At 71.7% G+C, this 56,695-nt stretch carries 50 protein-coding genes, 2 tRNA genes and 4 pseudogenes (1 of these 56 cut by a window edge); 9 read left to right on the top strand and 47 right to left on the bottom strand.

The window, feature by feature from the left end; genetic code table 11:
- The 8 genes from H8R17_RS18540 to H8R17_RS18505 form a co-directional block, all read right to left on the bottom strand.
- Window positions 1-231: the start of a hypothetical protein gene (locus H8R17_RS18540; RefSeq protein ID WP_187824319.1), read on the bottom strand. It extends 246 nt beyond the left edge of the window; 231 of the gene's 477 nt are visible here — the first part of the coding sequence; it begins with the start codon at window positions 229-231; its stop codon lies beyond the left edge, outside the window.
- Between the two features lie 160 nt (window positions 232-391).
- Window positions 392-745 (bottom strand): cytidine deaminase, encoded by a 354-nt coding sequence (locus H8R17_RS18535; RefSeq protein WP_187824318.1) that lies wholly within the window; start codon window positions 743-745, stop codon window positions 392-394.
- A gap of 20 nt (window positions 746-765) precedes the next feature.
- Window positions 766-1,125, bottom strand: a complete 360-nt coding sequence (locus H8R17_RS18530) for an MmcQ/YjbR family DNA-binding protein (protein ID WP_187824317.1) — start codon at window positions 1,123-1,125, stop codon at window positions 766-768.
- The gene (locus H8R17_RS18525) at window positions 1,122-2,426 is read right to left on the bottom strand and encodes a hemolysin family protein (protein WP_187824316.1); all 1,305 of its coding nucleotides are present in this window, start codon (window positions 2,424-2,426) and stop codon (window positions 1,122-1,124) included. The genes H8R17_RS18530 and H8R17_RS18525 overlap by 4 nt, the downstream gene beginning before the upstream one ends.
- Window positions 2,423-2,920, bottom strand: coding sequence for an rRNA maturation RNase YbeY (ybeY, locus tag H8R17_RS18520; RefSeq protein WP_187824315.1), 498 nt, complete (start codon window positions 2,918-2,920; stop codon window positions 2,423-2,425). Before ybeY ends, H8R17_RS18525 begins: the two co-directional genes overlap by 4 nt.
- A gap of 12 nt (window positions 2,921-2,932) precedes the next feature.
- Entirely contained in the window at window positions 2,933-4,006 is a 1,074-nt protein-coding gene (locus tag H8R17_RS18515; RefSeq protein ID WP_187824314.1) for a PhoH family protein, read from the bottom strand.
- Between the two features lie 190 nt (window positions 4,007-4,196).
- Window positions 4,197-5,381, bottom strand: coding sequence for a carbohydrate kinase family protein (locus H8R17_RS18510; RefSeq protein WP_223125198.1), 1,185 nt, complete (start codon window positions 5,379-5,381; stop codon window positions 4,197-4,199).
- A gap of 315 nt (window positions 5,382-5,696) precedes the next feature.
- Window positions 5,697-7,004, bottom strand: coding sequence for a glucarate dehydratase family protein (locus tag H8R17_RS18505; RefSeq protein WP_316959442.1), 1,308 nt, complete (start codon window positions 7,002-7,004; stop codon window positions 5,697-5,699).
- A 49-nt stretch (window positions 7,005-7,053) separates the two neighbouring features.
- On the opposite strand from H8R17_RS18505, the pseudogene H8R17_RS18500 reads away from it, so the two are divergent.
- A pseudogene (locus H8R17_RS18500) lies at window positions 7,054-7,578 on the top strand (IclR family transcriptional regulator); the annotation flags it as partial.
- 16 nt (window positions 7,579-7,594) lie between these two features.
- Here H8R17_RS18500 and H8R17_RS18495 read toward each other — a convergent pair.
- The 11 genes and pseudogenes from H8R17_RS18495 to hrcA all read right to left on the bottom strand — a co-directional run.
- Window positions 7,595-7,897 (bottom strand): annotated as a pseudogene (locus H8R17_RS18495) (hypothetical protein); the annotation flags it as partial.
- Window positions 7,789-8,154: pseudogene (locus tag H8R17_RS18490) on the bottom strand (adenosine deaminase); the annotation flags it as partial. The pseudogenes H8R17_RS18495 and H8R17_RS18490, both read right to left, overlap by 109 nt.
- Window positions 8,155-8,199: 45 nt before the next feature.
- Window positions 8,200-9,105 (bottom strand): ribonuclease Z, encoded by a 906-nt coding sequence (locus H8R17_RS18485; protein ID WP_187824312.1) that lies wholly within the window; start codon window positions 9,103-9,105, stop codon window positions 8,200-8,202.
- Between the two features lie 6 nt (window positions 9,106-9,111).
- The gene (locus H8R17_RS18480) at window positions 9,112-9,465 is read right to left on the bottom strand and encodes a histidine triad nucleotide-binding protein (protein WP_187824311.1); all 354 of its coding nucleotides are present in this window, start codon (window positions 9,463-9,465) and stop codon (window positions 9,112-9,114) included.
- Between the two features lie 310 nt (window positions 9,466-9,775).
- Window positions 9,776-12,988 (bottom strand): S41 family peptidase, encoded by a 3,213-nt coding sequence (locus H8R17_RS18475; RefSeq protein ID WP_187824310.1) that lies wholly within the window; start codon window positions 12,986-12,988, stop codon window positions 9,776-9,778.
- 143 nt (window positions 12,989-13,131) lie between these two features.
- The gene (locus H8R17_RS18470; protein WP_262505336.1) at window positions 13,132-13,434 is read right to left on the bottom strand and encodes a hypothetical protein; all 303 of its coding nucleotides are present in this window, start codon (window positions 13,432-13,434) and stop codon (window positions 13,132-13,134) included.
- A gap of 90 nt (window positions 13,435-13,524) precedes the next feature.
- A complete protein-coding gene (locus tag H8R17_RS18465) occupies window positions 13,525-13,917 on the bottom strand; it encodes a VOC family protein (protein ID WP_187824309.1) in 393 nt (130 codons plus the stop codon).
- A gap of 23 nt (window positions 13,918-13,940) precedes the next feature.
- Window positions 13,941-14,681, bottom strand: coding sequence for a 16S rRNA (uracil(1498)-N(3))-methyltransferase (locus tag H8R17_RS18460; RefSeq protein ID WP_187824308.1), 741 nt, complete (start codon window positions 14,679-14,681; stop codon window positions 13,941-13,943).
- Window positions 14,678-15,772 carry a nitronate monooxygenase gene (locus H8R17_RS18455; protein ID WP_187824307.1) on the bottom strand — a complete coding sequence of 365 codons (1,095 nt, stop codon included), beginning with the start codon at window positions 15,770-15,772 and terminating at the stop codon, window positions 14,678-14,680. Before H8R17_RS18455 ends, H8R17_RS18460 begins: the two co-directional genes overlap by 4 nt.
- A 115-nt stretch (window positions 15,773-15,887) precedes the next feature.
- Entirely contained in the window at window positions 15,888-17,027 is a 1,140-nt protein-coding gene (dnaJ, locus tag H8R17_RS18450) for a molecular chaperone DnaJ (RefSeq protein WP_187824306.1), read from the bottom strand.
- Window positions 17,027-18,043: a heat-inducible transcriptional repressor HrcA gene (gene hrcA / locus H8R17_RS18445; protein ID WP_187824305.1), complete on the bottom strand. Its 1,017-nt coding sequence runs from the start codon at window positions 18,041-18,043 to the stop codon at window positions 17,027-17,029. Before hrcA ends, dnaJ begins: the two co-directional genes overlap by 1 nt.
- A 170-nt stretch (window positions 18,044-18,213) precedes the next feature.
- Here hrcA and H8R17_RS18440 point away from each other — a divergent pair, with 170 nt between their 5' ends.
- Window positions 18,214-18,945 (top strand): MBL fold metallo-hydrolase, encoded by a 732-nt coding sequence (locus H8R17_RS18440; RefSeq protein ID WP_187824304.1) that lies wholly within the window; start codon window positions 18,214-18,216, stop codon window positions 18,943-18,945.
- A gap of 31 nt (window positions 18,946-18,976) precedes the next feature.
- Window positions 18,977-19,789, top strand: a complete 813-nt coding sequence (locus H8R17_RS18435) for a DUF3097 domain-containing protein (RefSeq protein ID WP_187824303.1) — start codon at window positions 18,977-18,979, stop codon at window positions 19,787-19,789.
- Here H8R17_RS18435 and H8R17_RS18430 read toward each other — a convergent pair.
- From H8R17_RS18430 to H8R17_RS46910, 3 genes are all read right to left on the bottom strand, one after another.
- On the bottom strand, window positions 19,767-20,345 hold the full coding sequence (locus tag H8R17_RS18430) for a Uma2 family endonuclease (RefSeq protein ID WP_187824302.1): 579 nt from the start codon (window positions 20,343-20,345) through the stop codon (window positions 19,767-19,769). The two genes, H8R17_RS18435 and H8R17_RS18430, sit on opposite strands and share 23 nt — an antisense overlap.
- Window positions 20,346-20,444: 99 nt before the next feature.
- Window positions 20,445-21,677 carry a radical SAM family heme chaperone HemW gene (hemW, locus tag H8R17_RS18425; protein WP_187824301.1) on the bottom strand — a complete coding sequence of 411 codons (1,233 nt, stop codon included), beginning with the start codon at window positions 21,675-21,677 and terminating at the stop codon, window positions 20,445-20,447.
- Window positions 21,678-21,735: 58 nt separating this feature from the next.
- On the bottom strand, window positions 21,736-24,516 hold the full coding sequence (locus H8R17_RS46910) for a SpoIIE family protein phosphatase (RefSeq protein ID WP_262505335.1): 2,781 nt from the start codon (window positions 24,514-24,516) through the stop codon (window positions 21,736-21,738).
- Between the two features lie 354 nt (window positions 24,517-24,870).
- Here H8R17_RS46910 and H8R17_RS49280 point away from each other — a divergent pair.
- Window positions 24,871-24,945 (top strand): annotated as a pseudogene (locus H8R17_RS49280) (response regulator); the annotation flags it as partial.
- Between the two features lie 80 nt (window positions 24,946-25,025).
- Here the strand turns inward: H8R17_RS49280 and H8R17_RS18405 are convergent.
- Both H8R17_RS18405 and lepA read right to left on the bottom strand, forming a co-directional pair.
- Window positions 25,026-26,900, bottom strand: coding sequence for a long-chain fatty acid--CoA ligase (locus tag H8R17_RS18405; RefSeq protein WP_187824300.1), 1,875 nt, complete (start codon window positions 26,898-26,900; stop codon window positions 25,026-25,028).
- 249 nt (window positions 26,901-27,149) lie between these two features.
- Window positions 27,150-29,018 (bottom strand): translation elongation factor 4, encoded by a 1,869-nt coding sequence (gene lepA, locus H8R17_RS18400; RefSeq protein ID WP_187824299.1) that lies wholly within the window; start codon window positions 29,016-29,018, stop codon window positions 27,150-27,152.
- A 233-nt stretch (window positions 29,019-29,251) separates the two neighbouring features.
- On the opposite strand from lepA, the gene rpsT reads away from it, so the two are divergent.
- A complete protein-coding gene (rpsT, locus tag H8R17_RS18395; protein ID WP_187824298.1) occupies window positions 29,252-29,518 on the top strand; it encodes a 30S ribosomal protein S20 in 267 nt (88 codons plus the stop codon).
- 184 nt (window positions 29,519-29,702) lie between these two features.
- Here the strand turns inward: rpsT and H8R17_RS18390 are convergent, their stop codons facing one another.
- The 10 genes from H8R17_RS18390 to leuS all read right to left on the bottom strand — a co-directional run bounded on the left by H8R17_RS18390 (window position 29,703) and on the right by leuS (window position 42,619).
- Window positions 29,703-30,098 carry a nuclear transport factor 2 family protein gene (locus H8R17_RS18390; protein ID WP_187824297.1) on the bottom strand — a complete coding sequence of 132 codons (396 nt, stop codon included), beginning with the start codon at window positions 30,096-30,098 and terminating at the stop codon, window positions 29,703-29,705.
- Window positions 30,099-30,449: 351 nt separating this feature from the next.
- Window positions 30,450-31,439 carry a DNA polymerase III subunit delta gene (gene holA, locus H8R17_RS18385; RefSeq protein ID WP_187824296.1) on the bottom strand — a complete coding sequence of 330 codons (990 nt, stop codon included), beginning with the start codon at window positions 31,437-31,439 and terminating at the stop codon, window positions 30,450-30,452.
- Window positions 31,440-31,570: 131 nt separating this feature from the next.
- Window positions 31,571-31,816, bottom strand: coding sequence for a hypothetical protein (locus H8R17_RS18380; protein ID WP_187824295.1), 246 nt, complete (start codon window positions 31,814-31,816; stop codon window positions 31,571-31,573).
- Window positions 31,817-31,833: 17 nt separating this feature from the next.
- Window positions 31,834-32,670 carry a YceI family protein gene (locus tag H8R17_RS18375; protein ID WP_399476905.1) on the bottom strand — a complete coding sequence of 279 codons (837 nt, stop codon included), beginning with the start codon at window positions 32,668-32,670 and terminating at the stop codon, window positions 31,834-31,836.
- A 189-nt stretch (window positions 32,671-32,859) separates the two neighbouring features.
- Entirely contained in the window at window positions 32,860-33,699 is an 840-nt protein-coding gene (locus H8R17_RS18370) for an arylamine N-acetyltransferase (protein WP_187824293.1), read from the bottom strand.
- A 28-nt stretch (window positions 33,700-33,727) separates the two neighbouring features.
- On the bottom strand, window positions 33,728-36,247 hold the full coding sequence (locus H8R17_RS18365) for a ComEC/Rec2 family competence protein (RefSeq protein ID WP_316959447.1): 2,520 nt from the start codon (window positions 36,245-36,247) through the stop codon (window positions 33,728-33,730).
- Window positions 36,248-36,387: 140 nt separating this feature from the next.
- Complete coding sequence (locus H8R17_RS18360; RefSeq protein ID WP_399476902.1) at window positions 36,388-37,473, bottom strand: helix-hairpin-helix domain-containing protein; 1,086 nt, start codon at window positions 37,471-37,473, stop codon at window positions 36,388-36,390.
- Window positions 37,474-37,823: 350 nt separating this feature from the next.
- Window positions 37,824-38,669 carry a DegV family protein gene (locus H8R17_RS18355; RefSeq protein WP_187824290.1) on the bottom strand — a complete coding sequence of 282 codons (846 nt, stop codon included), beginning with the start codon at window positions 38,667-38,669 and terminating at the stop codon, window positions 37,824-37,826.
- 72 nt (window positions 38,670-38,741) lie between these two features.
- Window positions 38,742-39,530, bottom strand: a complete 789-nt coding sequence (locus H8R17_RS18350; RefSeq protein ID WP_187824289.1) for a hypothetical protein — start codon at window positions 39,528-39,530, stop codon at window positions 38,742-38,744.
- Between the two features lie 212 nt (window positions 39,531-39,742).
- Window positions 39,743-42,619 carry a leucine--tRNA ligase gene (gene leuS / locus H8R17_RS18345; protein WP_187824288.1) on the bottom strand — a complete coding sequence of 959 codons (2,877 nt, stop codon included), beginning with the start codon at window positions 42,617-42,619 and terminating at the stop codon, window positions 39,743-39,745.
- Window positions 42,620-43,215: 596 nt separating this feature from the next.
- Here leuS and H8R17_RS18340 point away from each other — a divergent pair.
- Genes H8R17_RS18340 through H8R17_RS18330 form a run of 3 tightly spaced genes read left to right on the top strand, consistent with a single transcriptional unit; the run spans window position 43,216 to window position 46,395 of the window.
- A complete protein-coding gene (locus H8R17_RS18340; RefSeq protein WP_187824357.1) occupies window positions 43,216-44,454 on the top strand; it encodes a cytochrome b/b6 domain-containing protein in 1,239 nt (412 codons plus the stop codon).
- On the top strand, window positions 44,451-46,064 hold the full coding sequence (locus H8R17_RS18335) for an NADH-ubiquinone oxidoreductase-F iron-sulfur binding region domain-containing protein (RefSeq protein ID WP_187824287.1): 1,614 nt from the start codon (window positions 44,451-44,453) through the stop codon (window positions 46,062-46,064). The genes H8R17_RS18340 and H8R17_RS18335 overlap by 4 nt, the downstream gene beginning before the upstream one ends.
- Window positions 46,065-46,119: 55 nt before the next feature.
- On the top strand, window positions 46,120-46,395 hold the full coding sequence (locus tag H8R17_RS18330; protein WP_187824286.1) for an alpha/beta fold hydrolase: 276 nt from the start codon (window positions 46,120-46,122) through the stop codon (window positions 46,393-46,395).
- A 118-nt stretch (window positions 46,396-46,513) separates the two neighbouring features.
- Here the strand turns inward: H8R17_RS18330 and H8R17_RS18325 are convergent.
- The 10 genes from H8R17_RS18325 to H8R17_RS18280 all read right to left on the bottom strand — a co-directional run bounded on the left by H8R17_RS18325 (window position 46,514) and on the right by H8R17_RS18280 (window position 51,887).
- Window positions 46,514-46,586, bottom strand: a tRNA-Ala gene (locus H8R17_RS18325).
- Window positions 46,587-46,709: 123 nt separating this feature from the next.
- On the bottom strand, window positions 46,710-46,943 hold the full coding sequence (locus H8R17_RS18320) for a hypothetical protein (protein WP_003976229.1): 234 nt from the start codon (window positions 46,941-46,943) through the stop codon (window positions 46,710-46,712).
- A 3-nt stretch (window positions 46,944-46,946) separates the two neighbouring features.
- Window positions 46,947-47,120, bottom strand: a complete 174-nt coding sequence (locus H8R17_RS18315) for a hypothetical protein (RefSeq protein ID WP_187824285.1) — start codon at window positions 47,118-47,120, stop codon at window positions 46,947-46,949.
- Window positions 47,121-47,407: 287 nt separating this feature from the next.
- A tRNA-Ala gene (locus tag H8R17_RS18310) sits at window positions 47,408-47,480 on the bottom strand.
- 140 nt (window positions 47,481-47,620) lie between these two features.
- Entirely contained in the window at window positions 47,621-48,286 is a 666-nt protein-coding gene (locus tag H8R17_RS18305; RefSeq protein ID WP_187824284.1) for a histidine phosphatase family protein, read from the bottom strand.
- Window positions 48,283-48,729: a ribosome silencing factor gene (gene rsfS / locus H8R17_RS18300; RefSeq protein ID WP_187824283.1), complete on the bottom strand. Its 447-nt coding sequence runs from the start codon at window positions 48,727-48,729 to the stop codon at window positions 48,283-48,285. Before rsfS ends, H8R17_RS18305 begins: the two co-directional genes overlap by 4 nt.
- A gap of 127 nt (window positions 48,730-48,856) precedes the next feature.
- Complete coding sequence (locus tag H8R17_RS18295) at window positions 48,857-50,590, bottom strand: LytR C-terminal domain-containing protein (protein ID WP_187824282.1); 1,734 nt, start codon at window positions 50,588-50,590, stop codon at window positions 48,857-48,859.
- A gap of 25 nt (window positions 50,591-50,615) precedes the next feature.
- A complete protein-coding gene (nadD, locus tag H8R17_RS18290; RefSeq protein WP_187824281.1) occupies window positions 50,616-51,356 on the bottom strand; it encodes a nicotinate-nucleotide adenylyltransferase in 741 nt (246 codons plus the stop codon).
- An 83-nt stretch (window positions 51,357-51,439) separates the two neighbouring features.
- Window positions 51,440-51,604 carry a hypothetical protein gene (locus H8R17_RS18285; protein ID WP_187824280.1) on the bottom strand — a complete coding sequence of 55 codons (165 nt, stop codon included), beginning with the start codon at window positions 51,602-51,604 and terminating at the stop codon, window positions 51,440-51,442.
- A 130-nt stretch (window positions 51,605-51,734) separates the two neighbouring features.
- A complete protein-coding gene (locus tag H8R17_RS18280; RefSeq protein WP_187824279.1) occupies window positions 51,735-51,887 on the bottom strand; it encodes a hypothetical protein in 153 nt (50 codons plus the stop codon).
- A gap of 113 nt (window positions 51,888-52,000) precedes the next feature.
- On the opposite strand from H8R17_RS18280, the gene H8R17_RS18275 reads away from it, so the two are divergent.
- Window positions 52,001-53,104, top strand: coding sequence for a M48 family metallopeptidase (locus tag H8R17_RS18275; RefSeq protein WP_262505334.1), 1,104 nt, complete (start codon window positions 52,001-52,003; stop codon window positions 53,102-53,104).
- A 183-nt stretch (window positions 53,105-53,287) separates the two neighbouring features.
- Here H8R17_RS18275 and H8R17_RS18270 read toward each other — a convergent pair whose 3' ends face one another.
- The 3 genes from H8R17_RS18270 to H8R17_RS18260 all read right to left on the bottom strand — a co-directional run bounded on the left by H8R17_RS18270 (window position 53,288) and on the right by H8R17_RS18260 (window position 56,498).
- The gene (locus H8R17_RS18270; protein ID WP_187824278.1) at window positions 53,288-54,391 is read right to left on the bottom strand and encodes a hypothetical protein; all 1,104 of its coding nucleotides are present in this window, start codon (window positions 54,389-54,391) and stop codon (window positions 53,288-53,290) included.
- A gap of 110 nt (window positions 54,392-54,501) precedes the next feature.
- On the bottom strand, window positions 54,502-55,158 hold the full coding sequence (locus tag H8R17_RS18265) for a hypothetical protein (protein WP_262505333.1): 657 nt from the start codon (window positions 55,156-55,158) through the stop codon (window positions 54,502-54,504).
- Between the two features lie 53 nt (window positions 55,159-55,211).
- Window positions 55,212-56,498, bottom strand: a complete 1,287-nt coding sequence (locus H8R17_RS18260; protein WP_187824276.1) for a glutamate-5-semialdehyde dehydrogenase — start codon at window positions 56,496-56,498, stop codon at window positions 55,212-55,214.
- Between the last annotated feature and the right edge of the window lie 197 nt (window positions 56,499-56,695).

Here is a 56,695-nt window from a genome sequence, read left to right as displayed (position 1 = left end):
ACCGAGTGCGACCGGCGCGGTGACCGCGGAGGACTTGAGGGTGATGGTGGCGGAGGTGCCGCTCTGCGTGGCCGTCAGCGATGCCTCGCCGCCGCCGAAGCTGCCGCAGTCGGCGTCGATGGTCGCCGTACCGGGTGCGACGGCAGCGGCGCTGGGCGCGAAGGCCAGCCCGGTGGCCGCGAGGCCTGCGGCCACCAGGGCCGCTCCGGTTCCGATTCTCTTGTGTCTCATGGGGATCCGCTCCCTTTCCATGTGGGGGGAACTGCTCGGCAGGTGAGTGCGGACAAGCCGGACCTGACGGTCCGTCGGAACTGCCGGTTCCATTGAGACGCGGGCGACGGAATGCGACAAGGTTGAAAACCGGCCTATGTTACCGCCGGTACGGCCGATATCAGCCTGCGGTCACCGTCACTCGAACCGTCCCGTCCGGCCCCGCCACGAGCACCGGCGTCCCGGGCCCGCCCAGGTCCCGTACGGCTGCCCGGTCCTCCGTGGACGCGGCCTCCTCCTCCGTCACCACAGCCGCCGCCTCCAGCGACTTCGCCCCGGACGCCACCGCCATCGCGACCGCCGTCTGCAGAGCGCTGAGCTTCAGGGAGTCCAGGGCAACGGTCCCGGCGACGTACGTCCGGCCGGTCTCGTCACGTACGGCCGCACCCTCGGGCACGCCGTTGCGGGCCCGCGCGGAACGGGCCAGGGTGACGATCTTGCGGTCCTCGGGGTCGAGCGCGTTGGTGTCGGTCATGGCCTGAGCATACGTAAGCGTCAGGGCCGGTCGAGGCGCAGCCGCTCCGCTCGCGGCAGACCGGCGACGACCAGGTCGTACGAGTCCTCGACGAGTTCCCGGACCAGGCGGTCGGGGAGGCCGCCGTCCACGGTCACCGTGTTCCAGTGCCGTTTGTTCATGTGCCAGCCGGGGACGATCAGCCCCTCGTGCTCCCGGCGGAGCCGCAGCGCGTCGTCCGGGTCGCACTTGAGGTTGACCGTCAGAGGGCGCGCGTCGAGGTGCGTCAGGGCGAACATCTTGCCCAGGACCTTGAAGACCGAGGTCTCCGGGTTGAAGGGGAAGTCCTCCACGGCCGCGTTGAAGGACAGGCAGAACGTGCGCAACTCCTGCGGCGTCACTCCGGCTTCTCCTCCTCCTTGGGCTCCGCCGGGCCCACCGGCTCCACCAGCACCGTCACGATCTTGTTCCGGCGTCCGGCGGCGGCCTCCGCGGTCAGCCGCAGCTCGCGCCCGTCGGGCAGCTCCACCACGGACGACGCCCCGGCGATCGGCACCCGGCCCAGCGCCTTGGCGAGCAGTCCACCGACGGTCTCCACGTCCTCGTCGTCGTACGCCTCCAGCCCGTACAGCTCGCCGAGGTCGCCGATGTCGAGGCGGGCGGTGACCCGGTGGCGGTCGCCGTCGAGGGCCTCCACCGGCGGGAGTTCCCGGTCGTACTCGTCGGTGATCTCGCCGACGATCTCCTCCAGGATGTCCTCGATGGTGACGATGCCGGCCGTGCCGCCGTACTCGTCGATGACGACCGCGACGTGGTTGCGCTCCTGCTGCATCTCGCGCAGCAGGTCGCCGGCGTTCTTGGTGTCGGGGACGAACGCGGCGGGCCGCATGGCCGTGGAGACCAGTTCACTCTCCGCGTCCCGGCTGATGTGCGTCTTGCGGGCCAGGTCCTTCAGGTACACGATCCCGACGATGTCGTCCTCGCTCTCGCCGGTGACCGGGATGCGCGAGAAGCCCGAGCGCAGGGCGAGGGTGAGCGCCTGACGGATCGTCTTGTAGCGCTCGATCACGATCAGGTCGGTGCGCGGGACCATGACCTCCCGCACGAGCGTGTCGCCCAGTTCGAAGACCGAGTGCACCATGCGGCGCTCCTCGTCCTCGATCAGGGACTCCTTCTCGGCGAGGTCGACCAGCGCACGCAGCTCCGCCTCGGAGGCGAACGGGCCGCGCCGGAAGCCCTTGCCGGGGGTGAGGGCGTTGCCGATGAGGATCAGCAGCGACGGGATCGGGCCCATGATCCTCGCCAGCGGCAGCAGCACGTACGCCGCCGCCGTGGCCGTGTTGAGCGGGTGCTGGCGGCCGATGGTGCGCGGGGAGACCCCGACGGCGACGTACGACACCAGGACCATGACCGCGATGGCGATCAGCAGGGCCGCGCTGGTGCGGGGGAACTCACGCAGGCAGGCGTAGGTGACCAGCGCGGCGGCGGCCATCTCGCAGGCGACGCGGACCAGCAGCGCCACGTTGAGATAGCGGGTCGGGTCGGCGGCGACCTGGGCGAGTTTCGCGCTGCCGCGCCGCCCGGAGCGTACGGCCTCCTCGGCGCGGAAGCTGGAGACGCGCGCGAGGCCCGCCTCCGCGCAGGCGGCGAGCCAGGCGACGACCACCAGGGTGATCGCGCCGGAGACGAGCGGGAGGCTCATGACACGGTCGGCGCAGGGGACGGGCCGGTCAGGCCCTTCTCCGCGCGCCAGCCGTCCACGATGGCGGCCTGCAGGCCGAACATCTCGGCCTTCTCGTCCGGTACCTCGTGGTCGTAGCCCAGCAGGTGCAGCACGCCATGGACGGTGAGCAGCTGGAGCTCCTCGTCCATGGAGTGCTGTGTCGGCGCCTCGGCGCCCTGCCTGGCGGCGACCTCGGGGCACAGCACGATGTCGCCCAGGAGGCCCTGCGGCGGCTCGTCCTCGTCCTTCGACGGCGGACGGAGCTCGTCCATCGGGAAGGACATGACGTCCGTGGGCCCCGCCAGGTCCATCCACTGGATGTGGAGCTGCTCCATGGCGCCGACGTCCACGACGATCACCGAGAGCTCGGAGAGCGGGTGGATGCGCATCCGCGCGAGCGCGTAGCGGGCGATGTCGAGGATCGCCTGCTCGTCGACCTCGGTTCCGGACTCGTTGTTGACGTCGATCGACATGGTCGTGCTGGTCTACTTCCCCTTGTGCCCGTGTCCGGCCTTGCCGCGGCCGCCCTTGGGGGTGCCGTTCTGCGTGCCGTTGCGGCTGTCGTACTTCTCGTACGCGTCGACGATACGGCCCACCAGCTTGTGCCGGACGACGTCGTGCGAGGACAGCCGGGAGAAGTGGACGTCCTCCACGCCCTCCAGGATGTCCTGCACCTGGCGCAGGCCGGACTTGGTGCCGTCCGGGAGGTCGACCTGCGTCACGTCACCCGTGATCACGATCTTCGAGTCGAAGCCGAGCCGGGTGAGGAACATCTTCATCTGCTCGGGGCTGGTGTTCTGTGCCTCGTCCAGGATGATGAAGGCGTCATTGAGCGTCCGGCCACGCATGTAGGCGAGCGGCGCGACCTCTATCGTCCCGGCCGCCATGAGCCGCGGGATCGAGTCCGGGTCGAGCATGTCGTGCAGCGCGTCGTAGAGGGGCCGCAGATACGGGTCGATCTTCTCGTACAGCGTGCCCGGCAGGAATCCCAGCCGCTCGCCCGCCTCGACCGCGGGCCGGGTCAGGATGATGCGATTGACCTGCTTGGACTGCAGGGCCTGCACTGCCTTCGCCATGGCGAGGTACGTCTTGCCGGTGCCGGCGGGGCCGATGCCGAAGACGATCGTGTGCTTGTCGATCGCGTCGACGTACCGCTTCTGGTTGAGGGTCTTGGGGCGGATCGTGCGGCCTCGCGAGGACAGGATGTTCTGCGTGAGCACCTGGGCCGGGGTCTCCTCCGGGCCCTCCCCGTCCTCGCTCGCCCTCAGCATGGCGATCGAGCGTTCCACTGCGTCCTCCGTCATCGGCTGCCCGGTGCGGAGCACCAGCATCATCTCGTCGAACAGGCGCTGGACCAAGGCAACTTCCGCCGGGTCGCCGACCGCGCTGATCTCGTTGCCCCGGACGTGGATGTCGGCCGCCGGGAAGGCCTTCTCGATCACGCGCAGGAGGGAGTCGCCGGAACCCAGCACGGTCACCATGGGGTGCTGGGCGGGGACGGTGAACTGTGCTCGAGCCTGCCCCTGCGCGGGGGTGTGAGCTGTGGGTGTCTGTGTCATGGGCCGGCGCTTAAGGCCTGCATGTCCTCCTCTGCGGCTGCGCGCCGCGTGACAGGCATCTGCTGATGGGTCCAGCGTACGACGCCCCACCGACAACGCCGAGGCCTTTTCACCGCCGCGTACACGGCCCGTCGCCCGCGGTGACCGGCGCGTCACCCGTCGTCGGCGAGGCGGTGTGCGGCCGGGCGGGTCATCCCGGGGCGCGGAAGCCGATGGTGGGGACCGCCCGGCGCAGGGGCCAGCTCCTGCCCAGCTCGTCGGGGACCAGGTCGGTGAGGAAGGCGTAGCGGGTCAGGGCGGTCGGGTCCTGGGAGCGCACCGACTGGATCGTGCGCCACCACGTGGCGATCTCGGACCAGCTCGGGGCCGACAGGGAGCCGCCGAACTCCTGGACGGACAGGGCGGCGGTCAGGCCCGCGAAGGCGAGGCGGTCGGCGAGGGGCCAGCCGGCCAGGGTGCCGGTGACGAAGCCGGCCACGAAGACGTCCCCGGCGCCGGTGGGGTCGAGGGCCTCCACGGCGATGGCGGGGACCTCGGCGGTCTCGCCCGTGCGCCGGTCGACCGCGCAGGCGCCCTCCGCGCCGAGGGTGACCACCGCGAGCGGCACGTGCGCGGTGAGGGCGTGCGCGGCGGCCCGGGGGCAGGAGGCGCCGGTGTAGCGCATCGCCTCCTCGGCGTTCGGCAGGAACGCCTCGCAGTGGGCGAGGTCGGCGAGGCCCGCCAGGTCCCAGGCGCCGCTCTCGTCCCAGCCGACGTCGGCGAAGACACGGGTGCCCCTCGCCGCGGCCTGGGCGATCCAGGGCGCCTGTTTGCCCGGCACCAGCGAGGCCACGGCGGCACGCGCGCGGGGCGGGCACTCGGGGGCTGGCTCGTCCGGGGGCGGTTCGTGGCCGTGGGAGACCATCGTGCGCTCCCCCTCGTACGCCATCGAGACCGTGACCGGCGAGTGCCAGCCGGGGACCGTGCGGGACGGGGTGAGGTCGATGCCCTCGCCCTGTTCCAGGGCGTCCCAGCAGTAGTCGCCGTAGTGGTCGTCGCCGAAGGCCGCCGCGAGCGACGTACGCAGGCCGAGGCGGGCCAGGGCCGTGGCCATGTTGGCGACGCCGCCGGGGCTCGACCCCATCCCGCGCGCCCAGGACTCGGTCCCGCGCACGGGGGCGGAGTCGAGCCCGGTGAAGATGATGTCGAGGAAGACGGTGCCCGTGAGATACACGTCCACCGGCGGGTCGGAGGGGGTCCGCAGGGCGGCCAGCGGGTCGACCTGGGGCCGGTCCGGCGCGGGCCGGCCCACGGCGAAGGGGCCGCCGGCGAAGGAGGCCGGTGCCTTTGCGGCGGGTGACGGTCCCGCTCGGGTGACGACGGGAGGCGGTCCCATTATGGGGGACGACCGTCCCATTCCCGGAGACGAGGGTCCCACCGCGGGGGACGACGGCCCCCTCCCGACAGATGACGGTCCCATTCCGGGAGACGACGGTCCCCTCCCGACGGGTGACGGCCCGTTCGCGAGGGGTGACGGTCCATTCGCGAGGGGTGACGGTCCGGCTCCGGACGACGGTCCCTTTCCGACGGACGGGGCGGAGGCGGTGGACGGGCTCACGGTGCGCTCCCCTGACATGGTGCGGACCAGGCCAGTGTGCACCACGCCACTGACAACGGCCCGGACACCGTGTATCCGCCGACCGCCTCGCGCCTACCAGCGCGGCACCGCCGGCGTGACCCAGTCCGGGTCGGCGATGCGCATGGCCGCGGCGTCGTCGCGGTCGTGCAGGGAGCCGTCGTTGTCGCGCCGGCGCTGGTGGAGGAGCGCCAGCTTGTCGTGGTCGAGTTCGACGCCGAGGCCCGGGGCGTCGGACACGGTGACCTTGCCGGCGTCGAAGGTGAGGCGGTGGGTGAGGACGTCCTCCGACTGCCAGGGGTAGTGGGAGTCGCAGGCGTGGTGGAGGCCGGGGACGGTCGCCGCCACGTGGGTCATGGCGGCGAGCGAGATGCCCAGATGGGTGTTGGAGTGCATGGACACCCCTACCCCGAAAGTGCGACAGATCGCGGCGAGTTGCTGCGTGTTGCGCAGCCCGCCCCAGTAGTGGTGGTCGGACAGCACGACCTGGACGGCGTCGCGCGTGAACGCCTCCTTGATCTCGGCGAACGTCGTCACGCACATGTTGGTGGCCAGCGGCACGTCGGTGGCGGCGGCGACCTCGGCCATGGCGTCGGTGCCGAGCGCCGGGTCCTCCAGGTACTCCAGGACGTCCCCGAGTTCCTTCGCCACCTTCAGCGAGGTCTCCACCGACCAGGCGCCGTTGGGGTCGAGGCGCAGCGGGTGCCCGGGGAACGCCTCGGCCAGGGCGCGTACCGCCGCGATCTCCTCGTCGGGCGGGAAGACGCCGCCCTTGAGCTTGAAGGACGTGAAGCCGTACCGCTCCTTGAACTTCCGCGCCTGCTCCACGACCCCGGCCGGGTCGACGGCGGCGCCCCAGTCGTCCTTCTCGGCCGGCACGCCCTCCGGGTGGTCGGCCCACTTGTAGAACAGGTACGCGCTGTACTCCACGGCGTCGCGCACCTTGCCGCCCAGCAGCGCGTGCACGGGCAGCCCGAGCGCCTTGCCGAGGGCGTCGATACAGGCGACCTCGAACGCCGAGACGACGGACAGCCGCAGCTTGTCGGCGGTCTGCACGCCGCGCAGCCCGCCCACGTCGACCTGCCCGGCGACCCGGGAGGCGTCCACGGCGACCTGGTCGGCAACCGTGAACAGGCCGTTGAGATCGCCTACCTGGCGTCCCGTCAGCCGCGCGGCGAAGGGCCGGGCCAGTTCCAGGTACTTGGTGTCGCCGTACGTCTCCCCCACACCCGTGATCCCGCCGGCCGTCACCACCTCCACGATCAGCCGGGGGGTGTACGGCTGGTGCACGCCCTGCGTGTTCAGCAGCGGCGGGTCGGCGACCAGGATCGGCGTGAGCCGTACCTCGGCGATGGTCAGGTCCCGGGTGTCGGCGGCGGTCACAGGGCGGCTCCTACGAGGTCGGGTCCGGCGCGGACAGAGCGTGCCATCTCCTCGCGTGCGGGTGGTGCGGCCGTATCTCGACGAGGCGTCCGAGGCGCTGGGCGAGACGATCCACATGGGGCGGCTGGACGGGCGGGACGTGGCGTATCTGGCGACGCGGGAGTCGCACGAGTACCTGCGGACGATCAGCAGGGTGGGCCGGCGGCTGCCGGCGCACGCGGGGGCACTGGGCAAGGCACTGCTGGCCGAACGGCCCGACGGCGAACTGCCCCGGGGCCCGTACGAGGGGCTCACGCCCAACTCCCACACCACCCAGGAGACCATCCTGGCCGACCTCGCCGAGGTCCGGGCGCGCGGCTACTCGATCGACCGCGAGGAGGGCGTCCTCGGCATCGCCGGCTTCGGCTTCGCCCTGCGGTACGACTCCCCCGCCCAGGACGCCATCAGCTGCTCGGTGCCGGTGGTCCGGCTGACGCCGGAGCACGTGGAGCGGATCGTCGCGGTGATGCGGGAGATCCGGGCGAAGGTGGAGGCGACGGTTCCCTCCGGGGGTGGGGCCGTGCACTGGCGATGAACGCGGCCCGCGCTGCTCACCCCGCCAGCTTCGCCCGCCACGGATGACCGGGGTGCACGCGCTCCAGCCACTCGGCAAGAAGTTCCCGCCGCGCCCGGCCGAGCAGCGGCAGCACCCCGTCGAAGTCGGCCTGGTCCTTGGGCCGTAGCGCCTTCGCTTTGAACAGCAGCACCAACTCCGGCACCAGACAGGGAATCCCGTCCGCCGTCCGCTCGATGATCGCGTCGTACGGCAGCCGCAGACTCTCGTGCCGCCGGCAGATCCACGTCCCGCCCTCGTGCGGCTCGCGGAAGACGTCGAACAGAATATCTCCGCGTGCCGCACGCCCTGCGCAGCGGCCCGGGCGAGGTAGGCGTTCGCGAGGTCGGCGAAGTCCTGCTCGGTGCGCAGGACGGCCATGAGCGCGTAGTAGAGGTCGAGAAAGGACTGAAGGTCCTGGAAGCGGTACGCCTCGCGCAGCTCGTCGGTGTCGGCGTACGGCAGCTCGACGCCGTTGCGGGCGGCCAGCTCGAAGGCCAGCTCGGGTTCCAGGGTGCCTTCGACATGAAGGTGCAGTTCGGCTTTCGGGAGGGGCATCGCAGCATCGTACGGCGGCGGGCCCGGTGAACCGGAACCAGCCCTTCAGCGCCGCTTCGGCAGCGGCACCCGCAGCAGATCGTGCGCCACGGTCAGCTCTCCCTCGAACCCGGCCTGCCGTGCCTGCCGCTCGAACTCCTCCGGCTCGGTGTAGCGCTGGCTGAAGTGGGTCAGGACGAGGTGCCGTACGCCCGCGTCGCGGGCGGCGCGGGCCGCCTGCCCCGCCGTCAGGTGGCCGTGCTCGACGGCCAGGTGCACGTCCTCGTCGAGGAAGGTCGACTCGATGACGAGCAGGTCGCAGCCGTCGGCGAGCGCGTGCACCCCGTCGCACAGCCGGGTGTCCATGACGAACGCGAACCGCTGCCCGCGCCGCACCTCGCTGACGTCCTCCAGGCGGACGCCGCCGAGCGTGCCCTCGCGCTGGATCCGGCCCACGTCCGGGCCCTTGATGCCGTGCGCGGCGAGCCGGTCGGGCAGCATGCGGCGGCCGTCGGGTTCGACGAGGCGGTAGCCGTAGGACTCGACGGGGTGGGAGAGCTTGCGGGCCTGAAGCGTGTACGCGGGCGTCGCCACGAGGACGCCGTCGGTGTCCACCGGGGCCTCGATGAGCTGGACCGTCTCGCGGTAGGCGGTGGCGTAGCGCAGCCGGTTGAAGAAGCGGCGGCCGGAGCGGGGGTAGTGGGCGGTGATGTCGTGCGGGACCTGGTCGAGGTTGATGCGCTGGATCACGCCGGCGAGGCCCAGGGAGTGGTCGCCGTGGAAGTGGGTGACGCAGATCCGGTTCAGGTCGTGCGCGGTGGCCCCGGCGCGCAGCATCTGCCGCTGCGTGCCCTCGCCGGGGTCGAACAGGAGGCCCTCCCCGTCCCACCGCAGCAGGTACCCGTTGTGGTTGCGGTGCCGGGTCGGGACCTGGCTGGCGGTGCCGAGGACCACCAGTTCACGTACGGACAACGCGGCTTACCCCGGGGGCCACTGCATGCCACGGCCGCCGAGGACGTGGGCGTGGACGTGGAAGACGGTCTGGCCGACGCCGGCGCCCGTGTTGAACACCACGCGGTAGCTCTCCAGCTTGTCCTCGTCCGCGACGACCTTGGTCTCGCACAGGACGTCCGCGATGACGGACGGGTCGGCGGCGGCCAGCGTGGCGGCGTTCGGGTAGTGCGCCTTGGGGACGACCAGGACGTGGGTGGGCGCCTGGGGGTTGATGTCCCGGAACGCGATGGTCGTGTCCGTCTCGCGCACGATCGTCGCCGGGACATGCCCCTGCACGATCTTGCAGAACAGACAGTCGTCCTGCGCTTCCCCTGCCATACGTGTGCCTCCTCACGCCGACGCGGATCTCTCACGGGCATCGTATCGACCCGCGCGAGGCGCCGTGCCCGGTGCCGTGGCTGGCCGGGGGTGGGTCCGCTCGCCCTCGCTGACGGGGTGCCTCCCCCCACGCTCGAACGAATCAAGGCACTGGAGGAGGCACGCATTGCCCGCAGCTACGCAGGCGACGGCGCGCAACCGTGCTCGCGAGCCGCGGGCATGCGTGCCGCCTGGGGCGGCACGGGTGGGCGCGGGCGGCACCCCGTAGCGCCGGTCTGCGCACCCAACCCCCGGCCAGCACCAACGCCGGTTACGGCAAAACCGGCGGTGTCTTGGCCGGGGATTCCTCCAGCGCCGCCAGCGCCAGCCTTATCGCCTCGTCCAGTTGGGCGTCGCGGCCCGCCGCGAAGTCCTGGGGGCGCTGGAGCACTTCCACGTCCGGATCGACGCCGTGGTTCTCCACGCCCCACTCGTACCCCTCGAGCCAGAACGCGTACTTCGGTTGCGTGATCAACGTGCCGTCGACCAACCGGTACCGGCTGTCGATCCCGATGACGCCACCCCACGTACGCGTACCGACGACCGGCCCGAGCCCCAGCGCCTTGATCGCGGCGTTCACGATGTCACCGTCCGAGCCGGAGAACTCGTTGGCGACGGCGACGACCGGCCCCCGAGGCGCATCCCGCGGGTAGCTCTCCGGCTGCATGTCACGCGGCAGGTCCCAGCCGACGATCCGCCGCGCCAGCTTCTCGATGACCAGCTGGGAGGTGTGACCGCCGCGGTTCTCGCGGACGTCGACGACCAGGCCCTCGCGCGCCACCTCGACCCGCAGGTCGCGGTGGATCTGTGCCCAGCCCGGCGCCTGCATGTCGGGCACGTGCAGATACCCGAGCCGGCCGCCGGACTTCCCGTGGACGTAGGCCCGCCGGTCCGCGACCCACGCGTGGTACCGCAGCGGCTCCTCGTCGGCCAGCGGCACGACGACCGCGTACCGCACCTCACCCCCGCCGGCCGGCGAGACGGTCAGCTCCACCGGCTTCCCGGCCGTGCCGACCAGCAGCGGCGCGGGCCCGGTCACGGGATCCACGGCCTGCCCGGCGACGGCCACGATCGCGTCGCCGGGCCGCACCGCGACCCCGGGCGCCGCCAGTGGACTGCGCGCGTCCGGGTCGGAGGTCTCCGCGGGCAGGATCCGGTCGACCCGCCAACTGCCGTCCTCATGCCGGGAGATGTCGGCGCCCAGCAGCCCCTGCCGGGCGCCGCCGCCGTGCCCGCCACGCGGAATGACGTACGCGTGCGACGTGCCCAGCTCCCCGTGCACCTCCCACAGCAGGTCGACCAGGTCGTCGTGGGTGGCGACCCGGTCCAGGACGGGCCGGTACCGGTCGAGGACGCCGTCCCAGTCGACGCCGTTCATGTCCGCGCGCCAGAAGTGGTCCTGCATGATCCGGCCGGTCTCGTCGTACATCTGCCGCCACTCGGCCGCCGGGTCGCAGAACTGCCGTACGCGGGACAGGTCGACGGTGATGTTGGTGTCGCTGTCGTCGTCGTTCGAGGCGCGCCGGTCGCTCGGTACGACCTTCAGGCGGTCGCCCGCCCACAGCAGGATCCGCTTGCCGTCGCCGCTGACCTCGAAGTGGTCGGCGTCGGCGGCGAGGTGCTCGATGCGCTGCTGGGCGAGGTCGTACCGCTCCAGCTCGGTGTCCGGGTCGGGGTCGTCCGGCGTGGCCCGGGACGCGCCGAGCACGCCGGTCACCGGGTGCCGCAGCCACAGCACACCGTCCTTGGCGGCCCGCAGGTTGGAGTAGCGGGCGGCCTCGACCGGGAACGGCACGATCCGGTCGGCGAGGCCTTCGAGGTCGATGCGGGTGGTGGGGGTGCCCTCGCTGTCGGGGGTCTCGTCCTTGTCGGGCGTCTCGAAGGGACGGCCGTGCCGCTGCGGCCCGAACGGCGACGGCGTCGTCGCGGCGAGCGTGATCAGGTGCGGGCGGGCGCCCTCGACGAAGGCCAGGTCGAAGACGTGCTCGTCGTAGACCGGATCGAAGGAGCGGGTGGACAGGAACGCGAGGTGCTTTCCGTCGAGGGTGAACGCGGGTGCGTAGTCGTGGAACCGCAGCGGGGTCGCCTCGGTGACCGACAGGTCGGTGGTGTTGGCGAGCTTCAGCTGGGCCAGCGGACGCGGGCCGGGGTGGGACCAGGCCAGCCAGGCCGAGTCGGGCGAGAAGGCCAGCCCGGACACGTCGCCGTGCTCGCTGCGGTCGATCTCGCGCACCTCGCCGGTCTCGCGCTCGACCAGCAGCAGGCGCCCGTCGTGCGAGGCGACGGCGGCCCGGCTGCCGTCGGGTGCCATGGCCAGTTCCAGGACGCGGCCGAGCTGCCCGGCGGCGAGCCGGCGCGGGGTCGCGCCGGGCGTGAGTCCGGTGGCGGGCGCGAACTCCAGGGCGTCGTCGCCCTCGGCGTCCGTCACCCACACCACCCACTCCTCGCCCTCGGCCCGGAAGGTACGCGGCAGCCGGGTCCGTACGCCGGGCTGCGCGGCCAGCGCGCGGGCGGGGCCGGAGCGGTGGGTGACCCAGTGCACCGCGCCGCGTACGGCGACGGCGCTGCCGCGCGCGGTGTGGTCCGGGGCGGCCGAGCCGAAGCAGCGGGCGGCGTTCAGCGGGTACGGCTGGAGGTCGACGCGCGGCCCGCCGAGCCGCACGTCCAGCCGCCGGGGTTCGGCGCCGTCCAGGTCGTCCAGCAGCCACAGTTCGCCGGCGCTGGCGTACACGACGCGGCTGCCGTCGGTCGCCGCGTGCCGGGCGTAGAAGCCGTCGACGGGTGTGTGCCGGCGCAGGTCGGAGCCGTCGGGCAGGGAGGAGTACAGCGCGCCGACGCCCTCGTGGTCGGAGAGGAAGGCGACCCGCTCCCCCACCCACAGCGGGAACTCGATGTTGCCGTCCAGCTCCTCGTGCAGCCGTACGAACTCGCCGGCTCCCTCTTCCCCGAGGGGGGCACGGTCGATCCACAACTTGCCGACCCCACCGCCCCGGTACCGCTTCCACCAGGCGGCCTCGCGGCCCATCGGCGCGGACAGCAGCACCGTGCTCGGCCCGAACGCGACGTCGCCGACCCAGCCGTAGGGCAGGGTGGTGGCCGGTCCGCCGTCGAGGGGGATCGCGTGGGCCCAGGAGCGGCGCAGGTTGGCCTGGCCGCGGGTGCTGACGGCGAGGACCTGTCCGTCAGGGGTCCAGCCGCGCACCTGGGTCCGTGAACTTCCCCAGTACGTCAGGCGCTTGGCTGGGCCGCCGTCGGCGGGGGCGATGTGCACCTCTGGAGCGCCGTCGCGGGTGGAGGTCCAGGCGACGGTGGTGCCGTCGGGCGAGATGCGCGGCAGGGTCACCGGCACGTTGTCGGCGCTGAGCCGCCAGGCCCGTCCGCCGTCCAGCGGGGCGAGCCACACGTCGTCCTCGGCGGTGAAGGCGACCAACTCGCCGTGCAGGTGCGGAAACCGGAGATAGGCAGGCGATGCGGACTGTGTCACCCGATCACCCTATGCAGCAACGGCTCCCCCGGACAGCGGTTTGGATCAGTTCCCGCGCACGTCACACTGCCCGGTCCCGGTTCACTTGCCCTCGGCGGGCCGGCACCTGAGGTCCTCCGGGCACCAGATGGTCGTCGTGACGGTCACGGTGACGGTGGCGCCGGGCTCCCCGCCGGGCTCCCCGGGATCACCGGCGGGACGGTGGCGACGGTGTCCTCGCTCGCGGACGGCGGCGCCGTGCCGCGATCCCCGTAGGAGGCGGAGCAGCTGAGCCACTGCACGCCCGCCTTCTGCCGGTCGAGTTCCTTCGTCACGGTCTCGTCGGTGGTGTACGCCACGGTCGCCGAGCTGAGCCCGCCGGGTTCGCAGGCCACGGCCCCGCCCACGGCGACCGCCACGATCCCCGCGGCCAGAACCCCCCGCCGACTCCTCCTCAGTGCCCCCATGGACGGCAGCCTGCCACCGCCGTGCGGACCGCGGTAGGGCGCATACGGCCACACCGCGCTCCCCGCCGCCGGCCCGGTGCCGGCGCGCTGTCAGCCCCTCAGGAGCAGCCACTCCTGGAGCTCCACCAGGTTGCCCTCCGGGTCCTTGAGGTGGGCGACGCGCATCCGGTCGGTCATGGGCGCCGGGCCGTGCACAAGGGTGGCTCCGCAGCCGGTGATCTGGGCGCAGTAGGTGTCCAGGTCGTCGACGCGCAGCACGACCAGCGAGCGGTGGCCGGTGGCGGTCTCGCCCAGTTCGCCCAGGACCTCGGCCATCATCGCCCGGTCCTGCAGGGCGATGCCCGCGGAGCCGGTGGCGGGGCTGAACTTCTCGTACGGCCCGTCCGCCGCGCCCCACTGCGGCTTGAGGCCGAGGACGTCGGCGTAGAAGCGGTAGCAGGCGGCGAAGTCGGTGACCAGGAGGCGTACTTGGGCGAGTTCCACGGCTGTCTTCTCCAGCGTGTCGGTCAGGACCAGCGGCCGGTGCGGCCCAGCAGCAGGGCCGCGGCGGCCGTTCCGGCGGTCGAGGTGCGCAGAACGGTGGGGCCGAGGCGGTATGGTCGCGCGCCGGCCGCCTCGAAGAGTGACAGCTCCTCGGGGGCGATGCCGCCCTCAGGGCCGACGACCAGGACGATCTCGCCGCGCTCCGGGAGTTCGGCCGCGGCCAGCGGCGCGTCACCGGTCTCGTGGAGTACGGCGGCGAAGTCGGCCTCGGCCAGAAGTGAGGCAACCCGCTTGGTCGTCGCGATGTCCGTGACCTCCGGGAAGCGGACCCGGCGGGACTGCTTGCCGGCCTCGCGGGCCGTCGCCCGCCATTTGCCGAGCGCCTTCAGGCCGCGCTCGCCCTTCCACTGCGTGATGCAGCGGGCGGCGGCCCACGGCACGATCGCGTCGACGCCGACCTCGGTCATGGTCTCGACGGCCAGTTCACCCCGGTCGCCCTTGGGCAGGGCCTGTACAACGGTGATGCGGGGCTGGGCCGTAGGTTCCTCGTGGACAGTCTCCAGGTCCATGACGACGAGACGGTCCTTGCCCTCGGCCGCCTTCACCACACCCTGCGCCCAGCGTCCGCGGCCGTCCGTCAGCACCACGCCCTCGCCGGGCCGCAGCCGCTTCACGGACACGGCGTGCCGCCCCTCGGGGCCGTCCAGGACGTACTGCCCGCCGGGAAACTCCAGCGCGTCGACCACGAACACCGGTGCCGTCATCGCAGGTTGCTACCCGTCGGCCCCGTCGGCCCCGCAGGCAACGCTGCCCGGGCCGCCGCGAGTTCGCCCGCCAGCAGCTCCACCAGCTGCCCGGCGGGCAGTTCGCGGGCCATGCGGTGGCCCTGCCCGGCCCACAGCGCCATGCCCTGCGCGTCCCCGGCCTTGGCGGCGGCCTTGCGCAGCGGCGAGGTGAGGTGGTGGATCTCCGGGTAGGCGGCGGGGGCGTACGGGCCGTGCTCGCGCATGAAGCGGTTGACCAGGCCCCGGGCCGGACGGCCGGAGAACGCGCGGGTCAACTCGGTACGGACGAACAGGGGATTGGTGAGGCTCTGCTTGTGCACGGCGTTCGCGCCCGACTCGTGGGTGGCGAGGAACGCCGTACCGAGCTGGGCCGCGCTCGCGCCCGCGGCGAGCAGCGCGGCGATCTGGCTGCCGCGCATGACACCGCCGGCGGCCACGATCGGGATACCGACGGCCTCCCTGACCTGCGCGACCAGCGACAGTACGCCGATGCCGGAGCCGTCGGTCTCCGGGATGTCCCGGTGGGTGCCCTGATGGCCGCCGGCCTCGACGCCCTGCACGATCACCGCGTCGGCGCCGGCCCGCTCGACGGCGCGGGCCTCGTCGGCGGTGGTCGCGGTGACGAGGGTGAAGGTGCCGACACGGCGGAGGGAGTCGATGACCTCGCGGCTCGGCACGCCGAAGTGGAACGACACCACCGGCACCGGGTTGTCGAGCAGCACGGCGAGCTTGGCGTCCCAGCCGTCGTCGCGTCCGCTGTCGGGATCGCCGAGCTCGGTCTCGTACCAGGCGGCCTCGCCGGCCAGCTGGTGGGCGTAGACGTCGACGCCGGCGGGGTCGGCATACTCCGGCTGCGGCATGAAGAGGTTCACGCCGAAGGGGCGGCCGGTGAGGCTCCGCAGCTGCTTGATCTCCTGGTACATCCCGTCGGCGGTTTTGTACCCGGCGGCGAGGAAGCCGAGCCCGCCCGCCTCGCACACGGCGGCGGCGAGCTGCGGCACGGAGACGCCGCCCGCCATCGGGGCCTGCACGATCGGGTGTGGGAAGAGATCGGTCAGTGCGGAGGACATGACGGCATGTTGTCACGTCCTCCGCACAAGTCCGAATCCGGCCTTCCTCATAAGCCAAAGGCATACGGACCTCAGCGGCCCCTGCGACCGGCCTCAGCGCCCGCTGTCACCGGTCTCAGCGCCCGTTGAAGGCGTCCTTCAGCCGCGAGAACAGCCCCTGCTGCCCCGGCTGGAACTGCCCCTGTGGCCGTTCCTCACCCCTCAGCTTGGCCAGCTCGCGCAGCAGCCGCTCCTGCTCGGGGTCGAGCTTGGTCGGGGTCTGGACCTCGACGTGGACCATGAGGTCGCCCCGGCCGCCGCCGCGCAGGTGTGTGACGCCGCGACCGTGCAGCGGGATTGACTGGCCGGACTGGGTACCCGGGCGGATGTCGACCTCCTCCAGGCCGTCCAGCGTCTCCAGCGGCACCTTCGTGCCGAGGCACGCCGCGGTCATCGGGATCGTCACCGTGCAGTGCAGGTCGTCGCCGCGCCGCTGGAAGGTCGGGTGCGGCAGCTCGTGGATCTCGACGTACAGGTCACCGGCGGGACCGCCGCCGGGCCCGACCTCGCCCTCACCGGCGAGCTGGATGCGCGTGCCGTTGTCGACACCGGCCGGGATCTTCACGGTGAGCGTACGGCGGGACCGCACGCGCCCGTCGCCCGCGCACTCGGGGCACGGGTTCGGGACGACCGTGCCGAAGCCCTGGCACTGCGGGCAGGGGCGCGAGGTCATGACCTGGCCCAGGAAGGACCGGGTGACCTGCGACACCTCACCGCGGCCGCGGCACATGTCACACGTCTGCGCGGACGTGCCGGGCGCCGCGCCCTCGCCGTTGCAGGTGTTGCAGACGACGGCCGTGTCGACCTGGAGGTCCTTCGTCGTGCCGAACGCGGCCTCGTCGAGTTCGACCTCGATCCGGATCATCGCGTCCTGGCCCCGGCGGGTGCGCGAGCGCGGCCCGCGCTGCGACGCCGTGCCGAAGAACGCGTCCATGATGTCGGAGAAGTTCCCGAAGCCGCCGGCTCCGAAGCCGCCCGGACCGCCACCGGCGCCCTGCTGCGAGAGCGGGTCGCCGCCGAGGTCGTAGACCTGCTTCTTCTGCGGGTCCGACAGCACCTCGTAGGCGGCGTTGATCTCCTTGAACCGCTCCTGGGTCTTCGGATCGGGGTTGACGTCCGGATGCAGCTCGCGCGCGAGCCGCCGGAAGGCCTTCTTGATCTCTTCCTGCGACGCGTCGCGGCGCACGCCGAGTACGGCGTAGTAGTCCGTGGCCACTACGACTCCGCCAGGATCTGTCCGACGTACCGTGCCACTGCGCGTACCGCTCCCATCGTTCCCGGGTAGTCCATGCGGGTCGGTCCGACCACGCCGAGCTTGGCAACCGCCTCGCCGCCCGAACCGTAGCCGACCGACACGACGGACGTGGAGTTGAGTCCTTCGTGGGCGTTCTCGTGACCGATACGTACGGTCACGCCCGGATCCTGCGCCTCGCCGAGCAGCTTGAGGAGCACGACCTGCTCCTCCAGCGCCTCCAGCACCGGCCGGATCGTGAGGGGGAAGTCGTGCCCGAAGCGGGTCAGATTGGCGGTGCCGCCGATCATCAACCGCTCCTCGTTGTCCTCGACGAGCGTCTCCAGCAGTGTGGAGAGCACTGTCGCGACCGTACCGCGGTCCTCCGGGTCGAAGGCCTCCGGCAGGTCCTCCACCAGGCTCGGCACGTCCGTGAAACGACGGCCCGCGACCCGGCTGTTGAGCCGCGCGCGCAGATCGGCGAGGGAGGTCTCGCCGAACGGCGCCGGGCAGTCGACCATACGCTGCTCGACCCGCCCGGTGTCCGTGATCAGCACGAGCATCACGCGCGCGGGAGCCAGCGACAGCAGCTCCACGTGCCGGACGGTCGAGCGGGTCAGCGACGGGTACTGCACGACGGCGACCTGCCGCGTGAGCTGCGCGAGCAGCCGCACGGTGCGGGCCACCACGTCGTCGAGGTCGACGGCGCCCTCGAGGAAGTTCTGGATCGCGCGCCGCTCGGGCGGGCTCATCGGCTTCACGCCGGCGAGCTTGTCGACGAACAGCCGGTACCCCTTGTCGGTGGGGATGCGGCCGGCGCTGGTGTGCGGTTGCGCGATGTACCCCTCGTCCTCCAGGGCCGCCATGTCGTTGCGGACGGTGGCCGGGGAGACCCCGAGGCTGTGCCGCTCGGTGAGGGCCTTGGAACCGACGGGCTCCTCGGTGCCGACGTAGTCCTGGACGATGGCGCGCAGCACCTGAAGCCGGCGTTCACTCAGCATCGCGCACACCTCCAGAAGTCGTCCGCCTGGTGATTTGTCTGTCATGGCCTGGCACTCTGCGCGTGCGAGTGCCAGCCTTCCCCGGCCCAGTGTACGGCGGTGGGGTACGCCGCGGGCAAGGCCGGTCGCGCGGTGGTGCTGGACGCGGGCCTTGTAGCTAGCGTCGCTGTATGACGGTGACTTGGGAAGAGCTCGGGTGGGAGCGGGTGGCCGCCGGAGTGGGGCGGTGCCGGCTTCCGGTGTGGGACTGCACGGCGGGGCTCGTCGTCGGGACGGGCGCGGCCCTGCTGATCGACGCGGGGTCGAGCCTGGCGGAGGGCGCGCGGTTGCGCGCGGCGGCGCAGGAGCTCACCGGTCACCGTGTGACACATCTCGCTCTCACCCACCCGCACTTCGACCATGTCTTCGGCGCGGCGGCGTTCGCGGGCGCGGAGGTGTTCGGGGCGGTGGGGGTGGACGGAGTGTTCACGCGCGCGCGTGACCGCGAGGAGCTGCGCGCGGACGCGGTGCGCTACGGCCTGGACGCGAAGGCGGCGGAGGAGGCGGCCGGCGCGCTGGTGTCCGTGCCGCACCTCGTGTCGGGCGAGTGGACCCTGGACCTGGGCGCCGGCCGCCAGGTCCTGCTGGCCAACGTGGGCCCAGGGCATACGGCGCATGATCTGGCTGTCCTGGTGCCCGGCGACCCGGAGGTCGTCTTCTGCGGCGACCTGGTCGAGGAGTCCGGCGAACCCCAGGCGGGCCCCGACGCCGTACCGTCGCACTGGCCGGCCGCCCTGGACCGGCTCCTGTCCCTGGGCGGCGAGGACGCGCGGTACGTGCCCGGTCACGGAGCGGTGGTGGACGCGGCGTTCGTACGGGCGCAGCGCGACGAGCTGGCGGCGCGTTTCGGCGTGTCGCCGTGACGGTCGCGGGGCTTTGCTTATCGTCATCCGAATGCGCCAGTACTCGCCCGATCTCACCCCGCCGTGGAAGAAGCCCAAGCCGGTCCCGGAGGTCCCCGCGGAGCCGGGCCTGGTGGTCGAGGAGGCCGGTACCGGCTTCTGCGGCGCGGTGATCCGCTGCGAGGCGGGCACGGTGACCCTGGAGGACCGCTTCGGCAAGCACCGGGTGTTTCCCCTGGAGCCGCGCGGGTTCCTGCTGGAGGGCCGCGTGGTGACGCTGGTACGGCCCTCGGCCGGTCCCGTACGTCCCACCCGTACGGCCTCCGGCTCGGTCGCCGTCCCCGGCGCACGCGCGCGCGTGGCCCGCGCCGGCCGCATCTACGTCGAGGGCCGCCACGACGCCGAACTGGTCGAGAAGGTCTGGGGCGACGACCTGCGCATCGAGGGCGTGGTCGTGGAGTACCTGGAGGGCGTGGACGACCTGCCGGCGATCGTGGCCGAATTCGCGCCGGGTCCGGACGCGCGGCTGGGGGTCCTGGTGGATCACCTGATCCCCGGCACGAAGGAGTGGCGCATCGCGGAGTCGGTGACCAGCGAGCACGCGCTGGTGGTGGGCCACCCGTACGTGGACGTCTGGGAGGCGGTGAAGCCGTCGTCCCTGGGCATCGAGGCGTGGCCGAGGGTGCCGCGCGGGCAGGACTGGAAGACGGGGGTGTGCCGGGCGCTGGGGTGGCCGGAAAACACCGGCGAGGTGTGGCAGCGGCGGATTCTGGGGCGGGTGCGGTCTTACAAGGACTTGGAGCCGGCGTTGCTGGGGAGGGTGGAGGAGTTGATCGACTTCGTTACGGATAGCGGTGGGGCTTGACGCCGGGGAACGTTCCGAACTCGCTGGTGTCCAGCTCAACGCCCAGCACGTCCAGCGGTAGCGGCTCGCCGAACTTGGCGATGTGCTGCGCACGGTAGTCGGCGTCCTCGCCCTTCCCCTCTGGCTTCGTCAACAGGACGCACTGCGCCATGATCGGATCGACGATGAGATAGGCAGGCACGTTGCCTGCGGCGTAGATCGAACGCTTGACGCCGTAGTCCCGTGCGACGCTGGTCTTGGAGACGACCTCGACGACCATCGTGATCAATTGGCACGGCAGCAAACGCCCCGAACCGGGAAGGACGTCACGTGCCACGACCACGAGGTCCGGAACCGGCTCGCTTGCCTCATCAACGAGGTCGACATCCTGGGTCTGGAGGGGATACCAGCGATCCAGCGGGATCTGCCGCTCCGTGAGCAGCACGATCAGGTTCTGCACCAGATCAGGGCTGGCCATCATCACGATTTCCCCCCGCAGAAGCTCCACTTTGAGTCCGTCGGGCGGCTCAAAACCCTCGAAGAACTCTGCGACTCCACGTTCGTCCACAGCGGTCATCTCCGTGGCCTCCACATTCGCCGCGTACTGTTAGCGGCAGCCTACGAACCAGGTTAGGGACCGAACCGACGTTCCGCACCGATTCACTCGCCGGGGTGATCAGTCCACGAGGTCCCGTACCACCGCGTCCGCCAGCAACCGCCCCCGCAGCGTCAGCACCGCCCGCCCTTCCGCGTACGGCCCCGCCTCCAGCAGCCCCTCCCCCAGCGCCCGCCGCGCAGCCGCAAGCCCCTCCTCCCGCAGCAGCTCCAGCGGCACACCCTCCCTCAGCCGCAGCTCCAGCAGGATCCGTTCCACCCGGCGGTCCTCCTCCGAGAGGACCTCGCGCCCCGCCCCCGGTGACCGCCCCGCGGCCAGCGCCGCCGCATACGCGCCCGGGTGCTTCACGTTCCACCAGCGGACCCCTCCGACGTGGCTGTGGGCCCCCGGCCCGGCGCCCCACCAGTCGGCGCCCCGCCAGTACAGCTCGTTGTGCAGGCACCGCCCGGCCTCCGAGGCCGCCCAGTTCGAGACCTCGTACCACTCGAAACCGGCCGCCGACAGCGTCTCGTCGGCGACCAGGTACCGGTCGGCGTGCACGTCGTCGTCCGTCACAGGGATCTCGCCGCGACGGATCCGGCGGGCCAGCTGCGTGCCCTCTTCCACGATCAGCGCGTACGCCGAGACGTGGTCCGGCCCGGCGCCCAGGGCCGCCTCCAGGGACGCCCGCCAGTCGTCGTCGGACTCCCCCGGCGTGCCGTAGATCAGGTCCAGGTTCACGTGCTCGAAGCCCGCCGCACGGGCCTCCGCGACGCACGCCTCGGGGCGGCCCGGCGTGTGCGTGCGGTCCAGGATCTTCAGCACGTGCTGCCGCGCGCTCTGCATGCCGAAGGAGAGCCGGTTGAAGCCGCCCTCGCGGAGGGCCGTGAGGTACGCCGGGTCGACCGACTCGGGGTTGGCCTCCGTCGTGATCTCCGCGTCCGGCGCCAGCCCGAACTCGTCACGGATCGCCGCCAGCATCCGTACGAGATCACCGGCGGCCAGCAGCGTCGGCGTACCGCCGCCGACGAACACCGTGCGGACCGGCCGCGGATCGTCGCCCAGCACCTTGCGGGCGAGGCGCACCTCGTCGATCAGCGTCTCGGCGTAGGTGTCGCGGGAGGCGAGGACGCCGCCGGTGCCGCGCAGCTCGGTCGCGGTGTAGGTGTTGAAGTCGCAGTAGCCGCAGCGGGTCGCGCAGTACGGAACGTGCAGGTAGAAGCCGAGGGGCCGGTCGGCGATGCCGGCGAGCGCGGCGGCGGGCAGCGCACCGTCGGCGGGGACGGGCTCGCCGTCGGGGAGTGCGGAAGGCATGCGTTCCATTGTCCCGCACCGGTACGCATGCCCCCTCCGCCCACTCCGCCGGCTCCGCCTACTCGGCCTGGAGCACGAGCAGCGCCAGATCGTCCTCCGGCGGCCGCGCCCCGAACTCGTGCACGAGCCGCTTGATGCGCTCGGCGATCAGCTCCGCGCCCATCCCCGCACAGCCCGTCAGCGCCGCCGCCAGCCCGTCCCCGTCGTCGAACTGGCGGGAGCCGCAGCGCCGCTCGGTCACGCCGTCCGTGACGCACAGCAGCGTGTCGCCGGAGCGCAGTTCGAAGGTCTCGCTGGTGTACGTCACGTCCTCGACGACCCCGAGCAGGGTCTGCGGCTGCGCGGCCGTGTGCACCTCGCCGTCCGGGCCGAGGAGCAGCGGCAGCGGGTGCCCGGCGGAGGCGAGGGTGCAGCGGGCGCCACCGTCGAAGGGGACCAGCTCGCCGTACAGCAGGGACAGGAAGCGGTTCTGCGGGCCGTCGCCGGGGCCGACGGGTCCCACGAGGGCGCGGGCCGCCGCGTCGGCCGCCTCCGTCGCGTCGTCGAGGAGGAGCTGGTTGAGGCGGTCGAGGACGCCGGCGACGCCGTACCCCTCCCGGGCCAGCAGCCGCAGCCAGGGCCGGGCCAGGCCGATGACGACGGCGGCTTCGGGGCCCTTGCCCTGGACGTCGCCCAGGGCGAAGCACCAGCGGCCGTCGCGGGCCGGGAACAGGTCGTAGAAGTCGCCGCTGGGCCCGCCCTTGTCGCACGGCTCGTAGACCAGGGCGCTGCGCACGCCGGGGATCTCGGCGACGGCGCCGGGCAGCAGGCCGCGCTGGAGTACGGCGCTGATGGTGGCCTGCCGGGCGTACTGGCGGGCGGCGCCGATGGCCAGCGCGACACGGCGGCCGAGGTCCTCCACGAGCCCGGTGATCTCGTCCGGGAACCGGGCTATCCCGGCCCGCCCGATGACCAGCGTCCCCAACGGCCTGCCACCGGCGACAAGCCGGTACGCCAGCGCGACGCCGCGGGCGGAGTCGGCACCGCTGGGGTGGTCGGTTCCGTCGGCACGGTAGGCACCGCTGGCGCGGTCGCTTCCCTGTGCGCCGTCAGCGTCGTGGGAATCGTCGCCGCCGCGCGCGCCGAGCGCGTCTTCGGGCCCGGAAACGCCGTCAGCACCGCATGCCCCGTCCGCGCCGGAGGCACCGGGTGCTCCGGCGCCTCCGGAGCCTCCGGAGGCACTATCCGCGCCTGGTGCGCCGGGTACCGTAGCCGCGCCGGATGCGCGGAGTACCGCGGACCCGCCGCCCACACCGCCCGCACCGCAGGCCCCGTCCACACCGCCGGCGCCGGATGCTCCGCCCACCCCGGACACGCCAGCCCCGCCAGACCCGCGACCCCCGTTGAGGACCTCCCCCGGCCACGGGTAAGGAATCGGCCCGGTGCCTAGCGAACCGGGCGGATGCGGCGGCGGCTCCTTCTCCAGGGCCCCGCGCAGTTCCTCGATGCGGTTCTCGCTGCCGTGCCAGACGCGGGCCAGCCGGGGCCCGGGCGCTCCGGAACCCCCGCTCCAGGCACCGCGGCCCATGCCCTCGTCCTCCAGCCACACCGCGCACCAGTCGGCGAGCCGCGGCACGATCAGCTGCCCGGCGAGCGCCGCGACCAGGTTCTCGTCGAGCTGCCCGGCGAGCAGATCGGAGGCCTCGGCGAGGAAGGACAGGGCACCGCGCCCCAGCCACGTCCCGTCCCGATCACGCCCGTCCCGCCAGACCCGCCAGTCCCGGCCGCCGCTCCAGCCCCGATCGTCATGGCTGTCGGACCAGCCTCGATCGCCTCGGCCCTCGGCATGACCCCGCTCACCGTGGCCCTCGGCCCAACCCCGATCATCACCACCGTCAGGCCATTTCCGGCCACCACCACCGACGTCCCTGCTCCGATCGTCATGGCCCTCGGCCCCACCCCGCTCACCGTGACCGCCGACCCAGTCCCGATCATCACCACCGTCAGGGCACTGACCACCCTCGGGCTTCTCCCGGTAGTCACCACCCTCGCTCGGCTCCCGACCGTCACCCCCACACCACTGCGGACCGGCACCACGCTCACGCGACTCCTGACCGCCACCTCCGCCGGACCACTTCCGGCCACCACCAACGCCCCCGTCCCGGCCGTCGTGATCGCCCCGACCCGGCCAGTCCCGCCAGTCCCGCCGGACCCCCTGGTCCCCCTGGCCGCACAGATCCCCCCAGCCGTCCCCACAACCCCCCTCTTCCCACAACGGATCCGGCGCCAGAATCTCCGCCACCGTCAGCCCGCGCGCCAGCTCCTGCTCCCCGGTGTACGCCTCGATCCGCTCCGTCGCCGCGCACCTCTCGGCGGGCAGCCGTGCCCACACCGTCTTGGTGCCCGTGCGGTAGGTGATCCCCCAGGCCTCGGCGAGCGCGGCGACCAGCCCCAACCCGCGCCCGTACTCGGGGATCTCGCCGGGCACCTCGGCCGCGTCGGAACCGCGCGGGGCGCGCGAGGGGTGTTGGTCGGAGACCTCCACGAGGAGCGCAGCCGTGCCCTCCACGTCGCCCTCCATCCAGCAGGCCAGCTCCACGTCGGTGCCGGCGTGCACGACGGCGTTGGTGACCAGCTCACTGACGACCAACGAGGCGTCGTCGGCGAGCCGGTCGGTGACGTGCTCGGTGCCGGGCAGACCGAGTTCGGCCCACTCGGCGATCGCCGCCCGCACCAGCGCACGCGCGGCGCCCGGAGCGAGCGAACTTCCGGCCAGGGTCGCGTGCGCCCGCGCGCGCTCCTGCGCAGGCGCCTCAGAGGCACGGGAAACGGTCTCCCGTTGCGTCGGAATGGCCCCCATCGGCAGCTCCCCCGGCCCGTTCGTACGAATAAACCTCAGTCAGTGCCGACAGGGTGACAGACCGGGCACGCTCATAAGCGCCGAGTTACCGAAGTGGGCCGCCATGAGTGAGAACAGTGCTACAGGAGTGTTCGAAGACGGTCAGGAAACCGGCCACGGGATCGCGGCCGAACTCACCGCGGCCCACAACCAGATCATGGGCCGCAGCCTGCGCTTCCCCCCGGAAGCGCGGCGCGTCCGGCGGGAGTGGCGCGGCACGGTCGCCTGGACGAGCGGCTCGCGGCGCGCCCGGGACAGCGCTGCCGGACCTCCCACGTCAACGACGTCGAACACCTGCCCGGCATCCGCATGCCCGGCATGGACGACTCCGGCCACGCCTTCCGCGGCTACGCGACCGGCGCGGCCGACTACTTGACCAAGCCGTTCGACTCGGCTCCGCCGCGTGGGCGCGACCAGCCACCACGCAGCCGCAGCCGCAGCCGCAGCCGCCGCACAGTCCCCACCACCGCCTACGCTTCGCGCGCCCCCGCGTACATCTCCTCGATCAGATCCTTGTACTCCCGCTCCACAACCGGCCGCTTCAACTTCAGACTCGGCGTTATCTCGCCGTGCTCCACATCAAGATCCCGCGGCAGCAACCGGAACTTCTTGATCGTCTGCCACCGCTGAAGCCCTTCGTTGAGCTGCTTCACATATCCGTCCACCATCTCCACCGTGGCCGGCGCGGCGACAACCTCCGCGTACGACTTCCCCTCCAGCCCGTTCTCCTGCGCCCACTGGAGAATCGACACCTCGTCGAGCGCGATGAGCGCCGTGCAGTAGTTCCGGTCGGCCCCGTGCACCAGGATGTTGGACACGTACGGGCACACCGCCTTGAACTGCCCCTCGACCTCGGCGGGAGCGATGTACTTGCCGCCGGAGGTCTTGATCAGGTCCTTCTTGCGGTCGGTGATCCGCAGATATCCGTCGGGCGACAGTTCACCGATGTCCCCGGTGTGGAACCACCCGTCCGCCTCCAGCACCTCGGCGGTCTTCTCGGGCAGCTTGTGGTACCCCTGCATGACCCCGGGCCCGCGCAGCAGGATCTCCCCGTCGTCGGCGATCCGCACCTCCGTGCCGGGCAGCGGCTTGCCGACCGTACCGGTGCGATATGCCTCACCGGGGTTCACGAAGGACGCCGCAGAGGACTCCGTAAGTCCGTAGCCCTCCAGGATGTGGATCCCCGCGCCCGAGAAGAAGTAGCCGATCTCCGGCGCGAGGGCGGCGGAACCCGACACGCACGCGCGCAGGTTGCCACCGAAGGCCTCCCGGATCTTGGCGTACACGAGCGCGTCGGCGACCTTGTGCTTCGCGCCGAGCGAGAACGGCACGGAGGCGGTGCCGGTGCGCCGGAAGTTGTCCTGCGCGGTCTTGGCGTACTCGCGGGCCACCGCGGCGGCCCACTGGAAGATCTTGTACTTGGCACCGCCGCCGGCCTTCGCCTTGGCGGCGACGCCGTTGTAGACCTTCTCGAAGATCCGCGGCACGGCCGCCATGTACGTCGGCTGCACCACCGGCAGATTCTCGATGATCTTGTCGACGCGGCCGTCGACGGCGGTGACGTGCCCGACCTCGATCTGGCCGGAGGTGAGCACCTTGCCGAAGACGTGCGCGAGCGGCAGCCACAGGTACTGCACGTCCTCGCCGCTGATCAGCCCGGTCGCGGCGATCGCCTTGGCCATGTACGCCCAGCAGTCGTGCGGCAGGCGCACGCCCTTGGGGCGGCCGGTGGTGCCGGAGGTGTAGATCAGGGTGGCCAGCTGGTCCCTGGTGATCGCGCCGACCCGCTCCTTGACCAGGTCGGGGTCCTTCTCCAGGCGGGCCGCGCCCCGGCTCTCCAGCTCGGCGAGGGAGAGGATCCAGTCGCCGGTCTCGACGCCGGCCGGGTCGACGACGACCACATGCGTCAGGTCGGGCAGCTCGCCGCGCTTCTCGCGCGCCTTGGTCAGCTGCTCGGCGTTCTCCGCGATCAGCACCCGGCTCTCGGAGTCGGAGAGGATGTACGCGGACTCGTCGGCGTTGGTCTGCGGGTAGACGGTGGTCGTGGCCGCCCCGGCGCACATGATGCCGAGGTCGGCGAGGATCCACTCGTACCGGGTGGCGGAGGCGAGCGCGACCCGCTGCTCGGGCTGCACCCCCAGCTCGATCAGGCCGGCCGCGATCGCGTAGACCCGCTCGGCGGTCTGCGCCCAGCTCAGCGACTTCCAGTCGTCGGGGCCCTCACCGGAGGCCGAAGGGACGGGATAGCGGTACGCCTCAGCGTCCGGCGTGGCCGCCACGCGCTCCAGGAAGAGGGTCGCCACGCTCGGCGGACGGTTCTCGATCAGTGTCTGTGTGTCGCTCACGACATCCTCCGGGGCCCGCGCAGTGCGGCCGACTCAGGTGCGGCTGGTTTCACTCACGCGACGTTGTTTAACTCGCGAGTAACTATCGAGCAGGGATCAGAGTAAAGGGCGACCGGCCACCGCGTAAGGGTTCACGGCCTGTCTCTTTCGACAGAGAGCTACCCCGCGTACGCACAGGGACCCGCCGCACTTTCGCGCGACGGGCCCCTGTTGCACCCAGTTTGGGGTGTAACCCAAGGTAAGGGGCAGTTACTTCCTACCCTTCCCCGACCCCGCGCTGTCATCGCTCGACAGGACCGCGATGAAGGCCTCCTGCGGAACCTCCACGGAACCCACCATCTTCATCCGCTTCTTGCCCTCCTTCTGCTTCTCCAGCAGCTTCCGCTTACGGGAGATGTCACCGCCGTAGCACTTGGCGAGGACGTCCTTGCGGATGGCGCGGATGGTCTCGCGGGCGATCACCCGGGAGCCGATGGCTGCCTGGACGGGCACCTCGAACGCCTGCCGCGGGATCAGCTCCTTGAGCTTGGCGACGAGCCGCACGCCGTACGCGTATGCCTGGTCCTTGTGGGTGATCGCCGAGAACGCGTCGACCTTGTCGCCGTGCAGCAGGATGTCGACCTTGACGAGTGAGCTGGTCTGTTCGCCGGTGGGCTCGTAGTCCAGCGAGGCATAGCCGCGGGTCTTGGACTTCAGCTGGTCGAAGAAGTCGAAGACGATCTCGGCGAGCGGGAGGGTGTAGCGGATCTCGACCCGCTCCTCGGAGAGGTAGTCCATGCCGAGCAGGACACCACGCCGGGTCTGGCACAGCTCCATGATCGAGCCGATGAACTCGCTCGGCGCGAGGAGCGTGGCGCGTACGACGGGCTCGTACACCTCGTTGATCTTGCCCTCGGGGAACTCGCTCGGGTTGGTGACGGTGTGCTCGGTGCCGTCCTCCATTATGACGCGGTAGACCACGTTCGGCGCGGTCGCGATCAGGTCGAGGCCGAACTCGCGCTCCAGCCGCTCACGGATCACGTCGAGGTGCAGCAGGCCCAGGAAGCCGACGCGGAAGCCGAAGCCGAGGGCGGCGGAGGTCTCCGGCTCGTAGACCAGCGCGGCGTCGTTGAGCTGGAGCTTGTCGAGGGCCTCGCGCAGGTCCGGGTAGTCGGAGCCGTCCAGCGGATACAGGCCGGAGAAGACCATGGGCTTGGGGTCCTTGTAGCCCCCGAGCGGCTTCTCGGCTCCCTTGGTCTGCTGGGTGATGGTGTCGCCGACCTTGGACTGGCGGACGTCCTTCACACCGGTGATGAGGTAGCCCACCTCGCCGACGCCGAGCCCGTCGGCGGACAGCATCTCGGGCGAGTTGGTGCCGATCTCCAGCAGCTCGTGGGTGGCGCCGGTGGACATCATCCGGATGCGCTCACGCTTGCTGAGCTGCCCGTCCACGACGCGGACGTACGTCACGACGCCGCGGTAGGAGTCGTAGACGGAGTCGAAGATCATGGCGCGCGCGGGGGCGTCGGCGACGCCGACCGGGGCCGGGACCTGCTCGACGACCTTGTCGAGCAACGCCTCGACGCCGAGGCCGGTCTTGGCGGAGACCTTGAGCACGTCGTCGGGCTCGCACCCGATGAGGTGGGCGAGCTCGTCGGCGAACTTCTCGGGCTGCGCCGCCGGCAGGTCGATCTTGTTGAGCACCGGGATGATCGTGAGGTCGTTCTCCATCGCCAGGTAGAGGTTGGCGAGGGTCTGTGCCTCGATGCCCTGGGCGGCGTCGACCAGGAGGATGGTGCCCTCGCAGGCGGCGAGCGACCGCGAGACCTCGTAGGTGAAGTCGACGTGCCCCGGGGTGTCGATCATGTTCAGGATGTGCGTCCTGCCGGGTTCGTGGGTGGGCGCCCACGGCAGCCGCACGGCCTGTGACTTGATCGTGATGCCGCGCTCACGCTCGATGTCCATGCGGTCGAGATACTGGGCGCGCATCTGCCGCTGCTCGACCACGCCGGTCAGCTGGAGCATCCGGTCGGCGAGTGTGGACTTGCCGTGGTCGATGTGCGCGATGATGCAGAAATTGCGGATCAGAGCCGGGTCGGTACGGCTCGGCTCGGGCACATTGTTAGGGGTCGCGGGCACGCAGGGTCCTGATTCTTGAGGTATCCGCCGGGTGACGGTCTCGGGTCGGATCGATACGTAGCTTCCATGGTCCCACGGGTGGGCGGTGGCGACCGGTTTGGGCTGCCGAAAGGGCCGCTGGTAGTGTAGGTGGCCGTGCCTCCTGCCCTCTCAGCGCGAGGCACGCCGATCATCCAGGTCGATCATTCAGGTCGAACATTCAGACAGTCTGAACACTCTGAAAAGGCTCATTCGTGGCGAACATCAAGTCCCAGATCAAGCGGAACAAGACGAACGAGAAGGCGCGCCTGCGCAACAAGGCCGTCAAGTCGTCGCTCAAGACCGCGATCCGCAAGGCCCGTGAGGCCGCTGCCGCGGGTGACGTGCAGAAGGCCACCGAGTTGCAGCGCGTTGCCGCGCGTCAGCTCGACAAGGCCGTCTCGAAGGGCGTCATCCACAAGAACCAGGCCGCGAACAAGAAGTCCGCGCTGGCTCAGAAGGTTGCGTCCGCCAAGGGCTGACACCCGACTTGACCGCCGGAGGGAATCGAGCGGGCCCTCTCTCATCCGCTCCCGTCCGGCACCCCGAGCCTCGTTCGCGGCCTGCGTTCGCCACGCGGGAACGGGCTCACCGGCTTCAACCGAAGGCCCCGCCTTCCGCTCTTCCCCGGAGCGGTCAGCGGGGCCTTCGGCATGGCCCGGTCGGTCACGTCCAGAACTCGTTGCTGCTGTCGATGTCCTCGACGCACTCGTCGATGTCGGTCAACTTGTCCCCGACGATCCGGAAGACGAGGGCGCCGGTCTCGTCGAGCCGCTTTCCGCCCCGTTCGGCGGTGAAGCGGTGCACGGAGACCGCGTGCCCCCGGCCGTCGACGAGGATGTTGCGCAGATCGACCTGGATCGTCCCGGCGGTCTCCTCGAAGAGCCGCCGGTACATGTCGACGATCGCGTCCTGCCCCTTGAAGTCGCCCGACAGCGGGTGGCTGCCCGGCACGTGGTGGGCGCAGTCCCCGGTCATCAGGCCGCGCAAGCTGTCCATGTCACCGCGCACAAAGGCCTCGTAGCCCTTGCGGACGATCTGGGCGTGGGGGTGTTCAGCCATGACAACCGCCACCTTCCGTGTGTTCGGCGTTGGTGGGCTGACATCTCTGATTGTCCTCGCCGGGGCGGTTGAGGCGACTGGATCACCGGCTGTGCTGCAGGTGGGCTGCGGCTGGGACACAGGCGCGCTGCTGCGGATGGGCTGCGGCTGGGACACAGGCGCGCTGCTGCCGGTGGGCTGCGCACGGGCCACTGCGGACTGCGGATGGGCAGCGCCGGATACAAGCGGACTGCCGGTCGGCTGCGTACGGGTCACAGCGGACTGCAGATGCACTGTGCGCGAGCCGCAGGTGGGCAGCGCGGGGGTGGGCTGTGCGTGGACACAGGCGCTGCGGGTGGGCTTACGGGTGGCCTACGCCCTGCCTCTCGACCGGGCCGCCCGCGCGATCGTCACGACCGCCTTCTCCAGGGCGTACTCCGGGTCGTCGCCGCCGCCCTTCACCCCGGCGTCGGCCTCCGCGACCGCGCGCAGCGCCACGGCGACCCCGTCCGGTGTCCACCCCCGCATCTGCTGCCGCACACGGTCGATCTTCCAGGGAGGCATGCCCAGCTCACGGGCGAGGTCGGCGGGCCGGCCCCCGCGCGCCGAGGACAGCTTCCCGATCGCCCGCACACCCTGTGCGAGCGCGCTGGTGATCATCACGGGCGCCACACCGGTCGCCAGGGACCAGCGCAGCGCCTCCAACGCCTCCGCCGCCCGCCCCTCGACCGCACGGTCGGCGACGGTGAAGCTTGAGGCCTCGGCACGGCCGGTGTAGTACCGCCCGACGACCTCCTCGTCGATCGTCCCCTCCACGTCGGCGACCAGTTGGGACACGGCGGACGCCAGCTCCCGCAGATCGCTCCCGATCGCGTCCACGAGCGCCTGGCAGGCCTCGGGCGTGGCCGACCGCCCGGTGCCGCGGAACTCTCCCCGCACGAACGCCAGCCGGTCCGCCGGCTTGGTCATCTTGGGGCACGCCACCTCCCGCGCCCCCGCCTTGCGCGCGGCGTCCAGCAGCCCCTTGCCCTTGGCCCCACCCGCGTGCAGCAGCACGAGCGTGATCTCCTCGGCCGGCGCCCCCAGATACGCCTTCACGTCCTTGACCGTGTCAGCCGACAGATCCTGCGCATTGCGTACGACCACGACCTTGCGCTCAGCGAACAGCGACGGACTCGTCAACTCCGCGAGCGTCCCCGGCTGCAACTGCTCCGACGCCAACTCCCGCACGTCCGTGTCGGCATCGGCAGCCTTCGCAGCCCGCACAATCTCCTGCACGGCCCGATCAAGCAACAACTCCTCCTGCCCCACGGCAACCGTCACAGGGGCAAGCGGATCATCATTCGCATTCTTCCTGGCCATCGCGACAAGCATCCCACGGCCCACTGACAACGACGCCCGGACGCAGCTCGCAGGCCCCCAGGGCGGCATCCCGCAGCGCCGGGCTGCGCGACCCACTTCCCGGCCAGTACTCACGCCGGGCAACCGCCCCGCTATGGCTCCTCCCGCCACCCCTCCCACTCCCCCACAAACTCATCCAGCTCCCCCGGATCGAGCCGGCCCTCCTCATCCCGCAGCACAACCAGCCACTGCGCATCCTCCGCATCGTCCTCCCCAGCCAGCGCATCCCGCACCAACTGCGGCTCCTCCCGCACCCCGAACCGCTCCCCAAGCGCCTGCGCAACCTCCTCCGCGGCATCACGATCGGGCAGCACCAGCACATGTCTCACATCGCTCACGAGCCCATTTTCCAAGCTCACCTCTTGGGGACGAGCTGCACATCCAGATCGACCTTGATGCTCGGCCCCACCACCGCGATCCCCCGCGCCAGCATCGTCTGCCAGCTCACCGTGAAGTCGTCCCGGCGCAACTCGGTGGACGCCCGGCACGCCGCCCGCATCTCCCCCTCCATGCCGTTGCCGAGCCCCAGATACTCCGTGTCCAGCGTGACCGTACGCGTCACCCCGTGCAGAGACAGCGCCCCGGTGACCGCCCACCGGTTACCGCCCCGATGCGCGAACCGATCGCTGTAAAACTCCAGCGTCGGAAAGCGCGCCACATCCAGAAAGTCGGCGGAGCGCAGATGGTCGTCGCGCATCTTCACGTTCGTGTCGATGGACGCCGCGTCGATCACCACATGCATCGCCGACCGCTCCACCGGCTCGGCCACCCGCACCACCCCCGCGAAGGAGTTGAACCGCCCGTGAATCCGGGCCAGCCCGATGTGCCGCGCGGTGAAGGCGATCGCGGAGTGCGTCGGCTCGATCTCCCAGTCACCCGGCGACGGCAGCTCCGGCGGGCGGGCCACCTGCAGGGTCACGTCACCGAGCGAGGCCAGCGAATCCTCGGTGACCATCGCGGTCGCCCGGTACGGCGTGTACCCCTCGGCCGACACCGCGAGCCGGTACTCCCCCGCGGGAAGCGTCGTCACGAACGACCCGTAGGGATCCGCGCCCCCGCTGACCACCGTCCGTCCCATGGTGTCGCTGACCGCGAACTCGGCATGCGTCACCGGCGCGTTGACCGGATCCAGCACCCGGCAACTCAGCACCCCGGCATGCGGCGCGGTCCGCACAGACGCCAGAGGACTCATCCGCTGCACCCGGTTCGTCCGGGTACGCCCCACCCAGCGGCTCAACATGCACGACACCTCTGCGACTCGACGTCCGATTGACGAAGATGCATTCGACCACTCATGAGGCTTTCGAGCAACACGCGTCCGGACCGCGGGAAACCAGCACATGTGCTGGTACTACGCAGAAGTAGCCCTCTGTGATGCGAATTAGCCGTCCCGGTCGGGAGTCCGCACTATGGGCACCTCGCCGAGCTCGATCCCGAACCGCTCCCTGTACGCCGCGAGCACCTCCTCGTCCTCCTCCAGTTCCCGTACGTCCTTCGCCCCGTCGGCGGCCGTCACCGTCAGTCTGCGGCCACTGAGCGTGATCCTCCCTCCGTCCTGCGTGATCCGAGAACAGACCAGGGACTGCGTGAAGTGCGACCGTGGCGACGTGCTGTGCCACCACGCCCCGGCCACGAAGTCGCCGAGCACCCGCGGCCGCACCTCCAGCCGGTACTCGCGTCTGCCGTCCCGGATGACATCCAGGTCCCCGGCCCCCACCGGGTCGGACCCGCCACGCACCCCGGCCCGGTCCGGCCCCGCCTCGGCGATCCGGAACGTGCCGCCGGGATCCGCCTGTTCGCCCCGCTCCCCGAACGCGAGCGGACAATGACTGTGCGTCCCGAACCCGATGTCGGCCAGCCAGTCACCCCCGTCCTCCGTCCGCACCCGCAGCGCGATATGGTCGTGCGGGATCCCGAGCCGCCCGTCGGGCCCGTACACGCGCGCCGCGAGCAGGGTGACGTCGAAGCCCAGCGCGGTGAGCAACACCCCGAAGCCGCCGTTGAGTTCGTAGCAGAACCCGCCCCGCCGCGCGCCCACCAGCTTGTCCAGCAGGCGCTTCTCCTCCAGCACGATCTCCTCTCCGAGGTGAATGGACAGGTTCTCGAACGGCACGGTCCGCAGATGGCGCAGATGCAGCTCGCGCAGGACATCGGAGGTGGGCCGGTCCGGGTGCTCGGCTCCCAGGCGGCGGAGATAGGCGTCGACCTGTACGGAATCCATGACCCCAGTCTGCACAGATCCCATGCCCTCAGTCTCGCGCCACCCGCAGCTCCGCGCCCGCCCCGGCGACCGCCAGCGCCCCGTCCCGGTCCGTCCGCAGCACCACGGCGCCCCCGGCGCGCAGGGCCACGAGCGTGCTGGGCGCCGGATGCCCGTACGGGTTGTCCCGGCCGCACGAGATCAACGCCAGCCGCGGCGCCACCCGGCGTATCAGGTCGGGTTCCTGGTACGCCGAGCCGTGATGGGCGACTTTCAGCACGTCCACGCCCGCCAGCTCCGCCGCCGCGGGCGATCTCGCGAGCGCCTGCTGGGCCGGGGGTTCGAGATCCCCGAGCAGCAGCAGCCGCAGCCCGGCCGAGCGGACCAGCAGGGTGACACTGGCGTCGTTCGGTCCCTCCGGTGCGGGCGCCGGGTCCGGCGGCGGCCACAGCACCTGCCAGGACAGCGCGCCGGTGCGCCGCCGCTCCCCGGCGACGGCACGGGTGACGGGGATACGCCGGGCCGCCGCCTGTCTGCGGACGAACTCGGCCTGTCCCACGGGTTCCTCGTGGCCGGTCGTCTCGATGGCGCCCACCGTGCGCCCGCGCAGCACGCCGGGCAGCCCCGCCACGTGGTCGGCGTGAAAGTGGGTGAGCACGACCAGCGGGACCCGGGTGATGCCGAGGGAGCGCAGGCAGTGGTCGACGAGCCCCGGATCGGGTCCGGCGTCCACGACCACTCCGGTACCTTCGCCCGCCGCGAGCACCAGCGCGTCGCCCTGCCCCACGTCGCACATCGCCAGCCGCCAGCCCGGCGGCGGCCAGCCCGTGATCAGCCGGGTCAGCGGCGGCGGCTGCACCACCGCCGACACCAGCAGCAACCCGCACGCGGCACACCACCAGGGATGCCTCAGCAGCCGCCGGCCGACGAGCAGCACGGCGAGGGTCACCAGGGCGAGCAGCGCCGCCCCGCCCCAACTGCCCGGCCAGTCCACTCCCCCGCCAGGCAGCGCGGCCCCGGTCCGGGCGACACCGGCGATCCACTCGGCGGGCCAACTCGCGCACCACCCCAGCGCCTTGGCCACCGGCATCGCCACCGGCGCCGCCGCCAGCGCGGCGAAGCCCAGCACCGTGGCCGGCGCGAGCGCGAACTCCGCGAGCAGATTGCACGGCACCGCCACCAGGCTCACCCGCGCCGACAGCACCGCCACGACCGGCGCGCACACGGCCTGCGCGGCCCCTGCCGCGGCCAGCGCCTCCGCCCACCGTGGCGGAACTCCGCGCCGGCGCAGCGCCCGGCTCCAGCGCGGCGCGAGCGTGAGCAGGGCGCCGGTGGCCAGGACGGAGAGCAGGAAGCCGTAGCTGCGGGCCAGCCACGGGTCGTACAGCACCAGCAGCAGGATGGCCGTGGCCAGTGCCGGGATCAGTGATCTGCGGCGTCCGGTGGCGAGCGCGAGCAGCGCGACGCTGCCGCAGGCCGCCGCCCGCAGCACGCTCGGGTCGGGCCGGCACACCACGACGAAGGCGAGCGTGAGGCTGCCGCCCAGCAGCGCGGTGGTGCGCAGCGAGATGCCGAGCCGGGGCGCCAGGCCGCGCCGCTCGACCCGCTGCGCCAGACCGGGCGGCCCGAGAAGCAGGGCGAGCATGATCGTGAAGTTGGCGCCGGAGACGGCCAGCGTGTGCGCGAGGTCGGTCTCCTTGAAGGCCTCGTCCAGCTCCGGAGTGATCCGCGAGGTGTCCCCGACGACCAGCCCCGGCAGCAGCGCCCGCGCGTCCGTCGGCAAACCGTCGGTGGCCTCGCGCAGCCCGGCCCGCAGCCGGCCCGCGAGCCGCTGCGGCCCCGACGGCTCCCCCACCACCCGGGGCGCCGCCCGGTCCCGTACCCGCAGCACGGCCGCGACCCGGTCGCCGCCCACCGCAGGGGGTGCCAGCCGCGCGGTGACCCGCAGCCGGGTGGAGGGCAACAGGCCGAGCCAGGGCGAGCGTTCGGACAGTTGCGGGCCCTCTTCGGCAGCTGTGGCCCACGCACCGGCGTCGACGATCATCAGTACCGGCACCCGCGTGACCGCCGCCGTCCCGCCGGCCTCCTCCACGCGCCGCACGTCGGCCTCGATCAGCACCGCGGTCGGCGCCACACGGTTCCCGGTGACCCGCGGCCGGCTCAGCCGCGCATCGGAGGTCACCTCGACCTCGGCGGTCACGGTGGCATACTCCCGCGCCAGCCCCGGCACCGGCCCACGCCGCAGATCCGCCCCGTGCAGCCCGGCCGAGGCCGCAGCCGCGGCGGCACACAGCAGCACGGCGGCCACGGACACACGCGGCCAGGTACGCGCGGCGGCACGGGCTCGCTCGCCTGCCCCACCCCGTGCACCACGCCGCCGTACCACCAGCAGTACGCCGGCCGCCGCCAGGCAGACCACCACGACACCGGTGACCCAGCCGGGCGGGGCGTCCAGCGTCAGTGCCGCCGTCGCCCAGGTCGCCAGCGCGGGCGGTACGAGGCGGAGGTCCGTCGGTCCCTCCTGCCGTGGGTGTGCCGACCCGAGCCGCTTCCCGGAGGCGATGTGCACGGAGCGCCGCGCCCGCGTCCGACTGCTGTCAGCGACCGTGGCGGGGTCGGGCGGCGTCGTGGATCCCGGCGTCTCCCGGCGCTCGTTGTCCACGGCCGGGGCGCCCGGCAGCGCGTGTCCCGGCGGCTCGGGTACCCGGCTCATGGCCGCACCAGGTTCCGCAGGTCGGCGAAGCGGCGGTCGCCGATGCCGTTGACCTCGCGCAGCTCGTCGACCGAGCGGAAACCGCCGTGCTGGGTGCGGTAGTCGATGATGTGCCGGGCCAGCACAGGTCCGACGCCGGGCAGGGTGTCGAGCTGGTCCACCGTGGCCGTGTTGAGCGAGACCGGCGCCGCGGGCACCGCTCCCGCCGCCGATCCGGCGGGACCGGCAGGGCCTCCGGCTGCCGTGCCGCCCGTACCGGAGCCGGCGGCGGGAGCCGGACCGCCGACGATCACCTGCTCGCCATCGACGAGGAACCGGGCGCGGTTGAGGCCGTCGGTTTTCGTGCCCGGCCGCACCCCGCCGGCCGCGCGCAGGGCGTCCACCACGCGCGAACCGGCCGGCAGACGATGGATCCCGGGCTCGCGCACCTTCCCGCTGACGTCCACCACGATCTCCGGCCCGGGCGTGCCCGTGGCCGTGGGCGGACCGGTCGGCGTGCCCGCCCCGCTCGCCTTGCCGGCCCGCTGCTCCCCGTACGGCGCCGCCGCCCGCACCACCTCCGGCGCGCGCACGGACTGGGTCCGGCCGGACCAGAAGTGCTGCACGGCGAACACCGCGGCGACGACGAGCACCACGGTCAGGGCGAGCACGCTCCGCCGCTCCAGCCCGCACCTCGCCTGCAACCACACCGGCATCCGCTCCCGCAGCGCCAGCCCGGCCTTCCGCCTCCAGTCCGCCCCCGCCGCCCGATCGGGCCTGGCGTCCAGGCCGTCCTTGACGTCGCCAACGCCTCCGACGCCCCCGACGCCCCCGACGCCCTTGACAACTCGGCCATCCCCAGCGACCCGAGAGTCCTCACCGTCCTGCGCGCCGGCAGCGGTTCGCGAGCCCTCTGCGGTCCGGACGCCCCCTGCAACCCCAACGCCCGCGTCGTCCTCGGCCCACCGAACCCCGTCCGAATGCAGCACGTCGTCCGGATTCCGCACCGCGACCGGATGCCGCACCCCGACCGGACGGCGTACCTCACCCGGCGGCCCCGTCCCCGACTCCCGCCACTCCCCGCCACGTTCGGCGAAGATCACCTCCGAGCGGCGGCGGAGTTCGTCCGCCGACGCGCGGCGACGCCGTGCCCGTACGCCCCGAGGAGCGTGCGGACGGCCATGACGGGTGCGGACGTCGGACCCGGGTCCACGGCCCGGTCCGCTCGTCGCGGAAGCTGTGCGTGAACGTGATCGAAGTGCCATGCGACGAGGATCGGACAGCCCGGCACATCCGCGATGATCTTGGTCAAGTTCCGTGGACCAGCACCCAGTTGTGGATAACTCCGCCCCTCATGTGGGTGACGGCCCCCTGGGCAGACCCTGGGCAGACCTGGGCAGCCCCCTGAGCAGACCTCCGGGCAGCGCCCCGCACCACCACCCCTGACCCTCCGTCACCGAGGCGAAACCACAACCCCCAGCAACCCAGGCCCCGTATGCGCCCCGATCACCGCCCCGACCTCGCTCACATGCAGATCCGCCAACCCCGGCACCCGCCCGCGCAGCCGGTCCGCCAGAGCCGAGGCCCGGTCGGGGGCGGCGAGGTGGTGGACGGCGATGTCGACGGGCGCACTGCCCGCGCGGTCGGCCGCGATCTCCTCCAGCCGGGCGATCGCCCTGGACGCCGTCCGCACCTTCTCCAGCAGCTCGATCCGGCCGCCGTCGAGTTGCAGCAGCGGCTTCACGGCCAGCGCCGAACCGAGCAGCGCCTGCGCGGCACCGATCCGGCCGCCCCGGCGCAGATAGTCGAGGGTGTCGACGTAGAAGTAGGCGGAGGTGCCCGCGGCCCGCTTCTGCGCGGCCGTGACCGCCTCGTCCACCGTGCCGCCCGACTCCGTCGTCTCCGCCGCGGCCAGCGCGCAGAACCCGAGCGCCATCGCGACCATGCCGGTGTCCACCACCCGCACCGGCACCGGCGCCTCGCGCGCCGCGACGACCGCCGCGTCGTGCGTACCGGACAGCTCGGCGGAGAGGTGGAGGGAGACGATGCCGGTGGCGCCGGTTTCGGCCACCTTGCGATAGGTCTGCGCGAAGAGCTCGGGGCTGGGCCGCGAGGTGGTCACCGGGCGCCGTTTCTGCAGGGCCTGGGCCAGGGACCGGGTCGAGATCTCGGTGCCCTCCTCCAGCGCGCGGTCGCCCAGGACCACGGTCAGGGGCACTGCCGTGATGCCGTGACGCTCCATCGACCGGGCCGGCAGGTAGGCCGTTGAATCGGTGACGATCGCGACATGGCGGGACATGAGCTGGAGGTTACCTGGCGTATCGCCCGCGCGGCAGTCCGCCCCCTGTGCGCCGGTGCGCGCGTGGCTGGGTCAAGTGGTGCTCTCGGGGCGGGTCTTTTTCTGCCAGGGGTAGGTCGGCCGGGGTGCCGGCGGGGTGATGGCGGGCCGCGTCGGCTCCTCCACCGGGCTCTGCTGCGAGGGCTCCCGCCAGGTCTGCCCGGCCGCCGGGCTGTCGGCGGCGGGGGCCTCGGGCCAGGGCGGCGGCGTCGGCACGGACGGCGGCGGGGCGGAAGTGGAGGACGAGGAGGACGTCTGCGCCGGCGGCGGGGGCTCCTCGGTCGTCCAGTGCCGCAGGGCTCCGGCCTCCATGTCGATCTGGGCGCTCAGCGTGTCCAGATCGTCGTCGGCGAAGCGGCGCGCGCGGTCGCGGGCCGCCCAGCGCAGTGTGTCGGCAGAGCCGGTGATGCGCTCGGTGCGCTCGCGCAGGCCGGGCAGCCGCTCGGCGAGCGCGGTGCGGTCCGGCTCGGCCTCCAGGCGGCGCAGTTCGTCGTCCAGTTCGTGTCCGTGCGCGCTGAGGCGCTCGAAGAGGCCGAGGGACTCCTTGAGGGACTCGTCCTCGGCGACGGCCGCGTGCAGCGCGTCCTGGGTGGCGCGCATCGAGCTGCGCAGTTTCAGCCGCAGTTGGGCGATCTCGCCCGCCGGGCCGGGCTGGGCGAAGGACTTGGCCCGCAGGGTGTGGTCCTCGACTGTGCGGCGGGCCTGGGTGATGCTGCGGTCCACGCTGCGCTTGGCCGCGCCGACCACCTTCACCGTGGCGTAGGCGCCGAGCACGACGAAGAGCACGAAGAGCAGGGCGAACACTGCGATCACTGCTTCCACCAGCTCCTCCTCCGGCCACCAAGGGCACCATCACGTCGCTCTTCCACGGTAAACGCAACGGGCAGGTTCGGAGTTCCGAGAGAACCCCGAACCTGCCCGTACGAAGACCCGCACCATCCCCTAGGGGACCGGCCACCCGACCGACCAACCGCCCGACCACCTCGGGGCACGCGCCCCCGAGCCCGCGGGCCGACCAGGCCCCACTGGGCCAACTAGGCCGGCACGATGTTCACCAGCTTCGGCGCCCGCACGATCACCTTGCGGATCCCGGCCCCGCCCAGCGCGGCGACGACCTTCTCGTCGGTCAGCGCGACCTTCTCCAGCTCGTCCTCGGAGATGGCGGGCGAGACCTCCAGGCGCGCCTTGACCTTGCCCTTGACCTGGACCACGCAGGTCACCGTCTCGTCGACGACGTACGCCGGGTCCGCCACCGGGAAGTCCTGGTGGACGACCGAGTCCGTGTGGCCCAGCTTGCGCCACAGCTCCTCGGCGATGTGCGGCGCCAGCGGCGCGACCATCAGCACCAGCGACTCGGCGACCGGGCGCGGCACCGGGCGGCCCGTCTTGGTCAGGTGGTTGTTCAGCTCGGTGACCTTGGCGATGGCGGTGTTGAACCGCATGCCCTCCAGGTCCCCGCGCACCCCGTCGATCGCCTTGTGCAGGGCGCGCAGCGTCTCCTCGTCGATGTCGGCGCCCTCGGCGTCGACGACGGTGACGGCGCCGGTCTCCTCGTCGACGACGTTGCGCCACAGCCGCTGCAGCAGCCGGAACTGGCCGACCACCGCGCGCGTGTCCCACGGCCGCGACACGTCCAGCGGGCCCATGGCCATCTCGTACAGGCGCAGCGTGTCGGCGCCGTACTCGGCGCAGATCTCGTCCGGAGTGACCGCGTTCTTCAGGGACTTGCCCATCTTGCCCAGCAGTCGGGTGACCTTCTCGCCGCCGTAGTAGTAGGCGCCGTCGCGCTCCTCCACCTCGGCGGCCGGCACCGCGATGCCGCGGCTGTCGCGGTAGACGTAGGCCTGGATCATGCCCTGGTTGTACAGCTTGTGGAACGGCTCGGCCGAGGAGACGTGCCCCAGGTCGTGCAGGACCTTGGACCAGAAGCGCGCGTACAGCAGGTGCAGCACGGCGTGCTCCTGGCCGCCCACGTACAGGTCGACGCCCCCGTGCGGCTGGCCCTCGCGCGGGCCCATCCAGTACTGCTCGATCTCCGGGTCGACCAGCTTCTGGTCGTTGCGCGGGTCCAGATAGCGCAGTTCGTACCAGCAGGAACCGGCCCAGTTGGGCATGGTGTTGGTCTCACGCCGGTACCGCTTCGGACCGTCGCCCAGGTCCAGTGTGACGTTGACCCAGTCCTCGTTGCGCGACAGCGGCGTCTCGGGCTCGGTGTCGGCGTCGTCCGGTTCGAAGGTGCGCGGCGAGTAGTCCTCGACCTCGGGCAGCTCCAGCGGCAGCATCGACTCGGGCAGGGCGTGCGCGACGCCCTCCTCGTCGTAGACGATCGGGAAGGGCTCGCCCCAGTAGCGCTGACGGCTGAACAGCCAGTCGCGCAGCCGGAAGTTGACCGTGCCCTCGCCGATGCCCTTGCGCTCCAGCCACTCGGTGATGCGCGCCTTGGCCTCGGCTACGGGCAGGCCGTCCAGGCTGACCTCGTCGTTCGCCGAGTTGGTGATCTTCGCGTCGTACGCCGCGAAGGCGTCCTCCCACGTCGAGGTGTCGGTGCCGCGGCCGTCGGTCGGCTCGACGATGCAGGGGATCGGCAGCTCGAAGGCGCGCGCGAACTCGAAGTCGCGCTGGTCACCGGCCGGGACGGCCATGATCGCGCCGGTGCCGTAGCCCATCAGGACGTAGTCGGCGATGAAGACCGGGATCTTCTCGCCGTTGACCGGGTTGGTGGCGTAGGCGCCGATGAAGACGCCGGTCTTGTCCTTGGCCTCGGCCTGGCGCTCGACGTCGGACTTCGCGGCGGCCTGCGCGCGGTAGGCGGCGACGGCCTCGGCGGGACTCGCGTGGCCGCCGGTCCACGCGTCGTGCGTGCCCTCGGGCCAGGCGTCCGGGGTGAACTTCTCGACCAGCGGGTGCTCGGGCGCCAGCACCATGTAGGTCGCGCCGAACAGGGTGTCCGGACGGGTGGTGAAGACCGTGATGCGCTCGCCGTCGATCGGGAAGTCGACACGGGCACCCTCGGAGCGGCCGATCCAGTTGCGCTGCTGCAGCTTGATGGCCTCGGGCCAGTCCAGCTCCTCCAGGTCCTCCAGCAGCCGGTCGGCGAAGGCGGTGATGCGCATGTTCCACTGGCGCAGCTTGGCCTTGAAGACCGGGAAGTTGCCGCGCTCTGAGCGGCCGTCGGCGGTGACCTCCTCGTTGGCCAGCACGGTGCCCAGGCCCGGGCACCAGTTGACCGGCGCGTCGGAGGCGTAGGCCAGCCGGTACTCGCCCAGGAGGTCGGCCTGCTCGGCGACGCTCAGCCCGCTCCAGGAACGGCCGCCGGGCACGGCGCGCCCACCGGACTCGAACTGGGCGATCAGCTCGGAGATCGGGCGGGCCCTGCGGGCCTCCTCGTCGTACCAGGAGTTGAAGATCTGCAGGAAGATCCACTGGGTCCACTTGTAGTAGGCCGGGTCGATCGTGGCGAACGACCGGCGCTTGTCGTGGCCCAGGCCCAGCCGGCGCAGCTGGACGGTCATGTTCTCGATGTTGGCCTCGGTGGACACGCGCGGGTGCGTGCCGGTCTGCACGGCGTACTGCTCGGCGGGCAGGCCGAAGGCGTCGAAGCCCAGGGTGTGCAGGACGTTGTGGCCGGTCATGCGGTGGAAGCGGGCGAAGACATCGGTGGCGATGTAGCCCAGCGGGTGGCCGACGTGCAGGCCCGCACCGGACGGGTAAGGGAACATGTCCATGATGAACTTCTTGGGCCGGGCGACCAGCCCGGGCTCGCCCGCCAGGTCGCCGCTGGGGTTGGGCGCCTCGTAGGTGCCCTCGGCGTCCCAGAAGTCCTGCCAGCGTGCCTCGATCTCGGCCGCCATGGCGGCCGTGTAGCGGTGCGGCGCCGCCACCTCGGCGGCAGCGGGGTTCGTCTCGCTCATGATCCTCAAAGCTCCATCGATCGTCTCTGCCGGGCGGTATGACGTTCAAGAAACGAAAAATCCCCTCGCACAGGAGGGGACGCCGCGCCGATTCCGACCACCCGTCTCACCCGGGGGTCGGGACTGATCAGCGCGGCCCGCTAAGCAGAGGGCGTACGGCACGCATGGCGTCAGGGTACCGCAGCGCCGGAGCGTACCGCGACGGGCTTCCGGGTCGGGGCCCGGTATCGGGCCCGCTAGATGAACGGCCGGGCCGTTCCCCCCGTACGTCGGGGTATGAAGACGTCGAAAACGTGAACAAGGTTCAAATGTTACTTCGCGTAACGGCCACTAAGGGACACCACGAGCCTCCGGCGGCCCGTAGATAACAACGCAATAACTCAAACCTCGTACCCATCGGTATGGAGCCGCTTAGAGTGCGGCAGCGGGACCGCTTTCCCGAACTGCTCGGAGTTGCCCCCCATGAACCCTCGTCTCAACAACAGCCCGCCACCCGCCCCGGGCCAGCCGGCCCGCGCGGCGGCGCCGGCTGCCCCCTTGCTGGTCATACCCCTCGTCGCGCTGCAGGGAGGTGCGTCGTGACGACGGACAGCACGATGGACGACACGTTCGCGAACTTCCTCAACTTCGGCGTGGGCGTCCTGTCGCTCGTGTGTCTCAGTGCCTCGGTGATCTGGGGGCTCGTCGCCCAGGACCGGGTCCTGCTCGACACCCGCCAGCGGATCCTGGCCCAGGCGGTGCACCGCACGACCGCGGTCGCCTCGATCGTCTTCCTCCTGGTGCACATCGGCGTCAAGCTGGTACTGGAACACACCTCGTGGATCGCCGCGCTGATCCCGTTCGGGCTGCTGGCCACGGACGAAGCCGCCTGGGGCCGGGCCTTCCTCATCGGCCTCGGCACCCTGGCCGGCCTGCTCCTGCTCTTCGTGGGCGTCACCGGCGCCATGCGCAACCGCTTCGCCTCCCCGGCGCCCGTCGCGGCGCGCTGGCGGGCCATGCACATGCTGGCCTATCCGGCCTGGTGCGCGGCGCTGGTGCACGGCCTCTACGCGGGTCGCGCGGCCAAGCCGGTCTTCATGATCCTCTACGGCCTGTCCGTGGTCGCGGTCATGGGCGCGCTCGCCCTGCGCACGGCGCCCCGTCCGATCAAGCGGACGGTCGCCGACCGGCTCGCCTCGCTCCTCGGCACCGAGGAGCTGCCCGGCCGGGAGGCGCTGGAGGAGAGCCGGGCCCGCGCCGCCGAGTCCGCGCTGCCGGGCTACGAGAACCAGCGCCCCGACTGGTCGCGCCCGCAGACGCCGTCCGCGCCCCTGTACGAGCCCGCGGAGCGCCTGTCCCCCACGGACACGGGCAGCTTCCCCTCCGTCGAGTCCACGGGCGGCTTCGCTGCCGCCTACCGTGCCGTGTCGGCGCCCCCGCGCGCCCAGCAGCAGCCCGCCGCCGCGCAGCCCTTCAGGGCCGACCAGACGCGCATCGACCTGCCGCTGGACATGCAGCCCACGGAGTCCATGCCGCGCGGCGACGGCGGCGGCAGCACCTCGGGCAGCTGGCCGATCCCGTCCCCGCCGCCCGTCGGCGAGGCGCCCCCGTCGGCGTACGACCCGCTCAACGACACCGGATACAACATCCCGGTCTACGGCAATGCGGGTGCATCGGGCTACGGGTCGAGTGATGTGTACGACACCGGTGAGACAAACGCCGTCTACGACACGTACAACCCGAATGACACGTACAACAGCGGTCCCGCCACTGACACACTGCCCGGCGCCTCCTACGACTTCGAGGCACCGGGTTCGGGCGAACCTTGGAACACGCCTTCCGGAGGCTTTAAGTGAACGAGGCCCTGCCCGACGTCCCCGAGGTCCGCGTCGTCGGCCTTCCGCAGCTGACGTCGGGCTTCGACCTTGTCGAACGACTTGACCTGCCCATGCACCTGAAGGTGCACGGGCCGCTCGAACCCATGGGTGGCGAACAGCTCGCGCAGCTCGCCGAACGCATCAACCTCAAGGGCCGCGGCGGCGCGGGCTTCCCGTTCCACAAGAAGCTGCGCTCGGTCGCCGAGTCGGCGATCAAACGCGGCGTACGCCCGGTCGTGGTCATCAACGGCAGCGAGGACGAGCCCGCCTGCCGCAAGGACACGGTGCTCATCAACCGTGCCCCGCACCTCATCCTGGACGGCGCGCTGCTGTGCGCGGAGGCGCTGGGTGCCCGCACGCTCGTGGTGGGGGTCACCCGTGAGTCCACGCAACGGTCCATGGAGGCCGCGCTCGCCGAACGCGGCCTGAGCAACGGCCGCAGATCGGCACTACGCGCGCGTGTGCAGCGCAATCCCGTGCGCATGGTCACCGGTGCGGCCGCCTCGCTGATCCGCTCCATCGACGGCGGCCCGGCGATCCCGCCCGGCCGCAAGATCAGCGCCTCGCAGAGCGGCGTCGGCGGCGCACCCACGCTGCTGTCCAACGCCGAGACCTTCGCCCAGCTGGCGATCGCCGCCCGCATCGGCCCGGAGCGCTACGGCAACACCGGCCTGTACGACGAGCCCGGCACCGTCATGCTCACGGTGTCCGGCGCGGTCGCCCGCCCGATGGTGATCGAGGTGCCGACCGGGGTACCGCTGCGCTACGTCCTGCAGCTCGCCGGCGCCCCGCCGGTACCGCAGGGCGTACTGACGGGCGGTTACCACGGCAAGTGGATCGACTCGGCGACGGTCAACGAGGCGATCGTCTCGCGCAACTCCCTGGACGCCGTGGGCGGTTCGCTCGGTGCCGGCGCGATTGTGCCGATCAGTCAGGAGACCTGTCCGCTGGGCGAGTCGCTGCGGGTGGCGCAGTGGCTGGCGGAGGAGAGCGCGGGCCAGTGCGGCCCCTGCTATCTCGGTCTGCCGGCCGCCGCGCGCGGGTTGGAGGACATCCTGGGCGGCGGCGGCCCGGCCGCCCTGGAGGCGCTCAAGCAGGTCGCCAAGAACGTCAAGCGGCGCGGCGCGTGCTCGCACCCGGACGGCTCGGCGATGTTCCTGGAGTCGACCATCAAGGCATTCACGGACGACCTGGCCGCGCACGTCCTCGGAAACGGCTGCGGGCGGCCCGTGGAGGGCGTTCTGCCGCTGTTCGAGGACGGCAAGGCCCCGACGGGCATCCCGGGCGGCGGAGCGGCCGGGGAGTACGGCCCCAGCCGCCAGAAGATCTACGTCGACTGGACGCTGTGCCGGGGCCACGGCCTGTGCGCGGACATCCTGCCGGAGGTCTTCCAGATGGGCGCCGACGGCTTCCCGACGGTCGCCCAGGCGCAGATACCCCCGCACGCCGAGGCGAAGGCGATGCGCGCGGTGCGGCGCTGCCCGGCGCTCGCCCTGCGCATCGAGGAGGACACGCGCGGGCAGCAGCAGTCCCGCAACAACCTGCCGGTCCTGTCCCAGGGCCGGGGCCGCCGCGCCCTCGGCCGCTGACGTCCCCGCACACAAGTAAGGGGCCGCCCGCTGAGCGGGCGGCCCCTTACACGCCGTGAGCATCGGGACGGGCCCGGCGCTGGTCCTGCTGCACGGCCGCGGCCCGGACCACCGCAGCCTGCTGCCGCTGGCCCGGCTGCTGGCCGACGCCACCGAAGTCCTGCCCGACGTCCGCGGCTACGGCCGCTCGGTCTGCGCCGATCCCGCCCGCCACACGTGGGCCCAGTACGTCGCGGACGTCGTCGCCCTGCTGGCCCACCTCGGCCTGGAACGGGCCGTGGTCGGCGGCACGGGGCTCGGCGGCACCGTCGCCCTGCGGGCCCCACGCTGATCGTGCCGGGCGCCGACACCCGGCGCTCCGGTCCTTCCTCGACCGCCTCTGACGCCCTGACAGCCTCCGGAAACGGGAAGATCCCGCCGGGTCCGGAAGACCCTGCGGGATCTGCTTGTGGAGCTAAGGAGAATTGAACTCCTGACCTCCTGCATGCCATGCAGGCGCTCTACCAACTGAGCTATAGCCCCTCGCGATGGCCGCCCGGTCTCCCTGGCAGCGACGCCAACATTACACGGTCCACCCGGCCCAACACCAAATCGTTTCCGTTCCGGGCGGCCACGACCAGGACTGGCGGCCTCGCGTCGCCGGGGTCAGGCGGTGACGAACGAGTAGAACCGTTTGAGCGTGCAGTGCTCTTCGAGGAGACGGCCGTAGATCGGCTCGCCCTCCAGTTCCCGGTACGTCTCGATCGGGTCGCCCTTTATGATCAGCGCCCGCGCGCACTCCTCGCACCAGTACTGGTAGTCCGGATTGACCGGCTCCATGTCACGGACGATCGGCGTACCGCTGCCGCACCAGTCGCACTTTCGCCTGTGTGCACCCATCGATCAGCTCCAGCTGTGGCCGCAGGACGTGCACACGTAGGAGATTCCGCCGTTGTCGCCGAGCACTTGGGCCACATGGACGGAACCGCAGGAAGGGCAGAGGAGACGGGTCACCGTATCCCGTACCAACGCCGCACCGAGGAGGTGGCCGACCTCCTCGGAGATGCTCGCAGGCATCGCTACTCCCTCCCGTCGGGCCGCGCCCCCTTCCGGCCGTTTGATTCTGCCACGACCGGACCAATACGGTCAGCGACGCCTGCGTACCAGTCCGGACACGGCAGCCTTCCGGCCATGGCGTCTCCGCACGCCAAGAGGGCCCTGCGCAGACGTATACGCCTCCGGGGGGCCTTGTGACTCAAGTCGGAGGGGCAAGAGTTCGGCCGACTTGTCTCCGGCACCCCCAACGCGGCTGCCCTGTACGCGAAGAGCCGGTACGGAATCCGTACCGGCTCTTTTGTGGTCTGTGGAGCTAAGGAGAATTGAACTCCTGACCTCCTGCATGCCATGCAGGCGCTCTACCAACTGAGCTATAGCCCCTCGCATGCGGCGGAGCCGCATGTTGTTTCGCCTCCCGCCTGGCCGGGCGAACAAGAAGAACTTTAGCCTGCGACCTGCCGGAAAGTGAAATCCGGCCCCCGCCGCGACCGCCCGGCCCGGTCCCCCGCACCGCGCCCCGCTCAGTCGTCGTCGCCGAGCACCGGCTCCGGCAGCGTGCCGGCGTTGTGTTCCAGCAGGCGCCAGCCGCGGGCGCCCTCGCCGAGGACGGACCAGCAGCAGTTGGTCAGGCCGCCGAGGCTCTCCCAGTTGTGCGGGTCGAGGCCGAGGAGGCGGCCTATGGTGGTGCGGATCGTGCCGCCGTGGCTGGCCACGACGAGCGTGCCGTCGTCGGGCAGCTTCTCGGCGTACCGGAGCACGACCGGGGCGGCGCGGTCGGCGACCTCGGTCTCCAGTTCGCCGCCGCCGCGGCGCACGGGCTCGCCGCGCTTCCAGGCGGCGTACTCCTCGCCGTGCCGGGCGATGATCTCGTCGTGCGTCAGGCCCTGCCAGACGCCCGCGTACGTCTCGCGCAGGCCCTCGTCGAGGGTCACGTCGAGGCCGGTGAGCGCCGCCAGCTCGGCGGCCGTGTCGGCGGCGCGCCGCAGGTCGGAGGCGACGATCGCGTCGGGGCGCAGTGAGGCGAGCAGCCGGGCGGCGCGGCGGGCCTGGGCGGCGCCGGTCTCGGTGAGCTCGACGTCGGTGGTGCCCTGGAAGCGGCGCTCCACGTTCCACGCGGTCTGGCCGTGCCGCCACAGGATGACGCGGCGCCCGCGGCCGGCCTTCACGGCCTCACTGATGGTGCTCATCGCCACTCACCGTCCAGCTCCGCCGCCTCCTCCGCCTCCTGCTGCCGGGCGTGCTCCTCGGCCTTGCCGCGGGTCGCCCTGGCGTCGGCGGGCAGTTCGACCTGGGGGCAGTCCTTCCACAGCCGCTCGAGGGCGTAGAACACGCGCTCCTCGCTGTGCTGGACGTGGACGACGATGTCGACGTAGTCGAGCAGGACCCAGCGGGCCTCGCGGTCGCCCTCGCGGCGCACCGGCTTGGCGCCGAGCTCCTTCTGGAGCCGTTCCTCGATCTCGTCGACGATCGACTTGACCTGGCGGTCGTTGGGCGCGGAGGCCAGCAGGAAGGCGTCCGTGATCGACAGGACGTCGCTGACGTCGTAGGCGACGACGTCGTGTGCCAGCTTGTCGGCGGCCGCCTGGGCGGCGGTGGTGATGAGCTCGAAAGAGCGGTCGGTAACGGTCACTACGAAGCTTTCGGTCGGGAGCATGTAACGGCTGGGGTGTGGGAGCCCGTGGCGCAGCCACTATTGTCGCGGACCCCACATATTGCAGCCCGTCGGCGGTCTGTTGACTACAAGGGTCTCACGGCGGCTAGGGCGAGGACGGCTCGTAGTCCTGGCCGAGGACCACCGCGACGTCCGCGCTCCCCGGCACCGTGCCCTTGGTGACAGCGCTGGTGGGCAGGCCCAGGGTCTTGGCGACCTCGGTGGCGTTCTGCTTCTCGGCGGCGTCGCCGTACAGCACCTCCGTCCTGGCGGAGGCGGACGCCGTGCCGCCCTCCAGGAAGGTGAAGCCGCCGTTGACCAGCACGACCCGGGCCTTCTCGGTGTTGTCCTTCACCCCGCTGGCGTTGCGCACGGAGACGCTGACCGCCGCGTTCTTGTCGGGGCTCTTCGCGGTGCCGCCGAGGATGTCCTTGACGACGCCGGCGCTGGCCTGCGCGCTGAGCGTGCCGTCGCTCTGCACGGGCAGCAGGGCGGTCTTGTAGTCGCCGCCCTTGGCGAGGTCGGACAGCCGCGCCAGGAAGGAACCGAGGTCGCGGTCGGTGAGCGAGGGGTCGAGGATCTGCGCGAGTGTCTGGATGGTGGTCGTCGCGCCCTGCGGGTCGGAGGAGATCTTGCGCAGCACGCCCTGCATGACCTGCCCGAATCGCTCCAGCTGGGCGTTCTGCGGCTCGCCGGAGGCGCGGTAGGTGGCGTAGGCGACGGCCATCTTGCCGCTGAGGGTCTGCTGCTTGCCCTTGTTGACCAGGGGCGCCTCGCCCTTCTTCTTGGCGGCCGGGTCGGGCACGTCGGCGTTGGTGTCGACCTCGATGCTGCCGACGAGGTCGACGAGGTTCTGCAGGTAGGGGGTGTCCAGCCGCCAGGTGCCCTCGATGTCGGTGCCGAGGGCCGTGTCGAGCTCGCTGCGGGTGCCGTCGGAGCCGTCGTCCTCGACGGACTTGGCGAGCGTGGTCGTGCTGCCGTCGTCGCCGGTCAGGGCGAGCGAGTTGGGCAGCAGGACGGTGGTGCCCTGCTTGGTGGTGGTGTTGTCGACGAGCAGCGCCGTGGAGGTGCCGCCGTTCTTGGTGTCGTGCAGGTGGACGACGATCACCTCCCGCTTCTGGGCGCCGGCGGCGGTCGCGGTGCCGGCCTTGGAGCCGCCGGACGACAGGCCGGGCAGCTTCCCGGCGTACCAGAGGTAGCCGACGCCGCCGGCCGCGGCCAGCGCCAGCACGACGACCAGGGCGACGACCCGGTTGCGGGCGCGGCGCTTGGCCTCCTCGCGGCGCTCGGTGCGGTTCTCGGTGAACTTCAGCCAGTCGATGACGTCCTCGGACTCGCCGTCCGGTTCCTCGACGAAGGCGAACTGCTCGGTGTGGTACTCGCGTTCGGTCCGCTCCACGCCCGTGTCCCGCTCGGGCGGGCCGGGCTGCTGCGGGATGTGCGCGGCCTGCGCGGTCTGCTGGACGGGCCGCTGCTGCCCGCCGGCCGCCGGCCGGTCGTAGGGGTCGTCGTACGACGGGGCCGCCGCGCCGCTCTGGTGTGTGCCGGTGGCGTACGGGTCATGCGCCGGCGTCGGGGGCGGCTGCCGGCCCGTGCCGTAGGGGTCGTACGGCGGTGCGGGCTGCTGGGTGCCCGTGGTGTACGCGTCGTAGCCGTAGCCCTGCCGGCCGTTCTGCTGTGCGTACGGGTCGTACGGCTGCTGTGGCCGCTGGTGCTGCGCCGGGGCCTGCCGGTACACCGGCCGACCGTACTCGTCGTAGCCGACGAGTTCGTACTCGCCGTACTCGCCCCCGTAGCCTGACTGGTCGCCCCCGTACCCCGCGTCGTATCGGTCGTTCACCGGTGCCCCTCTCGGCTCGCTCGCCTCACTCGCCGCGGTACAGCTGGCGTTTGTCGATGTAGCGCACGACTCCGTCGGGCACCAGATACCAGACGGGTTCGCCCTTGGCGACTCTCGCACGGCAGTCCGTGGAGGAGATGGCGAGGGCGGGGACCTCGACGAGGGAGACGCCGCCCTCGGGGAGGCCGGGGTCGGTCAGGTGGTGGCCGGGCCGGGTCACGCCGATGAAGTGCGCGAGCGAGAACAGCTCCTCGCTGTCCCGCCAGGTCAGGATCTGGGCCAGGGCGTCGGCGCCGGTGATGAAGAAGAGGTCCGTGTCCGGGTTGAGGGCGCGCAGGTCGCGCAGGGTGTCCACGGTGTAGGTGGGGCCGCCGCGGTCGATGTCGATGCGGCTGACCGAGAACTGCGGGTTCTCGGCGGTCGCGATGACCGTCATCAGGTAGCGGTCCTCGGCCGGGGAGACGGAGCGGTGGATCTTCTGCCACGGCTGGCCGGTGGGGACGAAGACCACCTCGTCGAGGTGGAACTGCGCGGCGACCTCGCTGGCCGCCACGAGGTGACCGTGATGGATCGGATCGAAGGTGCCGCCCATGACGCCCAGGCGGCGCTTGCCCGCGTTCGCCGGGCCGCTGCTCGGTCCGTCGGCACGGCCGGGCTCCGGGGCCGGGTGGCTCCGGGTGCCGCTGGCCGTGTCCCGCGGCGCGCCCTGCGCCGTGCCCTTCGGCGTTTTGTTCGCCGGGCCGGTAGGCATGTCCTGCTCTCCCATGCGTGCAGACCCTACCGGCCCGGCCTGGGCGCTCCGGCCGCCAGATCCCCCCTGGGGCACCCCATTGAGGGCATCGGCGCAGGTCAGCGGTCGCGGTTGAAGCGGGTGGTGATCCACAGCATGAGCAGCAGGATCAGGAGCGCGCCGCCGCCGGTGACGTAGGGGCTGAGGCTCTGGTGGTTGCCGCCGTGCTCCTCGCCCTCGGCGGCGAGGGTGAACAACTGGGCAGCGGTGCTGTGGAAGCTCATCTTCGGCAGGACCTATCCGGTGTGGGCGGGATAAAGACGTCGGCTCATCGTAAGCGGGCGCCACTCGGGCGATCACGCCGACTCCCGCCGTTGGCGCCCGGGAGCGCCGCCGGGGAACCTTTCCGGTGTCTCATTCGTCCTTCCGGCTGTAGCCCCGCAGCAGGAACCACGCGGTGAACGCACAGCCCACGACCATCACGATCAGGACGACCCGGAGCAGATTCCCCGGCCCTTGCCGCTCGGCGGCCTCGATGAGCCAGGTGGCTGCGGGGTTGTGCTCCATGGCGGGGACTCCGTTCCGTGTGCTGCCCGTCCACGGTATCTCCGCCTAGGCTGGGCACAGCTCGGGGGACGCAAAGGGCCGCACAAGAGGCTGTAAAGGCCACACAGACGCACATGGGGGACGACATGTCCGACGGCCACGAGCACAACGGGCACGAGAACGTGCCGAGCAGGCAGCGCAGGCGCTTCCCCGGAATCTCCTCGCGCGCGTACGAGCATCCCGCCGACCGCTCCGCGCTGGTGGCGCTGCGCAAGCTGAGCGGTTTCGACACGGTGTTCAAGGCGCTCAGCGGCCTGCTGCCGGAGCGCAGTCTCAGGCTGCTGTTCCTGTCCGACTCGGTGCGCGTCTCGGACCAGCAGTTCGCGCATCTCAACGACATGCTGCGGGACGCCTGTTACATCCTGGACCTGGAGAAGGTCCCGCCGATGTACGTCAACCAGGATCCGCAGCCGAACGCGATGTGCATCGGCCTGGACGAGCCGATCATCGTCGTCACGACGGGCCTGGTCGAGCTGCTCGACGAGGAGGAGATGCGGGCGGTCGTCGGCCACGAGGCGGGGCACGCGCTGTCCGGGCACTCCGTGTACCGCACGATCCTGCTGTTCCTGACGAGCCTCGCCGTCCGGGTCGCGTGGATCCCGCTCGGCAACATCGCGATCATGGCGATAGTGACGGCGCTGCGGGAGTGGTTCCGCAAGTCGGAGCTGTCCGCGGACCGGGCGGGGCTGCTGGTCGGGCAGGACCTCGAGGCCTCGATGCGGGGCCTGATGAAGATCGCGGGCGGCAACCATCTGCACGAGATGAACGTGGACGCGTTTCTGGCGCAGGCCGAGGAGTACGAGGCCGGGGGCGATCTGCGCGACTCCGTGCTGAAGATCATGAACGTGCTGCCGCGGTCCCACCCGTTCACCACCGTGCGCGCGGCCGAGCTGAAGAAGTGGGCCGCCTCCCGGGACTACCAGCGGATCATGGACGGTCACTACCCGGGTCGGGACGAGGACAGGGACACCTCGGTGCGGGACTCCTTCCGGGAGTCGGCCTCGCACTACGCCACGCATGTGAAGAGCTCCAAGGACCCGCTGATGAAGCTGGTCACCGACATCGCGGGCGGTGCGGGGGATCTGGGCGACCGGGTGCGGCGCGGGTTCGGGGGCTTCACTAGTTCGACGCCGAGGGATGAGTCGCCGAAGGACCAGCCGCCGCGCGACGAGGAGTGAGCGGGCGGGTCGGCATGGGTTGCGGCGAGTTCGGCACCGCCGGGCCGCGCGGTCGTGTTGATCGCCGCTGCGGCGGGAAGTGGTGAGCGGCGCAGAAACAGGCGGGCGGTACGGGGGCGGGCCGTCGGACCTCCGGCCGGACGTCAGGCCCTCTCAGCCGGACGTCAGGCCCTCGGCCGCGCGTCAGGCCCTCGGCTGGGCATTGGCCGACAGGGAGCCGCACAGGGCCGTGGCGCTGTCCGTGGCGTAGGGGTTCGTGCCGGCCGGGCCGCCGGTCTTGGGGGTTTGGCCGGCGAGCAGCGGGCGCAGGTGGTTCGCGGAGTCCTCGGCGCAGGACAGGGGGCCGGCCTGGACGTAGGAGACGATCAGCTGGGCCTGGTGGAGGCGCAGGTCGTCGCGGTCGAAGCGGAAGTGCAGCTCGCGGCGGACGGTGAACAGCGACGCCTCGGTCTTGGCCGCCTCGGCCTTGTCACCGGCAGTGGCCCCACCCCCCGTGTCCGGCGGGCGCAGGGCGTACACGAAGGTGTGGTCCGCGGTGACCTCGAGGGTGGACGAGTCGGCCTCGGCGGCCTGCAGTGTGCCCTGGACCCGGATCTTGCGGTCGGCCAGCTCGGCGCGGGACGGGTCGAAGCGCACCAGCCAGCCGGTCGGCGCGTGCCGTCCGTCCACGGCCGGATGCTCGAAGCTCTGGTCGAACTGAGTGAGCTGGTCGGGATCGAGCAGCACCCGCACCCCGCGCACCTCCCCGCCGCCGAGCACCGTCGGATCCAGCGCGGACTTCACGATGTAGTCCTTGACCGTGGTGAGCGCGGACATGACCTGGCTGTCCGAGAAGTGCGCGGTGCGCCGCGCGGCCGGCAGGGTGATGCCCTCGGCGCCGATCCGGAAGTCCGCGGCCGGGCTGTTGGCGTACAGCTTCTCGGGGTCGGCGGCGCCGGGTACCGCGCTCTGCGGCGCGAGCGGGATGACGGTCATCCGCAGCGCCTCGGCGGGCTTCTGCGCGGCGGGCGTCTGGTAGGGGTGCCGTACGCCCATGTAGATCGCCGTGCCGAAGGCGACGGCGACCAGCACGACGAGGATCAGCGCCTGCCGGGACAGCCCGCGGCGCAGCGGCGGGCGGCGCCGTACGGCGGGCGCGTGGTCGGCCATGCGCTCCTGCGCGGAGTACTCCTGGAGGCGGGCAGCACGGACGAACGATTCGTCGAAGACGACGGATCGGTACTCGTCCTCACCACCTCCGGGGGCGCCCTCGGGTGTCCCCTCAGGTGGATCTCCAGGCCCTCCCATATCTTCAGGGTAGGTCGCCCGAGGCTCCGGTAAACGCCCTGCTACACGACAAGTTCTGACAGGTTCTCACCAGAACCGCAGACCGGCCGGCGGGCTCCTGCGGGGGCTGATCAGGGGTTGCGCGGTATCACCGGGACGGCCGGCGGGGAGTACTCGGCGGACGCGGAGGGGCTGGCGCCGCCGCCCTGTTCGAGGCCGGTGGAGGCGGGCGGCGTGGGGACCTGGTCGCGGCTGCCCTCGGAGGAGGCGCCGCGATACACCGCGGCGAAGGCCAGCGCGACCATGCCTACGCCCATCACGAGGGCGAGCATCCAGGCGACGGGGCGGTGCCAGCGGACCTGCCTGCCGTACGGCCCCGGGGCGTAGCGCCGGTCGTAGCCGTAGACGTCGTCCGGATCGTCGAGTTCCGGATCATGGCCGAAATCGTCGTGGTCGTCGTGATCGTCGGGGCCGTAGCCGTCGTCGTAGCGCTCGCCTCTCGCGTGGGAGCGGCGCGCTTCGGCCTCGGAGGCCTCGGCTCGCGCCTGGGCGGCGGCCAGGAGGCGTTCGACGGCGGTCGGCTCGTGCACCGTGGCCGCGCGTACGAAGGCCTCGTCGAAGACCACGGAGGCGAACTCTTCGTCCGACACCCCGCGGTCGTGGTCGTCGTCGGGCTCCCAGCCGTCAGGGAACGGCGTGCCCCCCACGTCCTCCGGCACGCCTCCAGAGTAGACCTGAGGGTTCAATTTGGGCAGACGGTATGGAAATTCATCCGCCAAGTGAGCCATCTTTCATCCGGCGCACAAGGCCGCGAGCATCCTCGCGCACCGCCCGCGCCCCGTCAGCGCCTTACGTGCCCGTCCCCGGTGACGATGTACTTCGTGCTGGTCAGCTCGGGCAGCCCCATCGGGCCGCGGGCGTGCAGCTTCTGCGTGGAGATGCCGATCTCCGCGCCGAAGCCGAACTGGCCGCCGTCGGTGAAGCGGGTGGAGGCGTTGACCGCGACGGTCGTGGAATCCACCAGCTGGGTGAAGCGGCGGGCCGCCTGCTGGGAGGTCGTGACGATGGCCTCGGTGTGGCCGGAGGTCCACAGCCGGATGTGCTCGACGGCCTTGTCGAGGGAGTCGACGACCGCCGCGGCGATGTCGTGGGAGAGGTACTCGGTCTCCCAGTCCTCGGCCGTCGCCTCGACGACGGCCGCCTTGGCGTCCTTGGCGTAGGCCAGCACCCGTTCGTCGGCGTGCACGGTGACCCCGGCATCGGCGAGGGCGTCCAGGGCGCGCGGCAGGAACTCGGCGGCGATGTCCTGGTGGACCAGGAGGGTCTCGGCGGCGTTACAGACGCCGACCCGCTGGGCCTTGGAGTTGATCAGGATCTCGACGGCCATGTCGAGGTCGGCGTGGGCGTCGACGTAGACGTGGCAGTTGCCGGTGCCGGTCTCGATCACCGGGACGGTGGACTCCTGGACCACCGCGTTGATCAGCGAGGCGCCGCCGCGCGGGATCAGCACGTCGACCAGTCCGCGGGCGCGCATCAGCTCGCGCACGCTCTCCCGGCTCTCCCCCGGCACCAGCTGGACGGCGTCCGCGGGCAGCCCTGCCCCGCCGACGGCGTCGCGCAGCACCCGCACCAGCGCGGTGTTCGACTCGTACGCCGAGGAGGAGCCGCGCAGCAGCGCCGCGTTGCCGGACTTCAGGCACAGGGCGGCGGCGTCGACGGTGACGTTGGGCCGGCCCTCGTAGATGATCCCGACGACGCCGAGCGGGACACGGACCTGGCGCAGGTCGATGCCGTTGGGCAGGGTCGAGCCGCGCACCACCTCGCCGACCGGGTCGGGCAGGGCGACGATGTCGCGTACGTCGGAGGCGATCGCGCGCACCCGCTCCGGGGTGAGCGTGAGCCGGTCGATCATGCCCTCGCTGGTGCCGTTCTCGCGGGCCCTGGCCACGTCCTCGGCGTTGGCCTCGACGATCTCACTCGTACGGACCTCCAGCGCGTCCGCGATGGCGAGCAGCGCGTCGTCCTTCACGGCCCGCGGCAGCGGGGCGAGGTCGGCCGCTGCGGCCTTGGCGCGGTAGGCGGCCCGGGTGACCGGGGACATGGAGTCGTACGGCGAAAGCGTGGTCATGAGGGAAGCGTAATGCGCCCGAGGCCGGTGTCCGGCCGTTGTCCCACGTCCCGAGACAGAACCGATACGCCCCCCTTTGCTCCGCGAGAGCGGCGCCGGTTCAGGCGTACTAGAACCAATGCCGTGTAGTTAGGGCTTGCCGGGAAACAAGCCGTGGCTTCGGGCCTTGGTCCTCGTTGTTGTGGTATGGGGAGACC

Origin of the sequence: Streptomyces sp. TRM68367, from assembly GCF_014495685.1 — a bacterium.
Lineage (GTDB): Bacteria > Actinomycetota > Actinomycetes > Streptomycetales > Streptomycetaceae > Streptomyces.
This window is presented reverse-complemented; position numbering and strand designations above follow the sequence as displayed.

Bases quoted from the DNA above. Each gene is read 5' to 3' on its own strand.
- H8R17_RS18535 (WP_187824318.1), bottom strand. From the start codon at position 745: ATGACCGACACCAACGCGCTCGACCCCGAGGACCGCAAGATCGTCACC.
- H8R17_RS18525 (WP_187824316.1), bottom strand. From the start codon at position 2,426: ATGAGCCTCCCGCTCGTCTCCGGCGCGATCACCCTGGTGGTCGTCGCC.
- ybeY (WP_187824315.1), bottom strand. From the start codon at position 2,920: ATGTCGATCGACGTCAACAACGAGTCCGGAACCGAGGTCGACGAGCAG.
- H8R17_RS18515 (WP_187824314.1), bottom strand. From the start codon at position 4,006: ATGACACAGACACCCACAGCTCACACCCCCGCGCAGGGGCAGGCTCGA.
- H8R17_RS18510 (WP_223125198.1), bottom strand. From the start codon at position 5,381: ATGGGACCGCCTCCCGTCGTCACCCGAGCGGGACCGTCACCCGCCGCA.
- H8R17_RS18480 (WP_187824311.1), bottom strand. From the start codon at position 9,465: ATGGCAGGGGAAGCGCAGGACGACTGTCTGTTCTGCAAGATCGTGCAG.
- H8R17_RS18470 (WP_262505336.1), bottom strand. From the start codon at position 13,434: ATGGGGGCACTGAGGAGGAGTCGGCGGGGGGTTCTGGCCGCGGGGATC.
- H8R17_RS18460 (WP_187824308.1), bottom strand. From the start codon at position 14,681: ATGACGGCACCGGTGTTCGTGGTCGACGCGCTGGAGTTTCCCGGCGGG.
- H8R17_RS18455 (WP_187824307.1), bottom strand. From the start codon at position 15,772: ATGTCCTCCGCACTGACCGATCTCTTCCCACACCCGATCGTGCAGGCC.
- hrcA (WP_187824305.1), bottom strand. From the start codon at position 18,043: ATGCTGAGTGAACGCCGGCTTCAGGTGCTGCGCGCCATCGTCCAGGAC.
- H8R17_RS18440 (WP_187824304.1), top strand. From the start codon at position 18,214: ATGACGGTGACTTGGGAAGAGCTCGGGTGGGAGCGGGTGGCCGCCGGA.
- H8R17_RS18435 (WP_187824303.1), top strand. From the start codon at position 18,977: ATGCGCCAGTACTCGCCCGATCTCACCCCGCCGTGGAAGAAGCCCAAG.
- H8R17_RS18430 (WP_187824302.1), bottom strand. From the start codon at position 20,345: ATGACCGCTGTGGACGAACGTGGAGTCGCAGAGTTCTTCGAGGGTTTT.
- hemW (WP_187824301.1), bottom strand. From the start codon at position 21,677: ATGCCTTCCGCACTCCCCGACGGCGAGCCCGTCCCCGCCGACGGTGCG.
- H8R17_RS46910 (WP_262505335.1), bottom strand. From the start codon at position 24,516: ATGGGGGCCATTCCGACGCAACGGGAGACCGTTTCCCGTGCCTCTGAG.
- H8R17_RS18390 (WP_187824297.1), bottom strand. From the start codon at position 30,098: ATGGCTGAACACCCCCACGCCCAGATCGTCCGCAAGGGCTACGAGGCC.
- holA (WP_187824296.1), bottom strand. From the start codon at position 31,439: ATGGCCAGGAAGAATGCGAATGATGATCCGCTTGCCCCTGTGACGGTT.
- H8R17_RS18375 (WP_399476905.1), bottom strand. From the start codon at position 32,670: ATGAGTCCTCTGGCGTCTGTGCGGACCGCGCCGCATGCCGGGGTGCTG.
- H8R17_RS18370 (WP_187824293.1), bottom strand. From the start codon at position 33,699: ATGGATTCCGTACAGGTCGACGCCTATCTCCGCCGCCTGGGAGCCGAG.
- H8R17_RS18355 (WP_187824290.1), bottom strand. From the start codon at position 38,669: ATGTCCCGCCATGTCGCGATCGTCACCGATTCAACGGCCTACCTGCCG.
- leuS (WP_187824288.1), bottom strand. From the start codon at position 42,619: ATGAGCGAGACGAACCCCGCTGCCGCCGAGGTGGCGGCGCCGCACCGC.
- H8R17_RS18340 (WP_187824357.1), top strand. From the start codon at position 43,216: ATGGACGACACGTTCGCGAACTTCCTCAACTTCGGCGTGGGCGTCCTG.
- H8R17_RS18320 (WP_003976229.1), bottom strand. From the start codon at position 46,943: ATGGGTGCACACAGGCGAAAGTGCGACTGGTGCGGCAGCGGTACGCCG.
- H8R17_RS18315 (WP_187824285.1), bottom strand. From the start codon at position 47,120: ATGCCTGCGAGCATCTCCGAGGAGGTCGGCCACCTCCTCGGTGCGGCG.
- H8R17_RS18305 (WP_187824284.1), bottom strand. From the start codon at position 48,286: ATGAGCACCATCAGTGAGGCCGTGAAGGCCGGCCGCGGGCGCCGCGTC.
- nadD (WP_187824281.1), bottom strand. From the start codon at position 51,356: ATGGGAGAGCAGGACATGCCTACCGGCCCGGCGAACAAAACGCCGAAG.
- H8R17_RS18285 (WP_187824280.1), bottom strand. From the start codon at position 51,604: ATGAGCTTCCACAGCACCGCTGCCCAGTTGTTCACCCTCGCCGCCGAG.
- H8R17_RS18280 (WP_187824279.1), bottom strand. From the start codon at position 51,887: ATGGAGCACAACCCCGCAGCCACCTGGCTCATCGAGGCCGCCGAGCGG.
- H8R17_RS18275 (WP_262505334.1), top strand. From the start codon at position 52,001: ATGGGGGACGACATGTCCGACGGCCACGAGCACAACGGGCACGAGAAC.
- H8R17_RS18270 (WP_187824278.1), bottom strand. From the start codon at position 54,391: ATGGGAGGGCCTGGAGATCCACCTGAGGGGACACCCGAGGGCGCCCCC.
- H8R17_RS18265 (WP_262505333.1), bottom strand. From the start codon at position 55,158: ATGGCTCACTTGGCGGATGAATTTCCATACCGTCTGCCCAAATTGAAC.
- H8R17_RS18260 (WP_187824276.1), bottom strand. From the start codon at position 56,498: ATGACCACGCTTTCGCCGTACGACTCCATGTCCCCGGTCACCCGGGCC.